Annotated in this window: 48 protein-coding genes, 1 tRNA gene, 1 pseudogene and 1 other annotated feature; of the genes and pseudogenes, 16 read left to right on the top strand and 34 right to left on the bottom strand. The window is 67.8% G+C overall.

Annotated elements, in window-relative coordinates; all coding sequences use genetic code 11:
• Positions 1-21 precede the first annotated feature (21 nt).
• The 3 genes from IQ292_RS16780 to IQ292_RS16770 form a co-directional block, all read right to left on the bottom strand.
• Positions 22-672, bottom strand: coding sequence for a glycerophosphodiester phosphodiesterase family protein (locus IQ292_RS16780; RefSeq protein ID WP_238941201.1), 651 nt, complete (start codon positions 670-672; stop codon positions 22-24).
• An 82-nt stretch (positions 673-754) separates the two neighbouring features.
• Positions 755-3,265: a TonB-dependent receptor gene (locus tag IQ292_RS16775; RefSeq protein ID WP_203311473.1), complete on the bottom strand. Its 2,511-nt coding sequence runs from the start codon at positions 3,263-3,265 to the stop codon at positions 755-757.
• 72 nt (positions 3,266-3,337) lie between these two features.
• On the bottom strand, positions 3,338-4,483 hold the full coding sequence (locus IQ292_RS16770; RefSeq protein ID WP_238941200.1) for an ROK family transcriptional regulator: 1,146 nt from the start codon (positions 4,481-4,483) through the stop codon (positions 3,338-3,340).
• A 66-nt stretch (positions 4,484-4,549) separates the two neighbouring features.
• Between IQ292_RS16770 and IQ292_RS16765 the strand changes: the two genes are divergently transcribed.
• On the top strand, positions 4,550-5,932 hold the full coding sequence (locus IQ292_RS16765; RefSeq protein WP_203311472.1) for an MFS transporter: 1,383 nt from the start codon (positions 4,550-4,552) through the stop codon (positions 5,930-5,932).
• A 67-nt stretch (positions 5,933-5,999) separates the two neighbouring features.
• Here IQ292_RS16765 and IQ292_RS16760 read toward each other — a convergent pair whose 3' ends face one another.
• The 5 genes from IQ292_RS16760 to IQ292_RS16740 all read right to left on the bottom strand — a co-directional run bounded on the left by IQ292_RS16760 (position 6,000) and on the right by IQ292_RS16740 (position 11,673).
• The gene (locus tag IQ292_RS16760) at positions 6,000-6,395 is read right to left on the bottom strand and encodes a DUF4174 domain-containing protein (protein ID WP_238941199.1); all 396 of its coding nucleotides are present in this window, start codon (positions 6,393-6,395) and stop codon (positions 6,000-6,002) included.
• Positions 6,396-6,436: 41 nt separating this feature from the next.
• Positions 6,437-9,088, bottom strand: a complete 2,652-nt coding sequence (locus IQ292_RS16755; protein WP_238941198.1) for a M1 family metallopeptidase — start codon at positions 9,086-9,088, stop codon at positions 6,437-6,439.
• A gap of 215 nt (positions 9,089-9,303) precedes the next feature.
• A tRNA-Glu gene (locus IQ292_RS16750) sits at positions 9,304-9,379 on the bottom strand.
• Between the two features lie 96 nt (positions 9,380-9,475).
• Positions 9,476-10,849 carry a class II 3-deoxy-7-phosphoheptulonate synthase gene (locus IQ292_RS16745; RefSeq protein ID WP_203311471.1) on the bottom strand — a complete coding sequence of 458 codons (1,374 nt, stop codon included), beginning with the start codon at positions 10,847-10,849 and terminating at the stop codon, positions 9,476-9,478.
• Positions 10,850-11,247: 398 nt separating this feature from the next.
• Positions 11,248-11,673, bottom strand: a complete 426-nt coding sequence (locus IQ292_RS16740; RefSeq protein ID WP_203311470.1) for a hypothetical protein — start codon at positions 11,671-11,673, stop codon at positions 11,248-11,250.
• Positions 11,674-11,893: 220 nt separating this feature from the next.
• Here IQ292_RS16740 and IQ292_RS16735 point away from each other — a divergent pair, with 220 nt between their 5' ends.
• Positions 11,894-12,376 carry a hypothetical protein gene (locus tag IQ292_RS16735; RefSeq protein ID WP_203311469.1) on the top strand — a complete coding sequence of 161 codons (483 nt, stop codon included), beginning with the start codon at positions 11,894-11,896 and terminating at the stop codon, positions 12,374-12,376.
• 43 nt (positions 12,377-12,419) lie between these two features.
• Here the strand turns inward: IQ292_RS16735 and IQ292_RS16730 are convergent, their stop codons facing one another.
• The 4 genes from IQ292_RS16730 to rplJ all read right to left on the bottom strand — a co-directional run bounded on the left by IQ292_RS16730 (position 12,420) and on the right by rplJ (position 14,410).
• On the bottom strand, positions 12,420-12,731 hold the full coding sequence (locus tag IQ292_RS16730) for an alpha/beta hydrolase family protein (protein WP_203311468.1): 312 nt from the start codon (positions 12,729-12,731) through the stop codon (positions 12,420-12,422).
• 116 nt (positions 12,732-12,847) lie between these two features.
• Positions 12,848-13,261, bottom strand: coding sequence for a hypothetical protein (locus tag IQ292_RS16725; protein WP_203311467.1), 414 nt, complete (start codon positions 13,259-13,261; stop codon positions 12,848-12,850).
• 173 nt (positions 13,262-13,434) lie between these two features.
• On the bottom strand, positions 13,435-13,812 hold the full coding sequence (rplL, locus tag IQ292_RS16720; RefSeq protein WP_115379637.1) for a 50S ribosomal protein L7/L12: 378 nt from the start codon (positions 13,810-13,812) through the stop codon (positions 13,435-13,437).
• 82 nt (positions 13,813-13,894) lie between these two features.
• Positions 13,895-14,410, bottom strand: coding sequence for a 50S ribosomal protein L10 (gene rplJ / locus IQ292_RS16715; protein ID WP_198353274.1), 516 nt, complete (start codon positions 14,408-14,410; stop codon positions 13,895-13,897).
• 500 nt (positions 14,411-14,910) lie between these two features.
• On the opposite strand from rplJ, the gene IQ292_RS16710 reads away from it, so the two are divergent.
• Positions 14,911-15,426 carry a PilZ domain-containing protein gene (locus IQ292_RS16710; RefSeq protein WP_203311466.1) on the top strand — a complete coding sequence of 172 codons (516 nt, stop codon included), beginning with the start codon at positions 14,911-14,913 and terminating at the stop codon, positions 15,424-15,426.
• A 58-nt stretch (positions 15,427-15,484) separates the two neighbouring features.
• Entirely contained in the window at positions 15,485-16,330 is an 846-nt protein-coding gene (locus tag IQ292_RS16705; protein ID WP_203311465.1) for an oxidoreductase, read from the top strand.
• A 198-nt stretch (positions 16,331-16,528) separates the two neighbouring features.
• Here IQ292_RS16705 and rplA read toward each other — a convergent pair whose 3' ends face one another.
• Both rplA and rplK read right to left on the bottom strand, forming a co-directional pair.
• Positions 16,529-17,221, bottom strand: a complete 693-nt coding sequence (rplA, locus tag IQ292_RS16700) for a 50S ribosomal protein L1 (protein ID WP_203311464.1) — start codon at positions 17,219-17,221, stop codon at positions 16,529-16,531.
• A 4-nt stretch (positions 17,222-17,225) separates the two neighbouring features.
• The gene (gene rplK / locus IQ292_RS16695) at positions 17,226-17,657 is read right to left on the bottom strand and encodes a 50S ribosomal protein L11 (protein WP_203311463.1); all 432 of its coding nucleotides are present in this window, start codon (positions 17,655-17,657) and stop codon (positions 17,226-17,228) included.
• A gap of 400 nt (positions 17,658-18,057) precedes the next feature.
• On the opposite strand from rplK, the gene IQ292_RS16690 reads away from it, so the two are divergent.
• The gene (locus IQ292_RS16690; RefSeq protein WP_338057650.1) at positions 18,058-19,911 is read left to right on the top strand and encodes an alpha/beta hydrolase family protein; all 1,854 of its coding nucleotides are present in this window, start codon (positions 18,058-18,060) and stop codon (positions 19,909-19,911) included.
• Between the two features lie 17 nt (positions 19,912-19,928).
• Here IQ292_RS16690 and IQ292_RS16685 read toward each other — a convergent pair whose 3' ends face one another.
• The 5 genes from IQ292_RS16685 to IQ292_RS16665 all read right to left on the bottom strand — a co-directional run bounded on the left by IQ292_RS16685 (position 19,929) and on the right by IQ292_RS16665 (position 25,949).
• Positions 19,929-20,633, bottom strand: coding sequence for a phosphocholine cytidylyltransferase family protein (locus IQ292_RS16685; protein ID WP_203311461.1), 705 nt, complete (start codon positions 20,631-20,633; stop codon positions 19,929-19,931).
• 5 nt (positions 20,634-20,638) lie between these two features.
• Positions 20,639-21,730 carry an inositol-3-phosphate synthase gene (locus tag IQ292_RS16680; RefSeq protein ID WP_203311460.1) on the bottom strand — a complete coding sequence of 364 codons (1,092 nt, stop codon included), beginning with the start codon at positions 21,728-21,730 and terminating at the stop codon, positions 20,639-20,641.
• A complete protein-coding gene (locus IQ292_RS16675) occupies positions 21,727-22,587 on the bottom strand; it encodes a CDP-alcohol phosphatidyltransferase family protein (RefSeq protein ID WP_203311459.1) in 861 nt (286 codons plus the stop codon). Before IQ292_RS16675 ends, IQ292_RS16680 begins: the two co-directional genes overlap by 4 nt.
• Before the next feature lie 169 nt (positions 22,588-22,756).
• The gene (locus IQ292_RS16670; RefSeq protein ID WP_203311458.1) at positions 22,757-24,814 is read right to left on the bottom strand and encodes an NAD(+) synthase; all 2,058 of its coding nucleotides are present in this window, start codon (positions 24,812-24,814) and stop codon (positions 22,757-22,759) included.
• Positions 24,815-24,956: 142 nt separating this feature from the next.
• Positions 24,957-25,949, bottom strand: a complete 993-nt coding sequence (locus tag IQ292_RS16665) for an alpha/beta hydrolase (RefSeq protein ID WP_203311457.1) — start codon at positions 25,947-25,949, stop codon at positions 24,957-24,959.
• Between the two features lie 248 nt (positions 25,950-26,197).
• On the opposite strand from IQ292_RS16665, the gene IQ292_RS16660 reads away from it, so the two are divergent.
• From IQ292_RS16660 to IQ292_RS16630, 7 genes are all read left to right on the top strand, one after another.
• Complete coding sequence (locus IQ292_RS16660) at positions 26,198-26,545, top strand: ArsC family reductase (protein WP_203311456.1); 348 nt, start codon at positions 26,198-26,200, stop codon at positions 26,543-26,545.
• Between the two features lie 137 nt (positions 26,546-26,682).
• The gene (locus tag IQ292_RS16655) at positions 26,683-27,117 is read left to right on the top strand and encodes a hypothetical protein (RefSeq protein WP_238941196.1); all 435 of its coding nucleotides are present in this window, start codon (positions 26,683-26,685) and stop codon (positions 27,115-27,117) included.
• A 25-nt stretch (positions 27,118-27,142) separates the two neighbouring features.
• Positions 27,143-28,003 (top strand): 3-methyl-2-oxobutanoate hydroxymethyltransferase, encoded by an 861-nt coding sequence (gene panB, locus IQ292_RS16650; protein WP_203311455.1) that lies wholly within the window; start codon positions 27,143-27,145, stop codon positions 28,001-28,003.
• A gap of 97 nt (positions 28,004-28,100) precedes the next feature.
• The gene (locus tag IQ292_RS16645) at positions 28,101-28,841 is read left to right on the top strand and encodes a tetratricopeptide repeat protein (RefSeq protein WP_203311454.1); all 741 of its coding nucleotides are present in this window, start codon (positions 28,101-28,103) and stop codon (positions 28,839-28,841) included.
• Positions 28,838-30,172 carry an outer membrane protein assembly factor BamB family protein gene (locus IQ292_RS16640; RefSeq protein ID WP_203311453.1) on the top strand — a complete coding sequence of 445 codons (1,335 nt, stop codon included), beginning with the start codon at positions 28,838-28,840 and terminating at the stop codon, positions 30,170-30,172. Before IQ292_RS16645 ends, IQ292_RS16640 begins: the two co-directional genes overlap by 4 nt.
• A 117-nt stretch (positions 30,173-30,289) precedes the next feature.
• Positions 30,290-31,663 carry a ribosome biogenesis GTPase Der gene (gene der / locus IQ292_RS16635; protein ID WP_203311452.1) on the top strand — a complete coding sequence of 458 codons (1,374 nt, stop codon included), beginning with the start codon at positions 30,290-30,292 and terminating at the stop codon, positions 31,661-31,663.
• Between the two features lie 110 nt (positions 31,664-31,773).
• Positions 31,774-32,175, top strand: coding sequence for an Hpt domain-containing protein (locus IQ292_RS16630; protein WP_238941195.1), 402 nt, complete (start codon positions 31,774-31,776; stop codon positions 32,173-32,175).
• Positions 32,176-32,313: 138 nt separating this feature from the next.
• On the opposite strand, the gene purL is transcribed toward IQ292_RS16630, so the two are convergent.
• Genes purL through map form a run of 3 tightly spaced genes read right to left on the bottom strand, consistent with a single transcriptional unit; the run spans position 32,314 to position 35,855 of the window.
• Positions 32,314-34,542 (bottom strand): phosphoribosylformylglycinamidine synthase subunit PurL, encoded by a 2,229-nt coding sequence (gene purL, locus IQ292_RS16625; RefSeq protein WP_203311450.1) that lies wholly within the window; start codon positions 34,540-34,542, stop codon positions 32,314-32,316.
• Positions 34,543-34,578: 36 nt separating this feature from the next.
• The gene (locus IQ292_RS16620; RefSeq protein ID WP_203311449.1) at positions 34,579-35,019 is read right to left on the bottom strand and encodes a DMT family transporter; all 441 of its coding nucleotides are present in this window, start codon (positions 35,017-35,019) and stop codon (positions 34,579-34,581) included.
• 8 nt (positions 35,020-35,027) lie between these two features.
• The gene (gene map / locus IQ292_RS16615) at positions 35,028-35,855 is read right to left on the bottom strand and encodes a type I methionyl aminopeptidase (protein ID WP_203311448.1); all 828 of its coding nucleotides are present in this window, start codon (positions 35,853-35,855) and stop codon (positions 35,028-35,030) included.
• A 50-nt stretch (positions 35,856-35,905) separates the two neighbouring features.
• Here map and IQ292_RS16610 point away from each other — a divergent pair, with 50 nt between their 5' ends.
• On the top strand, positions 35,906-36,664 hold the full coding sequence (locus tag IQ292_RS16610) for a competence/damage-inducible protein A (RefSeq protein ID WP_203311447.1): 759 nt from the start codon (positions 35,906-35,908) through the stop codon (positions 36,662-36,664).
• Between the two features lie 57 nt (positions 36,665-36,721).
• Here IQ292_RS16610 and IQ292_RS16605 read toward each other — a convergent pair whose 3' ends face one another.
• From IQ292_RS16605 to IQ292_RS16590, 4 genes are all read right to left on the bottom strand, one after another.
• Positions 36,722-37,450, bottom strand: a complete 729-nt coding sequence (locus IQ292_RS16605) for an SDR family oxidoreductase (protein WP_203311446.1) — start codon at positions 37,448-37,450, stop codon at positions 36,722-36,724.
• A gap of 166 nt (positions 37,451-37,616) precedes the next feature.
• The gene (locus IQ292_RS16600; RefSeq protein ID WP_203311445.1) at positions 37,617-37,913 is read right to left on the bottom strand and encodes a hypothetical protein; all 297 of its coding nucleotides are present in this window, start codon (positions 37,911-37,913) and stop codon (positions 37,617-37,619) included.
• Between the two features lie 334 nt (positions 37,914-38,247).
• Complete coding sequence (locus tag IQ292_RS16595) at positions 38,248-38,553, bottom strand: PilZ domain-containing protein (RefSeq protein ID WP_203311444.1); 306 nt, start codon at positions 38,551-38,553, stop codon at positions 38,248-38,250.
• Positions 38,554-38,560: 7 nt separating this feature from the next.
• Complete coding sequence (locus IQ292_RS16590; RefSeq protein WP_203311443.1) at positions 38,561-40,345, bottom strand: FecR domain-containing protein; 1,785 nt, start codon at positions 40,343-40,345, stop codon at positions 38,561-38,563.
• 164 nt (positions 40,346-40,509) lie between these two features.
• Here IQ292_RS16590 and IQ292_RS16585 point away from each other — a divergent pair, with 164 nt between their 5' ends.
• Entirely contained in the window at positions 40,510-42,162 is a 1,653-nt protein-coding gene (locus IQ292_RS16585) for a ShlB/FhaC/HecB family hemolysin secretion/activation protein (RefSeq protein WP_238941194.1), read from the top strand.
• A gap of 3 nt (positions 42,163-42,165) precedes the next feature.
• On the top strand, positions 42,166-44,460 hold the full coding sequence (locus tag IQ292_RS16580) for a putative bifunctional diguanylate cyclase/phosphodiesterase (protein WP_203311442.1): 2,295 nt from the start codon (positions 42,166-42,168) through the stop codon (positions 44,458-44,460).
• A 38-nt stretch (positions 44,461-44,498) separates the two neighbouring features.
• Here IQ292_RS16580 and IQ292_RS16575 read toward each other — a convergent pair.
• Positions 44,499-45,422 (bottom strand): annotated as a pseudogene (locus IQ292_RS16575) (SulP family inorganic anion transporter); the annotation flags it as partial.
• Between the two features lie 60 nt (positions 45,423-45,482).
• Positions 45,483-45,538, bottom strand: a sequence feature (sul1 is cis-regulatory element that is thought to sense ions involved in sulfur or methionine metabolism; They are found in Alphaproteobacteria).
• Positions 45,539-45,774: 236 nt separating this feature from the next.
• Between IQ292_RS16575 and IQ292_RS16570 the strand changes: the two are divergent.
• Positions 45,775-48,141 (top strand): membrane-bound PQQ-dependent dehydrogenase, glucose/quinate/shikimate family, encoded by a 2,367-nt coding sequence (locus IQ292_RS16570; protein WP_203311441.1) that lies wholly within the window; start codon positions 45,775-45,777, stop codon positions 48,139-48,141.
• Positions 48,142-48,156: 15 nt separating this feature from the next.
• On the opposite strand, the gene IQ292_RS16565 is transcribed toward IQ292_RS16570, so the two are convergent.
• The 7 genes from IQ292_RS16565 to IQ292_RS16535 form a co-directional block, all read right to left on the bottom strand.
• Positions 48,157-49,398 (bottom strand): DUF2254 domain-containing protein, encoded by a 1,242-nt coding sequence (locus tag IQ292_RS16565; RefSeq protein ID WP_238941193.1) that lies wholly within the window; start codon positions 49,396-49,398, stop codon positions 48,157-48,159.
• Between the two features lie 64 nt (positions 49,399-49,462).
• Positions 49,463-50,665 carry a cation:proton antiporter gene (locus IQ292_RS16560; RefSeq protein ID WP_203311440.1) on the bottom strand — a complete coding sequence of 401 codons (1,203 nt, stop codon included), beginning with the start codon at positions 50,663-50,665 and terminating at the stop codon, positions 49,463-49,465.
• Positions 50,662-52,227 (bottom strand): DUF389 domain-containing protein, encoded by a 1,566-nt coding sequence (locus IQ292_RS16555; protein WP_203311439.1) that lies wholly within the window; start codon positions 52,225-52,227, stop codon positions 50,662-50,664. The genes IQ292_RS16560 and IQ292_RS16555 overlap by 4 nt, the downstream gene beginning before the upstream one ends.
• A 37-nt stretch (positions 52,228-52,264) precedes the next feature.
• Complete coding sequence (locus IQ292_RS16550) at positions 52,265-53,473, bottom strand: hypothetical protein (protein WP_203311438.1); 1,209 nt, start codon at positions 53,471-53,473, stop codon at positions 52,265-52,267.
• Positions 53,474-53,635: 162 nt separating this feature from the next.
• The gene (locus IQ292_RS16545; protein ID WP_238941192.1) at positions 53,636-54,301 is read right to left on the bottom strand and encodes a DUF4396 domain-containing protein; all 666 of its coding nucleotides are present in this window, start codon (positions 54,299-54,301) and stop codon (positions 53,636-53,638) included.
• Between the two features lie 359 nt (positions 54,302-54,660).
• A complete protein-coding gene (locus tag IQ292_RS16540) occupies positions 54,661-55,662 on the bottom strand; it encodes a GGDEF domain-containing protein (RefSeq protein ID WP_203311437.1) in 1,002 nt (333 codons plus the stop codon).
• On the bottom strand, positions 55,659-55,898 hold the full coding sequence (locus tag IQ292_RS16535) for a hypothetical protein (RefSeq protein ID WP_203311436.1): 240 nt from the start codon (positions 55,896-55,898) through the stop codon (positions 55,659-55,661). The genes IQ292_RS16540 and IQ292_RS16535 overlap by 4 nt, the downstream gene beginning before the upstream one ends.
• Positions 55,899-56,091 lie beyond the last annotated feature (193 nt).

Here is a 56,091-nt window from a genome sequence, read left to right as displayed (position 1 = left end):
GATGCCTCCTGCAGTGGTGCTTCAACACCTCCACTCTGGCACATCGATGCCGTCAGGGGGCGTCCACCCCAACGCAAAGGGTACACGGTCATAGGGCGGGATCGATGCAAGCGGCACGGAGGCGATTCCGGCGGACGTCTTGACGATGACGCGATCGGTTGCGCCGGCGCGGTGGACGGCATCGACGACTTCCCCGTAGATTGCGTCCTTGACGTCGAGGTTGAGGACGATCCCATCCTTCGCGAGCGCCAATATCTCGTCGAGGGTAAGGACGCGCTGGTCCGACAGCGGCGCCCCCGCACCGCCCTCGTCCTGTCGGAGTCGGAGCGCCTTGAGCTGCGCGAGGGTAAGGTCGGCGACCCGTCCCGTGCCGTCGGTCGTGCGGTCGACACGCTCGTCGTGCATGATCACGAGCGCACCGTCCCGACTGCGCCGGACGTCGGTTTCCATCACGTCGGCACCCAATGCGACACATTGCGCGAGCGCGGCGGCGGAATTTTCGGGAGTCGGGCCCAACCCGTGCAGCGGCGCGGCTTCATGGCAGCCGCGATGCGCGATCACGATCAGGCCTCCGCGCGGATCGCGGATGCGACCAAGCGCATCCGGCGGCGCCGCCTGAACGGCGGAACAGGCGAGCAGACCGGTGACGGCCGCGAGGAGCAGGCGTTGCATGAACATTTCCATCGAAAAAGGCGGGCGGCCGCGACGGGCCGCCCGCGTCAGGCGCCACGGTGGGGGGACATCCTCCGTGGGGTTACCATTTGCGGCTGACGATCAGGCGCACGTTGCGGCCGAATAGCGGCCGCCCGAAGATGGCGGTGGGTACGCCCTGGCCGAACCGGTCCCCCGCCGTGTTGCCCTCGGTGAAGCCGTGCGCATTGGTGATGTTGTCGCCGGCGACCTGGAACTGCCAGTCACCCGACGTTAGCATGCCGCCGAGACCGAAGGAGCCATAGGCCGGCAAAGCGGTGGTGTTGCCGAAGTCGGTGAAGCGCCTGCCGACGTAATCGTACCGTCCGTACACGCTGATCTTCGCGTCGCCGGCGGTGAAGTCCAGCGTCGGGCGTACGTTCAGATACAGCTTGGGCTCGCGGATGATCTGCTTGCCGTTCGCGATGCGCGCGTCCGCGCCCGTGCTGCTGGTGAAATTGAGGTAGCGCGGGTTCTGGAACGTCACCGAACCGGCCAGGGAGAAGGGTCCGCGAACGCGCAACAGGCCGTCCGCCTCCAGGCCCTTGTTCTCCGCGATGCCGACGAAGTTGGTCGTGACATCGGCGCGGCCCGTCACGGGGTTGAACGCCGCGAAGCTGGCGTTGAGCGGGTCGAAGCGGGTGTAGAAGCCGGTGATGTACAGATAGGACCCGCCCGTGAGCAGCTTCACGCCGGCCTCGTACAACTTGGCCTTGGTCGAGATCACTGCCGGCAGCGGCACGTTGGTGACGATGTTCGATGTCGGCGGCACCTGAAGCTGCGAGGCGCGCAAATAGATGCCGATATGGCCGTTGGCGTCGTAATTGGCGCCGACCGTCCAGTTGGTCGCGTTCAGCTTGATGCGAGTGCTGTTGATCGCGCCGGTGAAGCCGCGAGTGCTGTTGTCCGCGAGGGTCGTCGCGTCACCCAGATTGTAGGCGCCGGTGACGCGGCCGAAGCCGCTGAAGGTATACCATTCCTGGCGCAGGCCCGCGTCGATGCGCAGCTTGTCGGTGATGTCCCAGGTGTCGGTGCCGTAGAGCGCGATCAACTGGCCGTCGGCATGGCCACCGCCGAGCGACGACGCATCGGTGAGCGCGCCATTGTCCGTGACGTAACCGAGCACGGCGTTGTTGGCGGAATAGGCGACGAGGTCGAGGACGGGCGGCTGCGATTTCACCTCGACCAGATAATTCTGGTAGACGTTGAAATTGGTCTGACCCCACAGCGAACCGTAGGTGCCGATGCGGATGTCGTGCGTGCCGAGCCCAGTCTCGAACTTGCGGGTGATCGACAGATCGCCCTGAGCGGAGGTGAAATCGCTCGCGATCGAGCGATATTGGGCCTGCATCACCAGCCCCGAATCGTTTGCCGGATTGTACGCGGTCTGACCGCCGGTGCCGGCGATCGCATAGCCCATCCGCGCCACCCCGGCACCGAACGCCGTGGTCGCCGCCGGGAGGAAGCCGTTGGCGAACGTGGTCGCGTCGACGGGGTTGGAGGTCGAGTAGAAGGCGTCGAAACGCACCTTGCCCTGGGTATAGCCGCCCTTGGCGGACACGTGCCAGTCGCCGAAGTCGCCCTCGTAATCCAGGCCGACGTTGCCGAAGATCATGTGCCGACCGTTGGCGAGGTCGCCGCGCTGGTTCTGGATCACACCCGCGCCGTCACGATATTTGATGTTCACCGACCGCAGCGCCGGCGTGTTGATAGTGCCGGAGAAATAATCGACGTACTTGTCGAGGCTGACGGCCGGATTGCGCGGGTCGTTGGTCGGGATCGAGAGATAGAAGAGGTTGTGATCGTCGGTGTACTGGCCGGTGATCTTGACGAAACCGTTGCCGAAATCGTGCTTGATGTTGGCGCGGATCTGACCGCCGCGATCGCTCGGGAAGCCGGAGTTGCGGTAGCCGTCATGGTAGCGCAGGAACCCGCCGATCGCGTAATAGGTGTCCTTCGACAGCGGGCCGGCCTGATAGGCGTCGAGCCGGTAATAGCCGGTGTCGCCCAGCGTCGCCTGCACCTTGCCGCGGGTCGTCGCGGTGCCGGTGACGGTAATGACGTTGGCGATGGCGGCGGCGGTGCTGGCGTAGATCGGTGCCGGACCGCCGCGCACGACCTCGACCCGGTCGGTCATCAGGTCGAGGCGGTTCATGCCGTCGCCCTGGTTGAAGAAGTAGCCGTCGAGTTCCTGATACAGCGGCAGACCGTCCTGCTGATAATAGAGGAAACCGCGATCGGTGGGAATGCCGCGGACGCGCGTGATGTTCTGGACCTCGCCGCCCGTCGCCTCGACATGGATGCCCGGCAGCGCGCCGATCAGGTCGGTCGTGCTCTTGGGTGCGAGCTTCTGGATGTCGCTTTGCGACAGCGAGTTCACCGCATAGGACACGTCGAAGCGACGCTGCTCGCGCGCCGAACCGGTGACGATGATGTCTGAGCGATCCTCGTCCTGCGCCGTGGTGCTCGCGTCCGACGTGGTGGACGCGCGATCCGCCGTGTCCTGCGCCGACGCCGATTGGGTCGCGGCCGCCATCGCGCACACCGCTGCCCCGACCAATAACATGTTCCTCATTCGAGCCCCCTCTGCCTTGCGATGGCGGCGCAGTGGGGACGGAATGTGACACTATTATTTTCTTACATGTAATTAAATCATCATCGTCTCCGCCGCAGTGATCGCGTGGACCGGGATCATCGCGGCGCCGATCACGACGGCCTTGCTGCCGATCGCCGAGGCATGGATCGACGGCAGCGACGAGCGATAGCCGTCGCCTCGCCCGTGCAGGCGTTCGCTGAGACCCCGGGCGATTCGCTGCAGCAGGACGATGGGAAGCGCGCCGGACAGGACGACCGCGCCGGGATCGAGCCATACGGTGCCGCTCATGATCGCCATGTCCAGCTGCCCGATCACGCGTTGCGTCCACTGGTCGATCGTTGGTGCGTAACGATGCAGCAGACCCTCGACCTGCGCGAGAGAATCGATCGCCGCGCCGGCGTCACGCAGGACGAGCAACAGGTCGATACCCGACGGCCGTTCGCGGTGGCCCGGAAACAGCCGACCGACCTCGCCCGCGTTGCCGTGCTCGCCCAAAAAAAGGTCGCGCTCCGCGATCAGCCCGCCGCCGATGCCATGCCCCAGGAACAGCGTCATGACCGAGCGGTAGCGATCGATGATGCCCGGCTGATAATATTCGCCGAGTGCCGCGGCGCTGGCGTCGTTCTCGATCCAGACCGGCATCCCGAGCGCATCGCCGATCACCTCGGTCAGGGGGACGTCGTTCCATCCGGCGACACGATCGACGACGATCCGCCGATCGCGACGCCCGGGCAGGGCGTAACCGGGCACCGCGACTCCCAAGCCCAGGAACTTCCCCCGCATGAACCCATGCGTCGCCGCGAGCGCGTGCAGGCGGGCTTCCACCGCGCGGGCGAAGACGCGGGGATCCGGATCGTCGAAGGGCGACGCGTCGTGAACCACCGGGTTGCCCCGGAAATCGACGATGACCAGCTCGAGCCAGCCCGGATAGGGCGCGGCGCCGATCGCCCAGCCGCCGCGGCCGGACACCGCGAGCGGAATGGTCGGCCGTCCGCGCCCCCGTTCCTCGGCGAGGTCGAGCTCCTCGATGAGATCGAGCGCCAGCAGCGATTGCGTCAGCCGCGTCATCGTCGCGCCGTTCGTCCCCAACGCCTGTGCCAGCCAGCCGCGCGACGCCGCTCCCTTGATCCGCAATTGCATCAACACGCGCTTCTGTGGTTCGCTCAGGGCGATCTGGGGGCGTGGGGGGCGGGTCATGGAGGGGCCTTTTATATTTCCGCAGTGTCAAATAAATGAAAATCCGGCTGGCTAGAGGGGCGGACGATGAACGCCGATGCCCCCGCCGAAGCGCCCGCCCGGTCGCATCCGCTCGCCACGCAGGTCGGCTACAGCGCGGCCAATCTGGGCAAGAGCGTGGTGTGGAACAGCTTCGAAAGCATCATGCTGTTCTACCTGGTTTCCGTCGGTGGCTTTCCGCCGCTGGTCGGCGGCGCCTTGCTGGCGGCAACATTGCTCTGGGATGCGGCGTTCGATCTTGTCGTCGCGCGCTGGACCGACCGCTCCGACGGGGGCGGCCGGCTGGGGCGACTGATCGTCGTCGGTGCGCCGCTGTGCGGGATCGGGTTCTGGCTTGCCTTCGCGCTGCATGCGCCGGGTCCGGTCGCCGCGGCGATCATCGCCTGCCGCCTGGGCTATTCGCTCTGTGACGTCGGGCACAATACCTTGCTCATCCGGGTGGCGTCGGCACCGGGTGATGCCGCGCGCGTCTCCGGCATGCGGCTGCTGTTCAGCGCGGGCGGTGTCGCGCTCGTCGCGCTGGCGTCGGGATCGAGCCTGGCGCACACATTGCCCGAGGCACAGCGGGCCTCCTTCGCCGTCGGTGCGCTTTGCGGCGGCATGCTCTATGTCGCGACCCTGTTCGGCGCGCTCTATGCGACGCGCGGGCTCGAGGCGCCGGGGGCATCTGCGAACGTGCGGCCCGACCGCCTGTTGCGCTATTATGCGCGGGACGCCGCGTTCCGCCGCCTGCTGGGCGTCATCGCGTTCCAGGCGGCGCTGGTGCCCCTGTTCCAGCGTGCGCTGCCCTTTTACGGCAAGGCGGTTCATGCCGATCCCAGCTGGGCGGGACCCGCGCTGTTGACGATCACGCTGTCGCAATCGCTGACGCTTCCCCTGTGGATGGCGGCATCGCGGCGGCTCCCGCCGCGGACGATCGCGATCGGCGCCCATGGCGCGGCGATCGCCGCGATGTTCGGGTTGATGATCGCACCCGCCTCGGTCGCCGAGCCGGTACTGCTGGTGGGGCTTGGCGCGTCGTTCGGCGGCATGAACCTCGCCATTTGGGCATTGCTGACCGATATCGTGCAGCGGACGCTTAGGGAGGGTGCGGGTGGCGAAGCCACGCCCGTCGGCCTCTTCCTTGCGACGCTGAAGGTGGCGGCGGCCTTGGGCAACTTTCTCTTCTCGGCGATCGTCGCCGCGGGGCCGGTCGCCCTGGCATGGCGGCTCGTGCCGGGCGGCTCGTTGCTGACGACGAGCGCGACCGCTCTCCCCGTCTGCGGAAGCCTGGCGGCATGCGTCCTGCTCTATTCGATGCGGGACTCGTTCGCCGCCTCCACGGCGACGAAACCGGGCCTAGCGGGACGCTGCAGATCGTGGCGGCGTCGCACCGCCGTCCGCAACGTCGATGCCGGCGCGGAAGCGTGAACGCCAAATATTGCGCGCCCCGGAAGCGGACTGGCTCCGCCCCGATCCAGCCTGGCTGGATCGCAGGCTAACGTCCCCCGGCGCGGCGCATCGGCATCGCGTCGATCGTCTCCGCCAGCATCGCCGCGTCGACCGGTCGAGACCGGCGCAGCTTGACGCCGCCGTCCTTGCCGACCAGCGCCACGCCAAATCCCGAAGCGGGCAATCGGTAGCGCCGTCGCAAGGCGCCCGCGCCGCCGCCCGCGCCGATCACTCTTTCGCCCAGGATCTCGATCACCACCAGATCGCGATCCTCCGCACCCGTGCGCCATGCCTGGAGCATGCCGCGTTGTTCGACCAGCCGGGGATCGTCCGCGTCGGACGCGCTGATCAACAGGACGCGCTTGTGCCATCGCATCGCCGGCACGCTGGCTGGAGCCGTCGCGGTGACAGGCGGGGCAGGGGGCATGCCGAGCAGGATCATGGTGCCACAACGCGCGCTCGATCGGGTGGTGCCGCCGGCGATTACGGCGTGCGCTGCGCCGATCCCGCGGCCCCCTGACGGATGCGGACGGTCAGCGCCAGTTCGTCGCGCGCGGTCAGCACCTTGCGGCGCACGTCCGGCGGCACTGCGGTGCGCGACGCAAGGAAGGCGTCGACCACCGCCAGCGCGGCGGCATCCCGCTGGCCGCCGATGAACGCGTCGATCCAGCCGGGCAGGAAGAAGATCCGCCGATTCTGGCGTATCCAGTCCAGCCGGTCGAGGGCGGGGCGGAGGAAGGACAGCGTCAGGGATGCCTGCTCGATCGTGTTGAACGGGCCCAGGCTTTCGCTCGCCCATGCCTCGTTGAGCGTCGGATCGTCGAAGTAGCGACCGAAATAGGCGGCTTTGACGGTCTTGTCGGGGCTCGCCGCGCGTGCAACGAACGCATCCTTGACCGCCTCGGTCGACTGGTCGCGGCGTCGCTCTGCTTCGTACAATTGCTGCGCATCGGGCGCTGCGATGGCGATAAGTCGCGTCACGATGGCCCAGCGGGTAGGCTGGCGGATCGCCGCATCCGCGAACGTCGCCCGCCCGGCAAGCAGATCACGCAGACGCGTCAGCGCGAGCGGCGTTCGCGCCGTAGCGACGAGCCGGTCGAGCGCGTCCTTGCGCAATCCGTAGCCGAGCCGCGTATCGTCCAGACGGGCGATCAGCGCGCGCTCCCACTGCGGGCGCAGGGCCGCCGCCGCTTCGTCGGCGAGATAGACGTTGAGGGCGGTCGCACCGCGCGACAGGATCGCGCGGGAGATCTGCTCGTCCCGCTCGTCGGGCAGGCGGTCGAGCACCACCTCGAGGTAGCGGTCGGGCCTCAGCCGGACGTCGCGGACCGTGTCCCACAGACCGCCCCACATCAACGCGCGCAGCAGCGTATCGCGCACCGTACCGACGTGCGTCATGATCCAGTCGACGGTGCGGTCGTCGGGAAGGAACAGGCCGTACCCCTGGTCGTCGTCGTTCGGCCACACGTAATCCGGAACGGGAAGATCCGATGCGCCGCGAACCATCGCCGTGTCACCGCTGAAGGCCGCGTCGAGCACGACGTCGGCACGGTCGCGATAGCCGAGCCGCACGCGCACCTTCATCGGCCACGCGCCGCCGGTGTCGCCCCGGAGCGTCTGCGCCGGCCGCTGCACGAGCGCGAGCGAGCCGATCCGGCCGCCGGATCGCGTCATTCGCGTCTCGACGCGTGGCAGGCCGGCGCGAAGCATATAATGGCGCCCGAACGCGCCCAGGTCGACGCCGGAGGCCGCGCTGATCGCGCCCAGCAATTCCTGCCACGTGGCATTGCCATAGGCGTGGCGGGTCAGAAACGTATGCAGCCCGCGTCGGAAACCGGCCTCGCCGACGAGGAACGCCAGCTGTTTGATGACCGCGGGCGCCTTGTTGTACACGATCGGCCCGTAGTTGCTCTTCGCCGCATCGAGATTGTCGAGCGGTTGCCACAGCGCCTGCGTGCCGCTGGTCGCATCGGCGCGATAGGCGGGCGTCTTGGTCGACAGCAGAAAGGTCGTCCAGGCGTTGCTGTCGGGTTGCAGCTCCGCCTGGATGCGTGCGGCCATGTAGGTGGCGAACCCTTCCTTGAGCCAGAGGTCGTCGAACCAGCGCATGGTGACGTCGTCGCCGAACCACTGGTGGCTGATCTCGTGGTAGATCGTCGCGTCGCGGCCGAGGCGCTGCGGCAGCGTCGGCGGCTCGCGGAAGACGAAACGGTCCTCGTTGTAGAAGATCGCGCCGACATGCTCCATGCCGCCGAACGGAAAGGCGGGGGCGAGCAAGAGGTCGAGCTTGGCGAAGGGGAAGGGGACGCCGAACCAGTCCGCGAGCCAGCGGACGGCGGAACGGTTGGTCTCGATCTGGACGTCTGCGTCCACCTCCGCCCGACGCGACGCGCGGGCGTAGAGTGTGATCGCCCCCTGACCCTCGAGCGCCGAGGTCCAACTCGCCCAGGGGCCGGCCGCGAAGGCGGCGAGATAGGTGGAGATCGGCTCGGTCTCCGCGAAACGCCAGCGGGTGCCGGCACCGACCGCGTCCTTCGCCAGGGAGCGACCGTTCGCGACCACGGTCCAGCCTGCGGGGGCGGTGAGCGTCCACGTGAAGCGCCCCTTCAAGTCCGGCTGGTCGAAACAAGGAAACAGCAGGTTGGCGTCCGAAGGGACGAGCAGCGTGTAGAGATAGTCCGCGCCGTCCTTGTCGTCATGATGGCGGATGATCGCCGCGCCGGCGGCGGCGATTGGCGTCGCGAAACGCGCGCGAACGACGTTGCTGTCGGCCTTCAGCATCGATCCCGGCAGCACGACATGGCCGTCGGCGATATCGGCGCGCGCGGGCCGTCCGTTGATCGTGAGGTCGCTGATCGAGAGCCCGCGGAAATCGAGGATCAAGTCGCCGCCGCCGCGCGTCTGGTCGAAACGGATCTCGACCGTCCCGACCGCGGCCTCGCGCGCAGTCAGTTCGAGCGCGATGGCATAGCGAAGGTTGCCGATCCGCGACGACCGCTCGCGGGCCAAGGCCAGCGCGATGCCCGGCCCCGCGCTCGTGCCAGAAGCCGCGAGGACGCGCGCGGCGGACGCCCCGACTGCCGGCACCAGCATGGCAGCCCCGAGAAAGTGTCGCCGATCGCCCGTAACGTTCATGATGATGGCATCCTGTCGCATTCGCGACGCGACCCTATCGCCAGCGCGGCAGCGGGCAAGCGCGCAAGCGTCGTCGTCGACACCTGCCTGACGATCCGACAAGGAAAGCGGGATGCCCCGCGGCGACAGCGTTGATGCCAGCCCGCAGCGAAAAGCGACGAATGTCTCACATCGGTCTGAGACCACCAGTATCGGAACCGCGAGCGACCGCTTTATGGTGACCCCTACGGGACTCGAACCCGTGTTTTCGCCGTGAGAGGGCGACGTCCTAGACCGCTAGACGAAGGGGCCGTCCGTGGTGGAGGGGCGCCTCTACGGGGTGGGCGCGTCGGCGTCAAGCGGGGGCGCGGAATTTCCCATTCGCGCCCCTGCTTGACGTCAGGCGCGTCAGGCCGCCGCCTTGCGGCGCTCGGCCATTTCGGCGTTGAGCATCTCTGCGAGCAGGAAGGCGAGCTCCAGGCTCTGCCCGGCGTTGAGCCGCGGGTCGCAGTGCGTGTGGTAGCGGTCCGCCAGCGTCTGTTCGGTCACGTCGATCGCACCGCCCGTACATTCGGTGACGTTCTGGCCCGTCATTTCCGCGTGAATGCCGCCCGCATGCGTGCCCTCTGCGCGATGCACCGCGAAAAAGCCGCGCACCTCTGCCAGGATGCGGTCGAAGGGACGCGTCTTGTAGCCCGTGACCGCCTTGACGGTGTTGCCGTGCATCGGATCGCAGCTCCACACTACCGGATGCCCCTCGCGCGTCACCGCGCGGACCAGGCGCGGCAGCGCGGCCTCGATCTTGTCGAAGCCGTAGCGCGTGATCAGCGTGACGCGCCCGGGCGCCCGCGCCGGATTGAGCGTATCGAGCAGCCGCAGCAACACGTCGGGCTCGAGGCTGGGGCCGCATTTGACGCCGATCGGATTGCCGATGCCGCGCAGGAACTCGACATGCGCCGATCCTTCGAAGCGCGTCCGGTCGCCGATCCACAGGAAGTGCGCGGACGTGTCGTACCAGTCGCCGGTAAGCGAATCCTGCCGGGTCAGAGCCTGCTCGTAGGGGAGATGCAGCGCCTCATGGCTGGTGTAGAAATGCGTCTGCGCCAGCTGCGGCACAGTCTCTGGATCGATGCCGCACGCCGCCATGAAATCCAGCGCCTCGCCGATGCGATCGGCGGTTTCGGCATATTTCTTCGCCCAGGGGCTGCGCCCCATGAAGTCGTGTGTCCAGCGATGGACCTGGTGCAGATTGGCATAGCCGCCCTGTGCGAAGGCGCGCAGCAGGTTGAGCGTCGCCGCCGACTGCGTGTAGCCGCGGATCAGCCGCTGCGGATCCGGGATGCGTGCCTCGGGCGTGAACGCGATGTCGTTGACATTGTCGCCGCGGTAGCTCGGCAGTTCGACGCCGTCGATCACCTCGGTGGGGGCCGAACGCGGCTTGGCGAACTGTCCTGCCATGCGGCCGAGCTTCACCACGGGCAGTTTCGAGGCGAAGGTGAGGACGACCGCCATCTGCAGGATGACGCGGAACGTGTCGCGTATGTTGTTCGGGTGGAATTCGGCGAAGGATTCGGCGCAATCACCGCCCTGCAACAGGAAGCCGTTGCCGGCCTGCACCTTGGCGAGCTCTGCCGTCAGATTGCGCGCTTCGCCCGCGAACACGAGCGGCGGAAAGCTCTTGATCTGATCGGTGGCGCGATCGAGCGCGTCGACGTCCGGATAGTCGGGCAGCTGGCGGGCCTCGGCCTTGGTCCAGCTGTCGGGGGCCCAATTCGCGGCCATGATACAAACGTCCTTCGGGAAAGTGTCTTCGCCAATCAAAAAGGCCATGCGCTCAAATCCGGGCGAGCGCAACGAAGGAACGCTTTCGGATGCTTTGACGCAAGCTACGGTCGCACATGACGACTGGTGCCGGTGAAGGCGCTCTACCCCTTCAACGCTTTGGGCGTTGCGCCGGGGCGTTTCGTCGCAGCACACGTGGCGGTCGTCCGGAGTTCATCCAGACGCCGCCACTACCCCATGGTGAGAACGACGTTCATGACAATTCCGCGGCGCGGTCGCGTCGGCGCGATCGCCTTCGCGCTGGCGGCGACGGCCATGCCAGCGCTGGCCCAGGACCAGACGCAGACGCCTGTCCCCGCAAGCACGGTACAGCCTCAGGCCATCCCGGGGCTCAACAACTACCGGTTCTCGTTGCCCGATCCGCAGGGATCGCCGACACCCGCGCCGACTGCGACTCCGAGCCCGGCCGCGACCCCGGCGCCCGCGCCGTCGCCTTCGGCGGTCCGGACCCAGCGACCCGCGCCGACCCCGCAACCGACCGCCACGCCGGAGGCGAGGGGCACGCCGGGTGGTTTGCCTTCGCCGTTGCCTACACCGACGGCGGCGGCAACGCTGTTGCCCGGGACGGGCGCCGCTTCCACCTCCGTAGCGCGCCAGCCGACGGCGCCGATCGACGAGCCGTCGCCCGTGCCGACCGGCGCGGCGACAACCGCGCCCGAAGCCGTGCCGCCCTCAGCATCCGAGCGATCCTCCTCCGGGGAGGTAGGGGGGCTGTCGCTTTGGCTTGCCGGCTTCGTCGCCATCGCCGCGGTTGGCGGCGGCATCTTCATAATGCGCCGCCGACGTGCGGACACGGCGTCGACCATCCCGTCAGCAGAGACCGGCGTCGAATCCAACGCGGGCACGGAGCCGACTCCGCCGCCGCCGCGACCGGCGGCCTCCCCGCGTCCTGCGTCCGTCTCGCCGGCCGTTCCGGCGCCGCCGCTGATGTTGGATCGGGGAGGAGATCCCACGACCGTAGCGACACCGCGCTCGCGCCTGGCGTTGCGCCTGGAACCCAAGCGCGCCGGTTTCAACCTGATCACAGCTACGGTCGAGGGCGAACTGATCGTGCGCAACGAAGGCGAGGTCGCGGCATCCGCCATCCGGATCGGGGCGGTGTTGCTGGAGGCCGGCTCTGGCCGCGAGAGCGAGGTCGCCGCCTTTTTCGCGCAATCCATCGTGCGGCCGGCGACCCCCCCGTTTGCCTTGGCGCCGGGTGAGGAGCGCCGCGTCCGTATCGTTGTCGCGCATGGACGCGAGGCGATTCGTGGCATCCCTGCGAACGGACGGGCCATGTTCGTGCCGGTAGTGGCGATCAACGCTCTTCATGGTGGCGGTGATGCGTCCGGGCAGACGGGGCGCGCCTTTGCCGTGGGCGTCGAGCGCGCCGATAGCGACAGATTGATGCCGTTTTGGCTCGACGTGCCGCCGCGCATGTACGACGGTCTGGCGGTTCGGTCCTATGGGCCCGTCGTCGAGCAATAGGCCGGGCTGCAATGCCCGTCAGGCTCGTTCACCGTGACGGGAACTAGCGCGGTGCCGCAAAGCGGCCGAAGGAAAGGGTGCGCACGTCCGGAAGCGATGCCGGACGCTGGCCATCGCAATAGGCCAGGATCGCCGGAATGAACGCCGCCATGCGGTCCGGCGTCGGCCTGTGCCCCGCGCCCGACACGGAGACGGCGACACCGGATGCGCCGGCGTCGATCGCCGCTTTTCCCAAGTCCCTGCCATGGAAGGCCGGTACGATGTCGTCGTCCAATCCGTGGATGAGGAAGATGGGTTCGTCGAGCGCTTTTACGGCTCCCAGGTTGTCGTAACGGTCTGCGATGAAGGCGCGCACGATACGGGGGGCGAGCCGCTGTATGTCCGTGAAGGCGCCGATGGTAATGACCGCGTCGAGGCTCTGCCGCCGTGCGAGACCGAGCGCGACCCCGCTGCCGAGGCTGTGCCCCAGCACTAGGAGGCGGCGATGCCCCGCATCGGTGCGTGCCGCAGCATAAATGGCGTCGCCGTCGCGGGCGAGGCCGGGTTCGTTCGGTTAGCCGGAATTGCCCGAATAGCCGCGATATTCGGCCGATAATACCTCGAAGCCCTGCCGCACGAGCGGTGCGAACCATGCGATGCTGGTGGCCGCGCTCGACGCAGCGCCGTGAAAGACGAGTATTGTCGGACGCCCAACTGCGCGGCATGGCGCAGGCCGGTGAGCATCAGGCCGTCGGATGTGGTGACCGTGAACCGCTCCGTTCCCGGCGGCAATCCGTCCGTGGTCAGCGGCGCCGTCGGTGACGGGTAAAGGTAGCGCTGTAACTGCGCCGCCGCTGGCAGGGCGGTGGCGACGAGCAAGAGCAGGGTGATCGGCAGCAAGCGCATGTGCGCAGATAGATCAGGCCCCCGCGGCCGTGTCTGCCGGGCTGTGCGCAAAGAAAAGGGCGGCAACCCCGTAGGGTGCCGCCCTTGTCCTTCGGCAGACGACGCGGGTGCATCGCCGGCCGGCTTCGGACGGCGCAAGGCTGGCGTGGCCAGCGCTTGCCCCGTCGCGCAGCTTACTTGAGCTCGACGGTCGCGCCGGCTTCCTCGAGCTGCTTCTTGATCTTCTCGGCCTCGTCCTTGTTGACGCCTTCCTTGACCGGCTTCGGCGCGCCCTCGACGAGCGACTTCGCTTCGGTCAGGCCCAGGCCGGTGATCGCGCGGACTTCCTTGATGACGTTGATCTTCTTGCCACCGTCGCCGGTGAGGATCACGTCGAACTCGGTCTTCTCTTCAGCGGCCGGGGCAGCAGCGCCGCCGCCAGCAGCCGGAGCCGCCGCAACCGCCGCAGCGGCCGAAACGCCCCACTTCTCTTCGAGCATCTTCGAGAGCTCGGCGGCCTCGAGGACGGTCAGCTCGCTCAGCTGGTCAACCAGCGCGTTCAGGTCTGCCATGTGTACTTCCTTTTGCGTGTCAGATCGGAGCCAGAAACTGCTCCGGTTAAGTCAAACAATCACGTTCCAAGCGCCTGAAGAATCAGGCGTTTTCCTTCTCGGCATAAGCCGACAGCACGCGCGCGATCTGCGCCGCGGGAGCCTGGGTGATCGTCGCGAGCTTCGTCGCCGGAGCGACGATGAGGCCCACGATCTTCGCCCGGAGTTCATCCAGCGAGGGCAGGGTGGCGAGCGCTTGCACGCCGGCGACGTCGAGAGGGGTCGCGCCCATCGCACCGCCCACGATTTCGAACTTGTCGTTCGTCTTCGCGAATTCCACCGCGATCTTCGCGGCGGCAACGGGGTCGACGGAAGTGGCGAGACCAACCGGGCCGGTCAGCATGTCGCCGATCGAGCCATAGTCGGTGCCGTCGAGCGCGATCTTGGCAAGCTTGTTCTTCGAGACCTTGTAGGTCGCGCCGGCGTCGCGCATCCGGTTCCGGAGGGTCGTCGACTGCGCGACGGTCATCCCGTTGTTACGGGTAACCACCACGACGCCGACCTCCGAAAAGGTGCGGTTCAGCTCGGCAACGGCCGCGGCCTTTTGAGCACGATCCATGCCATTCTCCACGTTCTGAACCTGCCGCGAACGGCAGGCCCGGTTACAGACCGACGCGACATGCGCCGCATCGGGTTTGTCCAGCGATGGGGAAGGCACCCGCAAAGGGGCGGCAGGCCGGACGCGCAGCGTGGTCGACGCTGGCCGTGCGGCTTGTGAAATTCCTGTCCCCGTCTCGGCAGGAGATTAAGCCGTGGCAATTCCAGGGCGCCTGCTGTCTCGGACGGCGGTTGTCGGGCAAGCCCGCCAACACGAGTGCGCCCATAGCGGAACGGCAGCCCAAGTCAACCACCGACGAGTGCGGTGCCTTCTGGCCCACCGCCGGGCAACGCTGGGGAACAACCGGACGGCCATTCCGGAAGTCGGCTTACGAGATCATATCACGCAATATCAGGTATTTCGACATGGCGGAGCGCGGACCAAAATGACTGCCGCTCTAAGTGATTGTTAAGGAGTGACCTTTATAGGTCCACCACTGACACACTGACGGGGCGGGCGACATGAGACAGCGAGAGCCGAGGCGAAAGGTCCTGGTTCGTGCGCGCATGCGCTCGGGCGTCGAATGGCACGACGTCTTGATCCACAACATGTCGTCGCGCGGTCTTCTCGCGACGTCGAAGGTCGAATGCCGGCCCGGCACCGTGATCGAATTGCGGCGCATCCATCACGTGATCGTCGGCCGCGTGGTGTGGGAAAAGGATCAGTATTTCGGGATTCGGACGCAGGACCGGATCGACATCGATGCGATCGTGGAGGCCAAGCCGCCGGCGTTCAAGCCCGGCACCGCCGTCGCGGATGGTGCGGAACGCCGTGCCGACAGCCGCAAGATCACCGCGGCGTCCATCGTCGATCGCGAGGCGCGCAGCCGTCGTTTCTCAGCGACCTTCCAGTTCGCGATCCTGCTCGGCGTGGTTGCGGTGGCGGGCCTTTGCATCGCGGAACGGGTCGGGCAGGTGCTGTCACGCCCCTTCGCGGCGGTCAGCGCGCAACTCGGCGGCGAGAACCCGTCCTCCTGACCGGAACCGCAGCCGTGGCCGGGGCATTGGCGGGCTTCCCTGCCAAGAAGGTTCCGTCATGACGCTTCCCGAAACTCCGACATGGTTCATCACCGGCTGTTCGACCGGCTTCGGTCGCGATCTCGCGCGACTGGTCCTGGATCGCGGCTGGCGCGCTGTGGTCACGGCGCGCGATGCCGACCGCGTTGCCGATCTGGCCGAAGGGGCGGCCGACCGCGCACTCGCCTTGGCGCTGGACGTCACGCGCGGAGACGAGATCGCGGCGGCCGTCGAGGCTGCGGAGGCACGGTTCGGCCGCATCGACGTCCTCGTCAACAATGCCGGCTATGGGTATCAGTCCAGCGTCGAGGAGGGCGAGGACCATGCGATCCGCGCGCAGTTCGACACCAACGTCTTCGGCCTGTTTGCGCTGACGCGTGCGGTGTTGCCCGGCATGCGCACTCGGCGCAGCGGCCATATCGTCAACTTCACCTCCGTCGCCGGTCTCGTCGGCTTCCCCGGGTCGGGCTATTATGCGGCGAGCAAGCACGCGGTCGAGGGCTGGTCCGACAGCCTTGCCGCGGAGGTCGGCCCGCTGGGCATCGCCGTCACCTGCGTCGAGCCGGGGCCCTTTCGTACCGATTGGGCGGGACGATCGCTGCAGCAGACGCCCAATCGTATCGTCGACTATGCCGAAACCGCCGGCAAGCGCATGGAGGCGACCAAGGGATATAGCGGTAGCCAGGCAGGCGACCCGGTCCGTGCGGGCGAGGCGATCATCGCCGCGACGATGGAGCCCAACCCGCCGCGACACCTCGTTCTGGGCAAATTCGGCATCGATGCGGTGACCGACAAGCTGCGCGAACGGCTGGCAGAGATGGAGGCGCGCCGCGACCAGGCGCTGGCGGCGGACTTTCCGGACTGAACCGACCAGGCCAGACCGACCGAGATGTGGGGCCCTGCGCGATGCGAGCGCCCGCCAGCTCGTGCCGCTCGTATGCGATCCGGCAAGGCTGGATCGCAGCACCACGTCCACGCAAGCGGATCGGGCTTCAGACGCAAAAAAGGGGGCCGGGATTTCTCCCGGCCCCCTTTAATGGTCGTCATCGCAGCTGCGACGGGCTCAGGCGCCCGCGACTTCCGCGGTGTCGACCTTGATGCCGGCGCCCATGGTCGAGCTGACGGCGACCTTGCGGACATACTTGCCCTTGGCGCCCGACGGCTTCGCCTTGACGACCGCGTCGACCAGCGCGTCGAAGTTGCGGCGCAGGTCTTCCTGGCTGAACGACGCCTTGCCGATGCCCGAGTGGATGATGCCGGCCTTCTCGACGCGATATTCGACCTGGCCGCCCTTGGCGGCCTTGACCGCCTCGGCGACGTTCATCGTCACGGTGCCGAGCTTCGGGTTCGGCATCAGGCCCTTGGGGCCCAACACCTTGCCGAGACGGCCGACGACGCCCATCATGTCCGGGGTCGCGATGCAGCGATCGAAATCGATCGTGCCGCCCTGGATGGTCTCCATCAGATCTTCCGCACCGACGACGTCGGCGCCGGCGGCGCGCGCTTCGTCAGCCTTGGGACCGCGGGCGAAGACGCCGACGCGGACGGTCTTGCCGGTGCCGGCGGGCAACGTGACGACGCCGCGGACCATCTGGTCGGCGTGGCGCGGATCGACACCGAGGTTCAGCGCAACCTCGATCGTCTCGTCGAACTTCGACGTCGCACCCGACTTCGCCAGCGCGATCGCCTCGTCGACGCCGTGCAGCTTCTCGCGGTCGATGGTGACGGCCTTCTGCTTCTTGGTCAGCTTTGCCATGATCTTAGCCCTCCACCACTTCGAGGCCCATTGCGCGGGCGGAGCCTTCGATGATCTTGGTCGCAGCCTCGATGTCGTTGGCGTTCAGGTCCTTCATCTTGACCTGCGCGATCTCGGAAAGCTTCGAGCGCGCGATCTTGCCCGCCGACACCTTGCCCGGCTCCTTCGAGCCCGACTTCAGGTTCGCGGCCTTCTTGATGAGATAGGTCGCCGGCGCGGTCTTGGTCTCGAACGAGAACGAGCGATCCGCATAGACGGTGATGACGGTGGGCAGCGGCGTGCCCTTTTCGACGTCGCCCGTCTGCGCGTTGAACGCCTTGCAGAATTCCATGATGTTCACGCCGCGCTGACCCAGCGCCGGGCCGATCGGCGGCGAGGGGTTGGCGGAGCCCGCAGGCACCTGCAGCTTGATGTAGCCGGTAATCTTCTTTGCCATGTCACTCTCTATTCCGGGCCGGCGAACCGGCCCATTTCAAGTCGAGCGGTCGTGACGGGCGATGGGTTGCCCCGGCGCCCTGCCGCTTGGTTTTTCCAGCCATTGGTTGGAAGCGCGGGCGCATAGCGGAAAGGGGGGTGGGAGGCAAGGGGCGCGGCGCGCGTGCGCGCATGGGCCGCTGCCACGCGGTCTTGCGAGGCCATCTTGCGAGCCGGCTGGCCCCGGGTATGATCCGGAAGGCGCGATTTACCGCGCCCCGGGGGGACAACAGATGAAATGGAAGGGGAGCGTCTGCGCGCTAGCGATCGCCGTGGCCGGAACGGGGCCTGCATCCGCGCAGACAGCGGCGTCAAAGGATGAGGGTGGATCGCTGGCAGAACGCTTCGGCGCGCGGGAATCGGTGCGTGACATCAGTCTTGCGCCCGATGGCGGCCACCTTGCGGTGGTCGGCGCCGGGGCCGGGCGCAATACGATCGTCATCACGGACACGGCGACCGGGCAGAGCCGCCAGATCGGCGGCGGATCCGGCGGTCCGCTACAGCTCACCAGCTGCGGCTGGTCGTCCGCCCAGCGGCTCGTCTGCCGCTATCGCGGGATCAGCGAGCTTAACGGTCTCAAGGTAGCGTACACGCGGACGATCGGTTTCGACATGGACGGCGGCAATGTCCGCTACCTCGGCCGGCGCGCAGGATCGGATGCGCTGCGCGCCAGCCAGTTCGACGGCGACGTCATCGACTGGCGCGGCGGCGACGGCTCGGTGCTGATGACGCACGACTTCGTTCCCGAGGGGAGCACCGGCACCATCATCGCCAGCAAGGGTGATGGCCTGGGTGTCGAGATGGTCGATACCCGCACCGGCCGCGCGTCCACCATCGAGACGCCGTCGTCGAACGCGACCGACTATATCGCGGACGGTCTGGGCAATGTCCGCATCCGCGTCAGCGCGACGCGCGGCAGCGATGGCGTGATGACGGGGCAGACCATCTACCAATATCGCCTCGCCGGCAGCCGGTCATGGCGTACGTTCAGTCAGTCCACGCCGGACAACAATGTCCTCGAACCCGTCGCTGTCGACGGCACCAGTAACGTCGCTTATGCGGTGCGCTCGCTGAACGGCCGCAAGGCGCTGTATCGCGTCGCGCTCGACGGCACGATGAAGGAGGAGCTGGTATCCAGTAATCCGGAGGTCGATGTCGCCGCGGTGGTGCCGATCGGCCGCCGCGGGCGCATCATTGGCGCGACCTACGTCACCGATCGTCGTCAGGTCGACTATTTCGATCCTGACTACCGCAAGCTGGCCGCTTCGCTGGCCAAGGCTTTGCCGAAGACGCCGTTGATCCGTTTCATGTCCGCCAACGCCGACGAAAGCCAGCTGCTCGTCTTCGCCGGCAGCGACGTCGATCCGGGCGTCTATTATCTGTACACCAAGGCGAACAAGCATCTCGACACGCTGGCGCTGGCGCGACCCGAGCTGGAGGGGCTGCCACTGACCGAGATGAAGCCGGTTTCCTATACCGCCGCCGACGGCACGAAGATCCCCGCCTATCTGACGCTGCCGCCTGGCGGCAAGAACAAGGGCCTTCCGACGATCGTCATGCCGCACGGCGGACCGAGCTATCGCGACGAATGGGGTTTCGACTGGCTCGTCCAGTATTTCGCGCAAGCCGGCTATGCGGTGCTGCAGCCCAACTTCCGCGGATCGAGCGGCTATGGCGACGCCTTTTTCGCCAACAATGGCTTCCGGTGGTGGAAGACCGCGATCGGCGACGTCACCGATGCCGGTCGTTGGCTGGTCAAGGAAGGAATCGCCGATCCGGCAAAGCTCGCGATCGTCGGCTGGTCGTATGGCGGCTATGCGGCATTGCAGGCGAACGTCGTGGATCCCGATCTGTTCAAGGCTGCGATCGCGATCGCGCCCGTCACCGACCTTGCCATGACCAAGCGCGAGGCCATCGGCTTCGACAACGAGAAGCTCGTGGCGATGCAGGTCGGCTCCGGTCCCGCGATCGCAGAGGGATCGCCGGCGCGTCACGCCGACCGGTTCAAGGTGCCGGTCTTGTTGTTCCACGGCGACCAGGACATCAATGTCGGCGTCGACCAGTCCAAGGCGATGAACGCGGCGCTGCGCAAGTCGGGCAAGGACAGCACCTTGGTCGTCTTCCCGAAGCTCGACCACCAGCTCGACGATGCCGCCGTTCGCGCGAAGATGCTGGCGGACAGCGACGCCTTCCTGCGCAAGGCGATGAAGATGTGAAGGGGGGAGCTGGCGGTTCAGGCCGCCAGCTTGCCCTGCCAATCCTCGGCATGGGCGAAGGCGGGGGCGTCGTCGACGTCGATCCATGCAAGGTCGCTGCAATCGACGACGCGCGCGCGCCCTTTCCCGGCAAGGGCGCGAACCCCATCGGTCAGCGACGGGCTATCGAGGCCAGCCAGCACATCGAGGAATCGCGGTCCGATCGCGAAGACGCCGGTATCGTAGCAATCGTGCGGGGCCAGCCCCTTGCCGATGGCGACGATACGGTCGTCCTTGGTCGCGACGCAGGTTACGTCGAGCGGGTCGACCCAGGGATGGCCCAGGCGCCGGTCGATACCCAAGGTAAGGCCCTTGCCCGGACCGGCCTTAGCCAGACGACGGTAGTGGCGCGGCTGGACGAGGTGATCGCACATCGCCATCACCGCGCCGTCCGGGCCGATCCAGTCGCGCGCGGCGAGCGCGGAAACGCCGTTGGGCTGGTGCCAGTCGGTCATCACCACCGCGACCGCCAGCGGCCAGCTGCGCGCGACCAGATGCGCGGCGATCGCGTCCGCTCCGTAACCGAGCGAAACGATCGCGCGGGTCAGTCCGGCTGCCGCCATGCCTTCGAGCGCATGGTCGATCAGCGGCCGACCCGCGACGGGACACAGCGGCTTGTACGGCGCGACACCGCGCAGCCGGCTGCCGGCACCGGCGGCGAGCAGCAGGCCCGTGGTCAGCATGCGACTCAGGCGGCCTTGATGAACGCCTCGACCTCGGCGTGCGCGATGTCGTCGGTCATCTGCGTGCGGGGGTGCTTGCAGAAATAGGCGCTGGCCGGATCGATCACGCCCTTCAGACCACGGTCACGCGCGATCTTGGCGCAGCGGATCATGTCGATGGCGACGCCCGCACTGTTCGGCGAATCCTCGACCGACAGCCGCAGCTCGAGGTTCATCGGCACGCCGCCGAACAGCTGCCCCTCCATACGCAGGAAGCAGACCTTGTTGTCGTTCTGCCACGGCACATAGTCCGACGGGCCGATGTGGACGTTATCGTCCTCCAGCCGCTCCGCGGCAACGGACTGCACGGCCTCGGTCTTCGACACCTTCTTGGATGCAAGGCGGCGATGGTTGGCCATGTTGAGGAAGTCGGTGTTGCCGCCGGTGTTGAGCTGGTAGGTCCGGTCCAGCTTCACGCCGCGCTTCGCGAACAGATCGGTCAGTACGCGATGGACGATCGTCGCGCCGAGCTGCGCCTTGATGTCGTCGCCGATGATCGGCACGCCCGCCGCCTCGAACTTCGCCGCCCATTCGGGGTTCGATGCGATGAAGACGGGGATGTTGTTGACGAAGGCGACGCCCGCCTCGAGCGCGCATTCGGCGTAGAATTCGGTCGCTTCCTGGCTGCCGACGGGCAGGTAGTTCATCAGCACCTCGGCGCCGGAGCGCTTGAGCTCGGCGACGACATCCGCCTTCGAGGGCTGGGTGTCGTTGGCGACGACGAAGGTCCGCTCGTCCTTGTAATCACCCATATGGTCCGCGACGCCGTCCAGCACCGCGCCCATCCGCACGATCGTGCCCGTCGCGGATACGTTCGGCGCAAAGACGGCGGTGCAGTTCGGCTTGGCGAAGATCGCCTCCGCCACGTCCTTGCCGACCTTGCGTGCGTCGACGTCCCAGGCCGCGACGACCTTGATGTCGCTCGGCTTGTAGCCGGCGACCTCCCAATGCATCAGGCCGATCGTGTCGTTGGTGCCCTCGCGATAATATTCGAGGCCCTGGACCAGCGAGCTGGCGCAATTGCCGATTCCGATGATCGCGATGTTGATGGACGTCATGATTGGCCCTGTTCACTGGAAAGGAAGGTTGGAACGGGCGCGTTGGCGTGGACGAAGCCACGCTCGACGCGCCGGTGTCGGTAGAGGCCGATCGCGCAGATCGCGCTGAGCGGCAGGATTTCGAACCACCAGAACAATGACGGCCGCGCGGCGAGGCAGGCGAGCACGATCGCGAGCACGCGGACGTTGGCGGTAAGCAGCGCCTCAAGCCGCATCACCGGCACCGCACGCGCCGCATAAGCTGCGGCGAAAGCCTCGCGGTCGGATGCAGCGGCGTAGCGGCGCTCGAACGGCATCGCCGCGCGATCAACCGCCAGCGCGACGGAATCATAAAGCCGCACGAACCAAGGGCCCGTCGGCGTCGGTGCGGAGGCCAGCGGCTGGCCGCGGACACGCCGGTGGAAACGCGCGCGTTCGCCCTCGTACAGGCTGGACTGCACCGCATGCGCGGCGCCGGCAAGAACGGCGAGCACCCAGGCCTCGACGGTCCCGATCGAGAAGGCGAGCGAGAGATAGATGAGCGTGAAGACGCCATGATCGCACAACCCGTCGAGGATGCGCCCGATCGCGCTGGCGGTGCTGGTGGCGCGCGCGATCATGCCGTCCAGCCCATCGGCGACCAACCAGACGACCGCGAAGACGAGCCCGACGATGGCCGCGGCCGGATGGTGCCATTGCGAAAAGGCCGCCGCCGCCATGCCGCCGCTGAGTAGTCCGACGATCGACACGCTGTTGGCCGACACCCGCCAGGCCAGCGCGCGCCCCAGCAAAGCGTGGGCCGCCGGGTGGATCAGGTAGAGGTTGGATGGGTCCTCGATCCGTCGATCGCGCGAGCCATCCCGCGGCGGGGTTGTCATCGGACTGTCACCTTGCGCTCATAGCTTCATCAGCGCAAGCACCTAGGGCAAGGGTGTTGCCCATCCCGTCGCATCGCACGTCCGCCCCCGTTGCATGGAGCCACCTGGCATAACCGTACCGCCGGCATCGTTCCGAACGGCGCGGTGGCTCTGTGCTATTGCGCGCCGGTCAGGGGACGTTGGCGCACAGTTCCGCCAGCCACACCGCTGCCGTGCCGTCCGATGGGGCGCGCCAGTCGCCGCGCGGACTGAGGGCGCCGCCCGCCGATACCTTGGGCCCGTTGGGAAGCGCAGACCGCTTGAATTGGCTGGTCTGGAAGAAACGGACGATGAAGCGCTCCAGCCAGTGCCTGATCGTCGGCAGATCATAGGCCGTCCGCGCGTCGGCCGGGTAATCGGCCGGCCAAGCACCCGCCGAGGCGTCGCGCCAGGCGTGCCAGGCGAGGAACGCGATCTTCGACGGGGCGAGACCGTGGCGGATCACATAATGCGCGAAGAAGTCGTTGAGGGCGTAGGGACCGATCAGCTGTTCGGTCGACTGCATCGCGCCCGTGTCGGCGTCGGCGGGAATCAGTTCCGGCGAAATCTCCTGCGCCAGGATGTCGTCGAGGATACGATTGGTGGCGTCGTCATACTGGTCGGTGCGGATGCACCAGCGGATCAGGAACTGGATCAGCGTCTTGGGCACGCCGGCATTGACGGCATAATGGCTCATCTGGTCGCCGACGCCATAGGTGCACCAGCCGAGCGCGAGCTCGCTCAGGTCGCCCGTACCGAGCACCAGCCCGCCGCGCTGATTGGCGAGGCGGAAGAGATAGTCTGTGCGCAGGCCTGCCTGCACGTTCTCGAACGTCACGTCATAGACCGGCTCGCCGCGACCGAAGGGATGACCCATGTCCTCCAGCATCCGCTGCGCGGCGGGACGGATGTCGATCTCCTCCGCGCCCGTGCCGAGCGCGCGCATCAGCGCCCAGGCATTGCCTTTCGTCGTGTCGCCGGTCGCGAAGCCGGGCAGGGTGAAGCCGAGGATGTCGGTTCGCGGCCGTCCCAGCCGGTCCATCGCCTTGGCCGCGACGATCAGCGCATGCGTCGAATCGAGCCCGCCGGAAACCCCGATCACCAGCGTCTTCGCGCGTGCCGCATCGAGCCGCTTGGCGAGCGCCTCCACCTGGATGTTGAACGCCTCGTAGCAATCCTCGTCGCGGCGGGCGGGGTCGTTGGGGACGAAGGGGAAGCGGCGGATGCGCCGCTCGAGCCCGATGTCGCCGGGCACGGGACGAAGGGCGAAGACGATGCGGCGGAACCGCGTCTCCGGATGCCCCGCGAGGATCGCCGCATCGTTGAACGTGCCGTTGCGAAGCCGCTCCTGCGCGAGCCGTTCCAGGTCGACGTCCGCGACCGTGATGCCGCCGTCCCGCGCAAAGCGGTCGGATTGCGCGATGCGCTCGCCGAGTTCGTGGATCAGGCCCTGACCGTCCCAGGCGACATCGGTGGTGCTCTCCCCTGGCCCGGCGGCGCTGTAGACATAAGCGCACGACAGGCGCGCGGATTGTGCCGCCGCCAGAAGGTCGCGCTCGCGCGCCTTTCCGATGACGATATTGGAGGCCGAGAGGTTGCAGCAGACCAGGGCACCGGCGAGCGCGCCGACCGTGGAGGGCGGCGTCGGCGCCCAATAGTCCTCGCAGATCTCCGCATGGACGACGAAGCCGGGCAGGTCGTCGGCGGCGAAGAGCAGATCGGTGCCGAAGGGCACGTCGGCGCCGCCGAGCCGGATCGAAAGGCCCGCCAGGCCCATGCCGCTCGCGAACCAGCGCTTTTCGTAATATTCCCGGTAGTTCGGCAAAAACGTCTTCGGCACCACGCCCAGGATTGCGCCGCGCGCGACGGCGACGGCGCAATTGTAGAGCCGTCCCTCGCGCACCAGCGCGGCGCCGACGAGCATCAGCGGCGCGAGATCGCGTGTGGCCTCGGCGAAGGCGACGACCGCGGCGGCGCTGGCCCGCTGCTGCGCGGTCTGGAGATGCAGATCGTCCAGGGCGTAGGACGTGAGATTGAGCTCGGGAAAGACGACGAGATCGACGCCGCGCGCGTCCGCATCCTTCGCCAAAGCGACCGCCGCCGCCAGATTGGCCTCCACGTCGCCGACGCTGGCGCGCGGCGTGGCGGCGGCGACCCGCGCGATGCCGTGGCGGTGAATCGAGGCGAAGGCGGCAGGGTCGGCGGTCATGGCGTTCCGATGCTAGGGGCGGGGGAAGCGTAGGGGCAGGGGGCGGGGGGATCAACTCGCGCCATGGGCGCCGGGTTCTCGGCGATCAATCGCCCAACGGCCACTCTGCCGCCGCATGCCCCCAGCCGCACGTACCTGATGGTCAGCCCCAACACCTTGCAAGGAACCGGGATATCTCCCGGTCGAGGTCCTTGTCCTCCGGCGTGCTTCCCGTGAAACCGCCGTGCGGCATCGCCTCGAAAACGTGCAGATCGGCCGCCACGCCCGCATCGCGCAGGCGGCGATGCAGGCGCACCGTATTGGACAGGAACAGGTCGCGGGTGCCGGTCTGGAGCAGCGTCGGCGGAAACCCCATAAGATCGCCGAACAACGGCGACAATAAGTGATCTGAGAGGTCGGCGGCGCCGGCATACAGCCGGTTGCTGGCCATCAGAGATCCCGGCAACACGACATCGATCAGGCGGTTGGTCTGAAAGCTGTCGCCCGATTCGGTGAGGTCGACCTCCGGCGAAAGCAGGATCAACCCAGCCGGCATCGCAAGCCTCTCAACCTTGGCGCGCAGCATGAGGGCTGCGGCGAGGTTGCCGCCCGCGGATCGTCCGGAAACGACGATGTGCGCCGGATCGTAGCGGGCGAGCAGATCGCGATAGGCGGAAACGGCATCGTCCAGCGCGGCGGGGAAGGGGTATTCGGGCGGCATCCGGTAATCGACGCCATGGCAGACCACGCCATGGCGATGCGCCATGCCGCGCGTCTGGATACGGCAGGCTTCACCGCCACCGAACACAAAGGCGCCGCCGTGGAAATCCAGCAATACCCGCTCGGCGTAGAGGGCCTCGTCGGGGGTGGCGACATGGATCGTTGCGCCTTCCGTCCGGATCGTCTCGACGCGGTCGCGCAGCGTAGCCGCCAGCGCATCGGTCGCGGCGGCATAATGCTGTTCCGCGATCGTCTTGAGCGCCATCCATCCGTCGTGATCGCTTGGGAGCGGCATCATATGGCGGGCGTTATGAGGCACACCATCCTCGCCGATCTGGCGCGCCAATGCGGCACGCGCCTGGTGACTGATCGACGCGGGAATGGGGATCCGTCGCGCGGGGACGGCGACGCCGCCCCTCTTGTCATGTTCATCCATAACGACCTCACCAATTACCGGTCGGCCACGGACTGTCGTTCAGGACAATCGATCGAACCGCCTGCGACGCCTAAAGCAGAGATGCTCCGCTACACTCCTGCCTTGCCCCGGCGGCGCGGGCGTGCGGCAAGAGGCCGCCCGTGCAGCGCCTGCGACCTGCCGCGTTCCGCTTTATCGGGGAGACGATCGGCTGACGCGCCGCTTACGCTGCGATAGGGGCGGCGCCAACACGACCTTGGGGAAGCACGATGACGGTCACGCTCTATGGCATCAAGAACTGCGATACGATGAAGAAGGCGCGCGCCTGGCTCGACGCGCATGGGGTAGCCTATACTTTCCACGATTATAAGGCGAAGGGCGTTGCTGAGGCGCGCGTTCGCGGCTGGGTCGATCGGCTCGGCTGGGAGACGGTGCTGAACCGCGCGGGCACGACCTTCCGCAAGCTGCCGGATGCGGAAAAGACCGCGATCGATGCGGACAAGGCGGTCGCGTTGATGGTCGCCCAGCCCTCGATGATCAAGCGCCCCATCCTCGAGCATGGCGATGCGCTCGCCGCCGGGTTCACGCCGGAGCGATACGCCGCGCTCTTCGGATAAACCCCACGCCGGGCCCAGGATCAGAGCGCCTTCCGTCGACGCGGGGAGCTTGGGGGCTGGCGGCGAGGGCTTATCGCCTCCACTTGCGTCGAGGTCGCCGATTGCGCACGTTCGACGGCAAAGGGGAGGGGGAAATGATGACAAACACGCCGCGAGTGACGTTGTGGTTTCGGATCGTCACGCTGCTGCTCATCGCCTGGGGGCTCGTCGGCTGCTTTGCCTGCATCCAGCAATTCCGGCTGGGCGCCGAGGCGATGGGGCCGGCGACGGAGTATCAGCGCGCGCTCAATGCGTCGCTGCCCGTATGGTACAATGCGGTCTACGCCGTCGCCACCGGGACCGCCCTGCTGGGGGCGTTCGCACTGCTGCTGCGATCGGTTCTCTCGATCCCGCTTTTCGCGATTTCGCTGGTCGCGGTGCTGATCCAGTTCGGATGGCTGTTCCTCGCCACCGACATCGTCGCCGTCCGCGGGGCGGGGCAGGTGATGCCATTCCCGGCATTCATCGCCGGGGTCGCCGCTGCGAGTCTCTGGCTGGCGCGCCATGCCCGCGCCCGGGGCTGGATCGCGTGAGCGGGCGCGCCTAGAAGCCTCGCTCATGTCCACGACCTACACGCTCGACACCGCCACCAGCCGCGCCACGCCGACGCCCGTGCCGCTGAAGCGGCTGACCGTGCCAGCCATTCTCCGGCGCAAGGGTGGCGAGCCGCTGGTCATGCTGACCGCCTATACGGCGCGCACCGCGCAGCTGCTCGATCCCCATTGCGACATGCTGCTCGTCGGCGACAGCCTGGGTCAGGTTATCTATGGCCTGCCCTCGACGGTGCCGGTGACGCTCGAGATGATGGCGGCGCACGGCGCGGCGGTGGTGCGCGGCAGCTACCATGCGCTCGTCGTCATCGACATGCCGTTCGGCAGCTACGAGGCTTCGCCGGCGCATGCCTTCGACAGCGCGGCGCGGCTGATGAAGGAGACGGGCGCGGCCGCGGTCAAGCTGGAGGGCGGCGAGGCGATGGCCCCGACCGTCCGCTTCCTCACCGAACGAGGCATCCCCGTATGCGGGCATGTCGGGCTGACACCGCAGGCGGTCAACGCGCTGGGCGGCTATGGCGCGCGCGGGCGCAGCGCGGCGGAGGCGGCGAAGATCGTCGCCGATGGCAAGTCCATCGCCGACGCTGGCGCCTTCGCGCTGGTGATCGAGGGTGTGATGGAGCCGATCGCGATCGCCCTGACGCAGGCCGTCGCCTGCCCGACGATCGGCATCGGTGCGTCGGCGCACTGCGACGGACAGGTGCTGGTCGCCGAGGACATGCTCGGCATGTTCGAGCGCACGGCGAAATTCGTGAAGCGCTACGACGATATCGCCGGCCGCATTTCCGCCGCAGCCGAAGCCTATGCCGGCGAGGTGCGTGCACGGACCTTCCCGGGCGCGGAACAGGTCTACGTGCCAAAGGAGTAAGCGTCGCGCAGCGATGCCGACCACTAGTCTTTCGTTTCGTTGCCGGCGCGGCTACAAGTCGGCGCTCTCCCCATTCCCCGCCTGACCGGAGCCCGTCTTGGCCCTGACCCCGAATACCAACGAAGCGTTCCTGCGTGAGGTCGACGACGAACTGCGTCGCGACCAGCTGCTCACCTTCTGGGAACGCTACGGTCGCGCGCTCATCGGCGCGATCGTCGTCGGCCTCGCGCTGTTCGCGGGCTTTCTGTATTGGCAGCATCGCAAGACCGTGGCGGCGGGCGTCGCCGGCGAGCAGTTGCAGATCGCCTACGATTCGCTTGCCGCGCAGCAGCCCGCGAAGGCAGCGCCCGTGCTGGCGGACCTCGCCAAGTCGGACCGCCCCGGTTACAGTGCGCTGGCCCGTTTCACCGAGGCGGATATCCTGCTTCAGAAGAACGACCTGAAGGGCGCCGCCGCCAAGTTCGCCGCGATCGCGGCGGACACGCGCGTCGCGCAGCCGTTTCGCGACCTCGCGCTGGTCCGCCAGACCAGCGCGGAGTTCGACACGCTCAAGCCGCAGGTCGTGATCGAGCGGCTGCGTCCGCTCGCCGTCGCCGGCAACCCCTGGTTCGGCAGTGCGGGCGAAATGGTCGCGATGGCTTATCTCTCGAGCGGCCGGCGCGACCTCGCCGCGTCGCTGTTCAGCCAGATCGGGAAGGAAGACACCGTTCCCGAAACGCTCCGTCAACGCGCGGTTCAGATGGCCAGCGTATTGGGATCGGATGCATCCGCCGTTCCCGCCGCGGCGAACGTCCGCATCGTCAAGCCCGCGACCAGCAAGGAAGCCCAAGCGAAATGACACCTAAGTATCGGGCGTCCGTCGCGCTCGCCGCGCTGATGGCGCTGTCCGCCTGCGGCGTCTTCAAGGGCGGCGGGCCGAAGCGCACGCCGACGGTCGGCGAACGCGTGCCGATCCTCTCGTCGGAAAATGCGATCGAGCCCGACCGGTCGATCGCCGACATCCAGGTGCTGCTACCGGCGCCGGCCGCTAATGCGGATTGGCCGCAACCGGGCGGCAATCCCGCCCACTCGCTGGGCCAGCTGGTGCTCGCCGACAGCCCGACGCGCCAGTGGCAGGCGTCGATCAACGGCGGATCCAATCGCGAGCGGCTCGCCGCGGCGCCCGTGGTCGCGGACGGCAAGCTGTTCGTCGACGACGTCACCGCGACGGTCCACGCCCTGGCCGCCGACACGGGCAAGACGCTTTGGTCGACCAGCCTGACCGAGGGCAAGGTCAACCGCGCCGCGCGGTTCGGTGGCGGCGTCAGCTACGATTCGGGCAAGGTCTATGCCACCGACGGCCTGGGCGACGTCGTCGCGCTCAACGCCGCGGACGGCAAGGAAGTCTGGCGGAGCAAGCCGGGCGGCCCGCTGCGCGGCGCGCCCACCGTCGCCAACGGGTCCGTCTACGTGCTCAGCCAGGACAACCAGATCTTCGCGCTCAGCGACGCCGACGGCAAGGTGCAATGGGTCCAGTCCGGCACGCTGGAGAGCCAGGGCGTCTTTGGCGTCGCGGCGCCCGCGTCGAGCCAGGGTACCGTCGTCGCCGGCTTCTCGAGCGGCGAGCTCAACGCCTATCGCTACGAGAACGGTCGCGTGCTCTGGGGCGATGCCCTGTCGCGCACGTCGATCACCACCTCTGTCTCCAGCCTGTCCGACGTCGACGCCAGCCCGGTCATCGACAACGGTCGCGTCTATGCCGTGGGCCAGGGGGGCCGCATGGTCGCGCTCGACCTGGCGACCGGCCAGCGGCTCTGGGAGCAGAATTTCGCCGGCATCTCCACGCCATGGATCGCGGGCGAGTGGCTGTTCGTCGTCACCGACGATGCGCGCCTGATCTGCCTCGCGCGGTCGAACGGCAAGGCGCGCTGGATCGCGCAGCTGCAGCGTTTCGCCAACGCCAAAAAGAACAAGGGCGCGCAGGTCACCTGGTTCGGCCCGGTGCTCGCAGGCAATAAGCTGGTGCTGACCAACTCGCTCGGCGATGTCGTCTTCGCCAATCCGAGCGACGGCAGCGTCACCGGGCAGATCGACGGCAAGAAAAAGGAGGGCTACGCCCTGCCGCCGATCGTCGTCAACGGCACGCTGTACACGCTCAACCAGCGGGGCCGGATCACCGCCTACAAGTGATCGCTGCCCGTCAGGGGTGACGACGGGACGTCGCTCGGCTAGGGGCGTGGTTTGAATGCCGCCCCCGACGCCTTGCGGGCCCGTTTCGGGTGGCGGCGGCTGCCCTAGGACTCTGTCATGTCTCGTCTTCCCAACGTCGCGATCGTCGGCCGACCCAATGTCGGCAAGTCGACGCTGTTCAACCGCCTCGTCGGCAAGAAGCTGGCGCTGGTCGACGATCGGCCCGGCGTGACGCGCGACCGGCGCGAGGGTGATGCGCATCTGCTCGGCCTCGACTTCCGGGTCATCGATACAGCCGGTTACGAGGACGAGGATCCGCAGACCCTTCCCGGCCGCATGCGGCGGCAGACCGAGGCGGCGGTCGCCGAAGCGGATGTCGCGCTGTTCCTCGTCGATGCGCGCGCGGGAATCGTGCCGCTCGACGAGGAGATCGCACGGTGGCTGCGCGGATCGACGACGCCGATCGTCCTTGTCGCCAACAAGGCGGAAGGCCGGGCGGGCGAGGCCGGTATCATCGAGGCGCTGAGCCTCGGCTTCGGCGATCCGGTGCAGATGTCCGCCGAGCATGGCGAGGGCATCGCCGACCTGTTCGAGGCGATCCTGCCGCATGTCGAGCGCGAGGACGACGAGGCGTTCGAGGATGAGGAGGACGAATCACCCTCCGCGCCGCTCAAGCTCGCGATTGTCGGCCGGCCGAACGCCGGCAAGTCGACGTTGGTCAACCGCATTCTCGGCGAGGAGCGGCTGATCACGGGGCCGGAGGCCGGCATCACGCGGGATTCGATCGCGATCGACTGGATCTGGCACGACCGCGACGGCAATCCCCGTCAGGTGCGGCTGATCGACACGGCGGGCATGCGCAAGCGAGCCAAGGTGCAGGACAAGCTCGAGAAGCTTTCGGTGGCGGACGCGCTGCGCGCGGTCGATTTCGCCGAGGTCGTGGTGCTGTTGCTCGACGCCACGCTCGGGCTGGAGGCGCAGGACCTGCGCATCGCGGACAAGGTGCTTGAGGAAGGGCGGGCGCTCATCATCGCGCTCAACAAGTGGGACGTTGCCGAAAACGCCTCGTCTCTGTTCAACGGCGTCAAGAAGGCGCTGGAGGACGGCCTCAGCCAGGTGAAGGGCGTCACGCTGCTCACGGTGTCCGCCGCGACCGGCAAGGGGCTGGACGTACTGATCCAGGCCGCGTTCGAGACCCGCGAGGCATGGTCCAAGCGCGTGCCCACCGGCGAGCTGAACCGCTGGTTCGAGCGCGCGATCGAGGCAAATCCGCCGCCCGCGCCCGGCGGCAAGCGGATCAAGATGCGCTACGTGACGCAGGTGAAGACGCGGCCGCCGAGCTTCGTGATCTTCGGCACCCGCGTCGACCAGCTCCCCGCCAGTTACGAGCGCTATCTGGTCAATTCGATGCGCAAGGAGCTCAATTTCGGCGCTGTGCCCGTCCGGCTGACGCTGCGCGCGCCGAAGAACCCGTTCGACCGCAAAGATTGAGCGACGACGGAAACGTCATGTTTACTACCGCTACGCTACATCCGCCGAAATGAGGGTGGGCCATCGCGGCCGCCCATGGGAGGTTCGCGGTGTCGTTTGAAGGCAGCACGTTGGTGGATTGGACCGTATTCGCGCGCGCGCGCAGCGAACTCGGTGCCGGTTTCGTGCGCATTCTCGGCTATTTTCGCGAGGATGGCGTCAAATCCGTGTCGGCGATCGAGCAGGCGATGCGCGCCAAGTCGGCCGCCGCCATGGTCATTCCCGCCCATACGCTGAAAGGCGAATCACGCCAATTCGGGGCTGAGCCGCTCGCGGTGCTGGCAGAGACGATCGAAGAGATCGCGCGCGATTGCGTCGAGAAACACGACACGTGCGACGAGGCGCTGGAGCATGTCGTGCGGTTGCGTCCACTGTTCGTCGAGACGCTGGCGCTTCTGGAGCGCGAGGCGAACCCGATCGTCCAGCGCCGTCCGCTCGCGGGCGCGGGCGGATTCGGCCGCAAGCTATCCTGACGTCTGCCGCGGGGGAACGCGCCCGCCGCGCGAACAGGGCCCGCCGGCCGCAAACGATCGGCCCCGCACAGCAAGGCCTGATCGAGCGGCCGCGTCGCCGACAATGCAACGCGCCAATCCGCGGCCGCGTTATTCCGCTCAGGCCAGCGTCGCGTCGGTGCCCATCAGCGCCGGGAAGAAGGCCTCGTGCGTGCTGCGCAGGTCGGCGAGGCTGACCACGTCGTCGCGATCGGGCCGTTCGAAGATAAGCCGCTTGCCACCGGTCCGACCGAGCGGCTCCGCGTCGACACCGGCGGCATGCGCCTCGCTGAGGAAGTCGACGAGCGCGTGGTCGTGCACGGTGACGACGTAGACTCCCTGGTCTTCCGCAAAGAAGGAACGGGCGCAGCCGAACGGCTGCTTGCGATCGATCATCGCGCCGACGTCGCCGGCCAGCGCCATCTCCGCGATCGTCACCGCGATGCCGCCGTCGGATACGTCATGGACGGCCGACAGATGCCCCTGCTCGATGCCGTGACGGATCAGGTCGCCGGTGCGGCGCTCCGCGTCGAGATTGACCGGCGGGGGCGGGCCGGCATCCTTCCCCTCGATGCCGTGGCATTCGCGCAGGTACAGCGACTGGCCGAGATGGCCGCCGCGCGTACCCACCGCGAGGATGACGTCGCCCGTCCCCTTGAACGCGATCGTCATGTTGCGCTGCCAGTCCGCCAACAGGCCGACGCCGCCAATCGCGGGGGTCGGCAGGATCGCCGAACCGCCGCCGGTCGCCTTCGATTCGTTGTAGAGGCTGACGTTGCCCGACACGATCGGGAAATCGAGCGCGCGGCACGCGTCGCTCATCCCCTCGAGACAGCCGACGATCTGGCCCATGATCTCGGGCCGCTGGGGATTGGCGAAGTTCAGGCAGTTGGTAACCGCGAGCGGCTTGGCGCCGACGCTCGTCAGGTTACGCCACGCTTCCGCAACCGCCTGGCGGCCGCCCTGCACCGGGTCGGCGAAGCAATAGCGCGGCGTGCAATCGGTGGTGATCGCCAGCGCCTTCTGCGTGTCGTGGACGCGTACGACCGCCGCATCGCCGCCGGGCCGCTGGACGGTGTCGGCGCCCACCATGTGGTCATATTGTTCCCAGATCCAGCGCCGGCTGGCGACATCGGGCGAGCCGATCAGCGTCAGCAGGTCCTTGGCGATGTCACGGCTCTCGGGCAGCTCCGCGGGCATTGCCGGCGGCACGGTCGGCACGTGCGGGCGATCGTAGAGCGGTGCGTCGTCGGCGAGCGGTGCGAGCGGGATGTCGCATACGACTTCGCCATGATGCTTCAGCACCATGCGGCCCGTGTCCGTGACATGGCCGATCACCGCGAAGTCGAGTTCCCACTTGCGGAAGATCGCCTCCGCCTCCGCCTCGCGGCCGGGCTTCAGCACCATGAGCATTCGCTCCTGGCTTTCCGACAGCATCATCTCGTACGCCGTCATGCCAGTCTCGCGCTGCGGCACGTCGTCCATGACCAATTCGATGCCGACTCCGCCCTTCGACGCCATCTCTACGCTCGACGAGGTGAGGCCGGCCGCGCCCATGTCCTGGATCGCGACGATCACGTCCGTCGCCATCAGCTCAAGGCACGCCTCGATCAGCAGCTTCTCGGTGAAGGGGTCGCCGACCTGGACGGTGGGACGCTTCTCCTCCGCGTCCTCGCCGAAGTCGGCGGAGGCCATGGTGGCGCCATGGATGCCGTCGCGGCCGGTCTTCGATCCGACATAGACGATCGGATTGCCGATGCCACTGGCGGCGGAATAGAAGATCTTGTCGGTGTCGGCGACGCCGACCGTCATCGCATTGACCAGGATGTTGCCGTCATAGGCCGGGTGGAAATTCACCTCGCCGCCGACGGTCGGAACGCCGACGCAATTGCCGTAGCCGCCGATGCCATGGACGACGCCCGCGATCAGGTGGCGCATCCGGGGATGGTCCGGCCGGCCGAAGCGCAGCGCATTCATGTTCGCGACCGGCCGCGCACCCATGGTGAACACGTCTCGCAGGATGCCGCCGACGCCGGTCGCCGCTCCTTGATAGGGTTCGATATATGACGGATGGTTGTGGCTCTCCATCTTGAAGATCGCGGCCTGGCCGTCGCCGATGTCGATGACGCCCGCATTCTCGCCGGGGCCGCAGATAACCTGCGGGCCCGTTGTCGGCAGCTTCTTCAGATGGATACGCGACGACTTGTAGGAACAATGCTCGGACCACATCACCGAGAAGATGCCCAGTTCGACCAGATTGGGCTCACGGCCGAGCGCGTTCAGGACGCGCTGATATTCCTCGGGGGACAGGCCGTGTTCGGCGACGATCTCGGGCGTGATGGCGGTCATGGCCGCGCCCTTTAGGCGAGCGCGGCGGTTTCGTCACTAGCCGCGGCGCATCAGCACGACACCGCCGATGACGAGCGCGGCACCGGCGAGGCGGGGCAGGGTGACGGGGTCGGTCTTCAGACCCAGCAAGCCGAAATGATCGAGGAGCAGCGCGGTCGCCAGCTGGCTGGCGATCGCGATCGTCAGCGCCGTGGCGAGGCCGAGCCGTGGCGCCGCGAACGCCATGGCGGCGACGAAGCCGGCCCCATAGAATCCGCCGAGCCACGCCCAGCCCGGCGCGCCCTTCAGCATCGTCGGCGCGGTGCGGTCGAACGCGGCCCATGCCACAGCGAGCGCGGCCGACCCGATGACGAAGGAGACGAGCGCGGCGAGGACGACCGACCCCGATGTCCTGGCCAGCGCGGCATTGGTCGGTGCCTGCGCAGCGATGCCGATACCGGCGAACAATACGGCGATCAGCGGAAGCAGGGCGGCCATGCCGCCTGTTACGCGTAAGGCGGCTGGGTGTATCCCTTCGGACTCAGCGTGAAGATCTCGCAGCCGGTTTCCGTGATGCCGATCGAGTGCTCGAATTGCGCCGAGAGCGAACGGTCGCGCGTCACGGCGGTCCAGCCGTCGTCGAGCAGCTTCACGTCGGGCCGGCCGATGTTGATCATCGGCTCGATCGTGAAGATCATGCCGGGTCTTAGCTCCGGACCCGTGCCCGGCTTGCCGACATGCACCACTTCCGGCGCGTCGTGAAACAGGCGGCCGAGACCATGCCCGCAGAAGTCGCGCACGACGCCATAGCGATGCTTTTCGGCGTGGCGCTGGATCGCGTTGGCGACGTCGCCCATGTGGTTGCCGGGCCGGGCCTGTTCGATGCCGAGCATCAGGCATTCGTAGGTCACCTCGACCAGTCGCTTGGCCTTCAGCGGCACGTCGCCGATCAGGAACATGCGGCTGGTGTCGCCGTGCCAGCCGTCGACGATCGGCGTGACGTCGACGTTGACGATGTCGCCCGCCTTCAGCGTCTTTTCGGAAGGAATGCCATGGCAGACGACATGGTTGATCGAGATGCACGTCGAATGGGTATAGCCGCGATAGCCGAGCGTCGCGGGCACGCCGCCGTTCGCCGTGATGAAGTCGTAGATCAGCCGATCGAGCTCCGCGGTCGACACGCCGGGCACCATGTGCGGCACGAGCATGTCGAGCGTCTCTGCGGCGAGGCGTCCCGCCTTGTGCATGCCGGCGAAGGCGGCGGGGCCATGCAGCTTGATGGCGCCGGTGCGCCCCTCCGGCGCGTCGGAGGTCACGGTCACATATTCGGTCATCAAGCCCATATAGCGTAGCGGGCGCGGCATTACGAGGCTAAGGCAAGCGCATGGCAGACGAGCGCATCTGGACCGCCGCGCTGGTGGTGATCGGCGACGAAATCCTCTCCGGCCGGACGCAGGACAAGAATATCGCGCAACTCGCCGCCTGGCTCAACGTACAGGGCATCAGGCTGGCGGAGGTGCGCGTCGTCCCGGATCGCCAGGACGCGATCGTCGAGGCGGTGAACGTCCTGCGCGCCCGCAACGATTACCTGTTCACCACCGGCGGCATCGGGCCGACGCACGACGATATCACCGTCGATGCGATCGCCGCAGCGCTTGGCCTCCCGGTGGTTCACCATCCGGACGCGATGGCGACGCTGGAAGCCTATTACGCCAGCCGTGGTGGCCTGACCGAGGCGAGGGCGCGGATGGCGCGGGTGCCGGACGGCGCGAGCCTGATCCCCAATCGCGTGTCCGGCGCGCCGGGTATCCGCATCGGCAATATCTTCGTCATGGCGGGCGTGCCGCACATCACCGCGGGCATGCTCGATGCGCTGACCGGCACGCTGGAGGGCGGGCGCCCTGTCGTGTCGGGCACGATCGGGTGCTGGGTCGCCGAAAGCGAAGTCGCCGACCTTCTGCGTGACGCCGAGAGAACGCATGCGGGCGTCGCGATCGGCAGCTATCCCTTCTTCCGCGACGGCCGCACCGGCGCCAATTTCGTCGTGCGCAGCCCCGATCAGGCGCTGGTCGACCGCTGCCTCGCCGACCTTACGCGGGATCTGGAGGCGGACGGACGCGTCGTCGTCGCGGGCGGCATCTGACGCGAAAGGCCGTGGGCGACGGTCGCCGCGGTCCCGGCGCAGCCGTCTGTCGGCGGGTCAGAAATGCGCCAGATAACCGCCATCGACGGCCAGGACCTGGCCGGTGACATAGGATGACGCGGGCGAGGCGAAGAAGAGCGCGGCACCGACGATCTCTTCCGGCCGGCCCCAGCGACCAAGCGACGTGCGACGCGCAAGATGCTCCGCGACGGCCGGATCCCCGACCATCGCCGCATTGGCCTCGGTCGCGAAGAAGCCGGGCGCGATCGCATTGACGGTGATCCCGCGCGGGCCGAGTTCGGCGGCGAGCGCGCGGGTCAGCGCGTCGAGGCCACCCTTGCTCATCGTATAGCCGGCGTCGCCCGATCGGGCGATCTGGCCCGCTATCGACGTGACGTTGATGATGCGCCCGCCCGCCGGCATGCGGGTGGCAAGCAGGCGGGCGAGCTCGAACGGCGCCATCAGGTTCACCTCGAGCAGTCGCAGGACGGCTTCGCGATCCAGCTCGATCAAGGGACGCCGATCCCTGTCGCCGGCGGCGTTGACGATGATGTCGGGGACGCGGCCGGCCAAGGCCTCTGCGACCGCCTGGGAATCACGCAGGTCGGCGATCATGGTCTGGGACGCGCCGCCGGCCCCGTCGATCTCGGCCCTGGTCGCGGCGATCCGGCCGGCGCCCCGGCCGAGCAAGAGCACGGTGGCGCCGGCCGCCGCGAGTCCCTTCGCGATTTCACGTCCCAGCCCGCCGCCGGCTCCCGTGACGAGCGCTGTCTTTCCGTTGAGCATGGCCTAGGCCAATAGCCGCTTCCGGCACGAATTGCAGGGGCGGTTCAGGCCGAAATCGCCCGCGGGCAGGGCGGGATCAGGGGCGGTTCGTCTCCCTGGCGATGGTCAATCACGCGCCTCGCCCATCTGCCACTCGCACCCCCAGTTCGCCGCGCATGGTAGACGGCTATTGCTCGGGTCGGGCGAGCCAACGCTTCACGGCGATCGGCACAATTGCGGCCATGGTTCCGATGAGGCATCCGACCGCGATCGGGATGGGTAGCATCGCCGCCATGACGGCGAACATGCCCGCTTGCCGCCACGAAGCGATGAGCCAAGGCTGCATGGACAGGACGCCCAGGCCGTACGATAGCAGGAACGGAAGGCGCAGAGTCGGCGCCTTTGACGACAAGCCTGCAACGCCGATCCACAGCGCAGTGATCAGCGCCGTCATTGGTATCAGCAACAGGCCCGAAACATCCATGCGCCATGCTAGTCGCAACTTCGCCGCATTCCAGCACCGATTGGCGAGCGCCCGGTCTCCACCATTCTGGACGGCTGGTTAGTGTCCAGCGATTGCAGCAGCAAAATCAGTCTTCCGGTGTACCGGAGCGGACTGCGGGCGGGGGGAACCGCTTCCACGGCCTGTGCCTGGGTGCCGGATGCCGATCTCTTCCAGCGGTCCGAAGCGTCCAGCCAGGCGATCGATCATGCCGTCCTTGGTGGGCGCGGCTCCTGACGACCCGGCAGGATCACCGAAACGCCACCGTCATGGCCGGCGCCCGCGCGCACGGCGTCGAGCCGCGCGCGGGCGAGGTTCAGGACTTGATAGCCGCCGCGACCTGTTCGGGCGACAGCGCCGCCTTGAACTCCAGGCCCGAGCAGCCAGCGTCCGTCCATCTGACCGTTGCTTCATGCGCCTCGCCGTTCAGGTTAAGATAGGCATCGGTGCCGAGCGGCTGGGCGGCGCCGGTGTGGACCCGCGAACCCGCCGCCGAAAGGTCGAGCAGATGCGCCCGCACCGGTACATCGGCGACGACCAGTTCGGTCGGGATGAAGACCTTGGCGCGGCGGGTCCTGCGCTTGTCGCCCGCGGTGCCGACGGTGGTCGCACGATCGTCCATCTTCGCTTCACCCCTTTCCCTTCGTGAGGGCATCCAGAGCGGCCTTCGCAGCGTCGTCCGCTTTCTTGGCGGCATCCTGCACGGCCTTGGCAGCGGCCTTGGCCGCATCGTCGGCCTGCTTCGCCGCATCCTTCGCCGCCTTGGCGGCCGCCTTGGCCGCGTCGTCGGCGGCTTTCTGGGCGGCCTGGGCGGCATCCGCCTGCTGCTTGGCGAGCTTGTCCGCGGCCTCCGCCGCCTGCTTGGCGGCATCCTTGGCGGCCTTTTCCGCCTCCTTCGATGCCTTGTCCTGCGCTGCCTTGTCGGCAGCAGCGGCGGCCTGCGCGGCATCCTGCGCCGCCTTTGCCGCCGCCTGATCCGACGCGGCCTTGGCCGCGTCCTTCGCCTGCTTGTCGGCCGCTGCCTGCGCGGCGTCGGCGGCCTTGCGATTGGCGGCAGCCGCCGCATCCGCCGCCGCCTGTGCGGCCGCAGCGGCGGCCACGCGCGCGGCGTCGTCCGCGTTCGACTGTGCCGCCGCAGCGGCTGCGTCCTGCGCCGCCTTGGCCGCGCGCGCCGCATCGGCGTCGGCCTGTGCCTGAGCGGCCGCCTTGGCGGCGGCGTCGGCCTGCGCACTGGCGGCGGCTGCCGCGTCGGCGGCCGCTTTCCTGGCGGCAGCGTCGGCCTGCGCCGCGGCGGCGGCCTTGGCCGCGTCGCTCTTCGCCTGATCGGCCGCGGCCTGGGCAGCGGCGTCGTTCGCCCGCTGCGCGGCGTCGGCGGCATCCTGGCGTGCCCGCTCCGCCGCGGCTTGCGCGTCGTCGGCGGCGGCGGCGGTCTCGGCCTGCTTGGCGGCGGCGGCGCTCGCCTTCTGCTCTTCGGCCGCGGCGACCGCCGTCGTCTGCAGCACATGGACGGCCTTCGCGGCGCTGATCGTGCCTTCCGAGGCGATCTTCGTTGCGGAGGCGACCGCCGCTATCTCCGCTCCACCACCGATACTGCCCGAAACCAGCCCGCCGGTCGTCGACGCGAGCGATACCGGCGCTTCGTAGATGGCGGCCGTGATCACCCCCGCCGATACCGGGGACGTCGGCGGCAGCACCGCCGGCGTCGTGGCGATAGCGGGGGTAGCGGTGGCAGCGGGAGCGGAGCCGGCAGGCTGGGCGCCGCCGGCCTCGGGGGCGGCGGCATTCGTCGCGGCCGGCGCGACGAGCGTTGGCCCCGCGGTGCTGCCCGTTGCCGGACGCGACGGCGATTCGATCGTGCGGCGCACGCCCCCGGCCTCGATCTGCAGCCGATAGATGTTGCTCGCGCCGACGACGGCCACGGCGCCTGGCCGCAGCATGTCATGGGCGCCTCCGTCTCCGGTGGCGACGTCCACCGCGCCTTCGAGCACCTGGACCGAGGAGCCCTGCGGGGTGACCCCGATGCTGAACGTCGTGCCCTTCACCACGGCGGCGAGATAGGGGGTCTTCACCTCGAAATGCGGCGTCAGCTTCTTCTTGATCATGAAGACGACGTTGCCGAAATCCTGCACGACCCGGGTGAAGCCGGTCGGCTGCGCCTCGGCCGGCAGCCGCAGCTGCGAGGCGGGCGCGACCATCATGAACTCGCTGCCCCGGACGAGCACGGCCCGCGCGCCCGATCCGGTGGTGACCGTGTCGCCGGCGACGACGGCATTGCCGCGGGTAGCGACCTTGGTAAGCCCGGCATGGGCGATCTGGACCGGGCCGCTCGCCTCGCTGATCGTCCAGCCGCGCTCTTGCGCCATGGCCATGGTCGAACAGCCGGTGGCCAGTATCGCCAGCGCGCGCTTCACCATCAAAAACCCCTTTCGCCGCGGAAAACGACCGCAATTCGAACCGATTTGAGGCCGATGGCTTATTTTCGGGTTCAGCAATCGGGTTAATGCCGTCTCAAGCCTGGCATAACCTTTTGCAAACGCTTGGCCTTTAGGCGCTCCTTCGTTCACCAAAGAGGAAGTCGATGCGCCGAAACCATGTCCTGGCGATAATTGCCGCCGGCGCCTTGCCCCTAGCAACCCCCGCCATCGCGCAGGTACGGCTCGACCGGGCCGACCCGACGATCGCCGAACAGACGCTGCCCAGGCCGACGGTCGCCGCCGACGGGCAGCCGGCGACCGTCGTCGCCGCGCCGGCGACTCTCGCGCGCGAGACGAAGGTGGTCCTGCCGACCCCGCGCGCGATCATCGTCGTCGGCAACGCGAAGGTGCCGACCGAAGCCTTCGCCCCGGCGCTGGCACCCTTCCTCGGCCGGACATTGGACGGCGCAGACCTGTCGCGGCTCGCCGGCGCCATTGCCGCAATCGCCCGACAGCGCGGCTATCCCTTCGCCAGCGCCACGGTCGAGCCCCAGTCGACCGCGGACGGCGTGCTGCGCGTGACGCTGGACGAGGGACGGATTTCCGCGGTCCGCGTCATCGGCGCGAGCAACCCGCTTGCCGACCGGCTGTTGAGCCGTGCGCTGGTGACCGACGGGCCTGTCCGCCAGGCCACACTCGAGCGGGCGATCCTGGAGGTTGGCGACATCGCCGGGGTCACCGTCACCGACAGCCGCTACGTGCGCGAGAACGGTTTCGGCATCCTGCTCGTCACGATCGCGCAGGATCGGGCAACCGCCTATGCACAGATCGACAATCGCGGCTCGCGAGAGATCGGCCCGCTGCGGGCGACGATGCTGGCGAGCCTGCGCGGGGTCGCGCAATCGGGCGACGACCTGCGCCTGGTGGCCGCCACCACGCCGCTCGCGCCCCATGAATTCGCTTTTCTCCGCGCCGCTTATGCTGCGCCCGTCGACCTCGACGGCGGCCTGGTCACGGTGTCCGCGTCGGTCGGGCGCGCCAATCCCGGCGGCTGGTTGAAGCCACTCGACATTGTCGGCAACAGCGTCGACGCCGCCGTCGCCTATGCGACGCCGCTGGTCCGCAGCCGGGTGCGCAGCATATGGGCCAGCGTCGAGTTGCGCGCGTTGCGCACCGACCAGACGCTGCTCGGTGGCCGCCTTCGCGATGACCGCATCGCCACCGCGACAGCGTCGCTGAACGGCACGTCGCGGCTCGGGCCGGGGACGTTGAGCGGCGAGGCGGCGATGGTGGTCGGCCTGCCGCTGGCCGGGGTTACGCATCAGGGCGATCCCTATGCATCGCGGCCAGACGGGGACGCTCGCTTCGTCAGCTGGGGCTATACGGTGGGATGGACCGCGCCGCTCGCCGGCCCGCTCTCGGTCGCGCTGGCCTCCGCCGGACAGCTGGCGTCGCGGCCGCTGCTGGCCACGGCACAGCTGGGGATCGGCGGCCCGGCCTTCGGACGCGCCTATGATTATGCTGAACGGACCGGGGACCGCGGTGTCCTGGGCTCGGCGGAGCTGCGCGCCAGCCTCGGCCGGATCGCCAGCCTTGTCGACCGCACGTCGCTCTACGGGTTCGTCGATGGCGGCTATGTCGACATGCTGCATGGCGGTGGGGGCGGCGGCGCGCTGGCGTCGAGCGGTGCGGGCGCGCGGCTCGGCCGCGGTGCGCTGGACGGCATGGTCGAGATCGCCTTTCCGCTGAACGCCGATCGCTATGACACGGGATCGCGTGCCCCGCGACTGTCGTTCCGGCTGGCGCGGAGCTTCTGAACCATGCAGCGCGCCGTCCGCGGCTCGACCTGGATCATCGCGGCGCTGGTCCTCGCACTCGGCGTGGTGATGATGGCCAGCGCCACTGGCGACGCGCTCGACCGGGCGCTGATGCCATGGCGCTTCGCCGTCATCGACCGGGTGGCGAGCGGGCGCATCGTGGTGGTCGAGATGGACGCGGAAAGCGCCGCGGCGATCCAGCGCTGGCCCTGGTCGCGAACCCATTATGCCGCCGTCGTCGACCGGTTGCGGCGGGCGGGCGCGGCGTCCATCGTGTTCGACGTCGACGTATCCTCTCCCTCGGACGCAGAGGGCGACCAGGCGTTCGCCGCCGCGATCGCGCGTGCGCCGGGACTGGTCGTACTGCCGACCTTCGCCCAGGCCGCGGCGAGCGATGACCGGCGGACGATCGATGCCCTGCCGATCCCGATCCTGCGCGGCCATGCCGCGCTCGCCTCCGTCAGCATCCGTCCCAGCCGTGACGGACAGGTCCGCGAGATGCCGCTGGCGACGGTGACGGCGGGGCAGCCGCGACCGTCGCTGTCGGCGTTCATCGCCGCGCGCTCCGGCATGGTCGACCAGCAGTTCCCGATCGACATGTCGATCGATCCGGCGACGATCCCGCGGCTGAGCTTCGTCGCCGTGCGCGACGGCCGGTTCGACCCTGCCGCCGTGCGCGGACGCAACGTGCTGATCGGCGCGACCGCGATCGAGATGGGCGATCGCTACGGTACCGCGCGCTGGGGCGTCATTCCCGGTGTCGTCGTGCAGGCGCTCGCCGCGGAGACGCTGTTGCGCGGCGTTCCGGTCTATGGATCGCATGCGGCGATGCTGCTGCTGGCGGTGCTGGTCGCGGCCGTGATGCTGCGCATCCGCAGCTACGCCGCCAGCGTGGCGTTCGGCTTGGCGGCGGCGGCGGCGATCGTCGCGGCTGTGCTCCTTGCGCAATATCAGGCGCTCCTCGTGCTGCCGCTGGCGACGGCGCTCGCGATGATCATGGCGACCGGTACCAGTGCCGGCGTGCGCGAAGTGGTGCGGCGTTTCCGGACGCAGCGTTTGGTCGACGAGGTGACCGGGCTGCCCAATGCGCGCGCGCTGCTGCGCCAGGACGCGCGCGACGGCACCGTCACGCTCGCGGTCGCGCAGATCGGCAATTTCGACACGCTGCGCGCCGTGCTTGGCGTACAAGGCAGCGCCGACGCGATCGTCCGGCTCGGTGAGCGCATCGCGCTGACGGCGGCGGGGCAGGCGGTCTTTCGCACCGCCGAGCACCAGCTCGCCTTCGTGCCGGGCGATGGCCAGGCGATCGACGATGCGATGTACGCGCTGCGCGCGCTGCTGTTGCAGCCCGTCGAAGTCGGCGGCCGGCGGATCGACGTGGCATTGACCATCGGGCTCGCGACCGGGCCCTGGCGGGGCGTGGAGCGGCTGGTCGCAGAAGCGACGCTCGCGGCGGAGGAGGCACGTACCGGCGACGGTTTCTGGCGCGTCGCGGCGGCCGATCTTGCCGACCTCGACCGATCGATCTCGCTGATGGGCGAACTCGACGAGGCGATCGCCAGCGGCCAGATCCAGGTCTTCTACCAGCCGAAATTCGATTGCCGCACGCAGCGGATCGGCAGCGTCGAGGCGCTGGTGCGCTGGCGTCATCCGGTCCGCGGCTTCATCGGGCCCGACCTGTTCATCCCGATTGCGGAGAAAGCCAACCGCATCGCGCCGCTCACGCTGCACGTGCTCGCGCAGGTCCTCAGCGACCTTGGGAGCTGGCAGGCGGCGCATCCCGGCCTCACCGCGGCGGTCAACATATCGGCCAAACTGCTCGCCGACGGGCCCTTCAACGCGATGGCGGAGCGGCTCGTGACGGAGGCGCAAATTCCGCCCGGCTCGATCATGTTCGAGGTGACCGAATCGGCCGCCATGTCGGATGCGGACACGTCAATTGCGGCGCTGCACCGCTATCGGGCGCTCGGGATCGGCATCTCGATGGACGATTACGGCACCGGCCAGTCGACCCTGACCTATCTGCGGCAGCTGCCGCTGAGCGAACTCAAGATCGACCGCAGCTTCGTCCAGCACGCACATCGCGACCATGACGACGCCGTTCTCGTGCGCTCGACGATCGAGCTTGGCCACCAGCTCGGCCTCAAGGTCGTTGCCGAGGGGGTCGAGGATGAGGCTTGTCTCGCCTTCTTGCGCGAGGCGGGCTGCGACCTGGTCCAGGGTTATCTGATCAGCCGGCCGGTGCCGCTGACGGACCTGCTGGCGCTTCTCGCCGGGGAGGATCGGCGCGCCGCTTGAACGTGGCCGCCACGCTTCTGCGCGGCACCTTCGCGAGCCAACTGGAAGCCGCCCGCGACGAAGGTCGACAGGCGGCCACGGCCGCCAGAAGTGACGTTGATGGCCGACTGGCCGATCATCGCGCAGCCGCCCATGCCGCCGAAGAGGGCGGCGACCATGTTCGCCGCGCCCTGGCCGGCGCACTCGACCCGCTTGTTGCTATCGGTATCCGTCATGTCGCCGACGATCTGCGCGGTGGGCAGCGATTCGAGCAGGCCGACCGCCGCCATCGTCAGGGAGTAGGGCAGGATGATCCGCAGCGTGTCGAGCGTCAGCGGCACGTTCGGGAGGGCGATGCTGGGCAGCCCTTTGGGCAGCTTGCCCATGTCGCCGACCGTATGGACGCTCAGGCCCATGCCGATGCTGATTGCGCTCAGGACGAGGATGGCCACCAGCGGCGACGGCAAAGCCGTGGTGACGCGCGGCAGACCATAGATGATGACGAGGCCGGCAGCCACCATCGCATAGGTATGCCATCCCACGTTCGTCAGCTGCGGCAGCTGCGTCATGAAGATCAGGATGGCGCGCGCGTTGACGAAGCCGGTGATGACCGAGCGAGACACGAACTGCATGACGAAATCGAGCCTCAGCACGCCGGCCACGATCTGAATGAGCCCCATCAGGATGGTAGCCACGAAGAGGTATTCGACGCCATGCTCGCGGGAGAGCGGGATCACCACGACGGCGACCGCCGCAGTCGCCGCGGAAATCATGCCGGGCCGGCCGCCGACCAGCGAGATCGTCAGCGCGATGGCCACCGACGCGTAGAGGCCTAAGCGCGGGTCAACGCCGGCAATGATCGAGAAGCCGATCGCCTCGGGGATGAGGGCGAGCGCGACAACGATGCCGGCGAGCACGTCGCGGCGGGCGGCGGTGCCGTCAGTGAACCACTGGCGGCGGTAGGCAGCGAGATCGAATGCCATCAGGAATCCACATCAGTGCACATGGCGCGGCGGGGCAGCGCGGTCGGGTTGCATGTGTGATTTTGCCCGGCGGATCGGCGGCCGGAGTAGCCACCCGGGATTTCACCGGGTCCTTGCGTTTAGTCGAGCCGACCAAAGAAGTTCCCGAATCAGGTGCGCCCGCCTATTCTCGGCTTCGAAGCGGCGGCCGTTTGCCGACGCTGCTGGCTTGGGGAATGCAAGCCCGGCGTCCCAACGCCGGCATTCGCGTTCGAGTAACGCCGATTCCGTGTTGCCAGCCGGGGAAGCGACATCCTTCTGAGACTTCTGCCGGTTCCAGACGTTGGTGGCGAAACAGGCAAAAGGAACGGCGATGGCGCGGCTCTACAGGCTGGTGCTCGCATGGTGCGTGGCCATTCTCGGTGGCTTTTTCGCTATTGCCGGCGGCGTTCTCGCCTCGCTTGGCGGATCCCCTTATTATCTGATCGCAGGCATCGCGCTGATCGTCTGCGGCGCGTTGCTTGGCCGTGTGCCCCGGCTGGGGCGGTGGTTGTTTGTCGCGATCTGGTTCGGCACGCTGGTTTGGGCTGTGTGGGAAGTTGGGCTGGACGGACTGCAACTCGTCCCGCGTCTGCTCGCGCCGACGGTGCTGCTGGCCCTTGTGCTGCTGACCGGATGGCGGTCCCGGTCGTGGCGGTCGCATGCCCGGGCTATACCCGTCGCGGCGGCGGTGCTGCTGGCGCTCGGGACCGGCGGCGTGCTGCTCCATGGCGAGGGGGTGGAGGCGCAGGGTGCAGCCGGCGCCGCGCCATTGCCCGCCGCTCCGACCGGGGAAGCGGACGGCGACTGGCGCGATTATGGCGGCACGTTGTCGGGCCGGCGCTATTCGGCGCTGGCCGATATCACCCCGCAGAATGTCGGACGGCTGCAACTCGCCTGGACCCAGCGCACGGGCGATCTGCCGATGGCGGCCGAGACGCAGGAGCACAAACGGGAATATCATTCCGAGGCGACGCCGATCCATATCGGCGACACGCTCTTCACCTGTACGCCGCACTCCTTCGTCCAGGCGATCGACGCGACCACCGGCAGGACCAAGTGGAGCTGGCACGAGGATGCGCCGATCGCCGGCAACAATTATCTGGTATGCCGCGGCGTCACCTATTTCGAGGCGCCGGCGGGGACGCCGTGCCCGCACCGCATCTTCGCGCCGACGTTCAACGCGCGGCTGGTGGCGCTCGACGCCGAGACGGGCCGGCCATGCCCGAGCTTCGCAAACGGCGGGGCGATCGATCTGCGCACCAACATGGGGACGTCGAAGCCGTCGGATCAGATCGGCACCACGCCGCCCGTCGTCGTCAACAACCGGCTGATCATCGGCGAACGGATCATCGACAACGTCAATCGCGATATCCCCTCCGGCGTCGTGCGCGCTTACGATCCGGTTTCGGGGGCACCGGTCTGGGCCTGGGACGTCGGCCGCGCGCAGGACGCGATCGCGCCGTTGCCGGAGGGACAGACCTATACGCGCGGCACGCCCAATGTTTGGGGCGCGATCACCGCCGACGCCGCCAACGGCCTCGTCTATCTCGGCACGGGCAACGCCTCGCCCGATTATTGGATCGGGTATCGCCGGCCGTTCGACGACCGCTTCGGCTCGTCGATCGTCGCGCTCGACAGCGCGACCGGCAAGCTGCGCTGGACGCGGCAGTTGGTCCACCGCGACATGTGGGACATGGACCTGCCGATCGGTCCGTCGCTGTTCGACTATCGCGCACCCAATGGCCAGGTGATCCCGGCGCTGATCCAGACCACGAAGATGGGGCAGGTCTACTTCCTGAACCGCCTGACTGGAGCGCCGCTCGCAGCGATCACCGAACGGCCTGTGCGCACCGACGGTGCCACCCCCGGCGTCCGGGTCTCACCGACCCAGCCTTTCTCGACCGGCATGCCCAGCTTCACCCCCGCGGCACCGACCGAGGTCGCCACATGGGGCGCGACGCCAATCGACCAGCTGTTCTGCCGTATCGACATCCGCCGCGCGCAGGGTGCCGGCATCTACCAGCCGATGGGGCTGAAGCCGATCATCGGCCATCCGGCCTTCGACGGCGTCACCGACTGGGGTGGCGCGGCGGTCGACCCGGTTCGCGGCGTGATGACCGTCAACACGATGGAGATGCCGTTCAAGCTGTGGCTGATGCGCCGCGACGACCCTCGCGTGGCGCCGATGATGAAGCAGAAGCAGGGAGGCGAGAACGCCATGCAGGCGCAGCTTCAGACCCAGTACAACACGCCCTATGTCGCGGTGGTGAAGGCCTGGGTCGGCATCTTCGGTGCGCCCTGCGTCGCGCCGCCCTGGGGTCATCTGACCGCCGTCGACCTCGGCACGCGCAAGGTGCTGTGGCGCAAGGTGCTGGGGACGGCGCGTGACACCGGCCTGTTCGGGTCGCATCTCGGCGTGCCGGTGAAGACGGGCGTGCCCAATCTCGGCGGCTCGATCATCACCGCGGGCGGCCTCGCCTTCATCGGCGCAACCACCGACCAATATCTGCGCGCCTTTGATCTCAGTAGCGGCAAGGTGGTGTGGAGGGCGCGCTTGCCGGCGGGCGCACAGGCGACGCCGATGACCTATCGCGGGCGCGACGGACGGCAATATGTCGTCATCACCGCAGGCGGACATGGCGCGCTGGGGACGCGCTACGGCGACTATACGCTGGCGTACGCTTTGCCGAAGAGCTGACGGCGCCCCTGCACGTCAGCCGGCGAAGGCCTCGCAATGCGCCCGATCGACCAGCGCGCAATCACCGTCATGCACCAGTGCGGCGCGCGCGCGAACCAAGGCATCCTCCGCCTCGCGTGCGATGACCCGCCGTGCCGCGGGAGCGTGCCGCGCCAGCGCTCCAAGCGCCTTCTGCAGGCGGATGTCGACCTCGACGAGCGTGGCGCCGTCGCGCGCGATCGGGCGGCTCCAGTCTTCGAGCAGATCGGCGAGCAGCACCGGCGGCACGTGGACGCGAGCGGGAAGCGGATCGGCCTCCGCGGCGCAATGATCGAGCAGGCGCAGCAGCACCCGGCTACCCGTCTCGATCACCGCGATCGCCGTGCCGGGATCGTTGACCGCTGGCGACAGCGCGCGCGACGCGATCTCCGACAGCACCACCAGCCCGAAGCGGGGATCGTGATCGAAGGCGCGATGATGGGCGAGGGTGAAGGCCTGGCGCACCTGGTTGATCGCGGCGTCGTCGACGGTGCCTGCAACCAGCGCCATCGCGCGCCCGGGCTCGACCAAGGTGCCGGGCAGCGCGACCACGTGGATGTCCGCCGCCAGCGCCGCGGCGATCTCGCCGAGCCGCGCGACGTCGACATGCGTGACCCGCGCCATCGTCGTCGCCGCCACGCCGGTCCTGCCGTCCCCGCCGACCGCGGGCGCCGCACCGTCGAGCAAGATCGGCACGGCCATCGTGTCCACCGCCGCCATCGCCGCGCGTTCGACCCGGTCGATCGTGTCGGACATGCGCCCGAACCGGGCGATATGCTCGATCCAGCGCAGCAGCGTCACGACGATGAACAGGATGACGAGGATCGTGCCGAAGAACAGGATGACGCGGCCGGTCTCGCCATAGAGGCCGGTCGACAGCGCGACGATGCCGACGATCGCGAACAGGAAGCTGCCGAGGAAGGTGGCGAGCGCATTCTGCGCGGTGCTGTCGTCGATCAGCAGCTGGACCGCGCGCGGCGTGATCGTGCTGGTCGCCCCCGAATAGGCCGACACCATCGCGGTCAGCGAGAAGGTCGTCACCGCCAGCATGCTCGAGGCGAGCATGGTCAGGATGCTGTCGACCGACTTGGATCCGACCGTCGCGGCAAAGTGATAGGAGATGGTGTGCCCCACCAGCGCGCCGGCAAGCGCCAACGCCCCGCCGAACCCGCACATCAACGCGGCCCTGAACCACATCCTGCGCGTGATGAGGCGGATCAGCCACTGCCATTGGGTCATCGCCGCTCCCCTTTCGGCCTGTCCAAGCCTCGGAGAAGGCGGGGAGTTCCGCAGCCGCGGCGCGTCAGTGTTCCGCCTCGTCCGATCCGGTCAATTGCCAGCGGCGGAGCAGACGGGGGATCGTCAGCCCCTGCGCGAAAATCGAGAAGGCAACCACGCCGAAGGTGATGACGACGATCTGGCCGCGCTCGGCGACGCTCGCCGGCACCGCCAGCGCCAGCGCGAGGCCGACCGCGCCGCGCAATCCCCCCCAGACCAGCACATGCTGATAGGTCGTGGGCAGCCGCAGCCCCGATCGCGCAAACGACAGCGCCAGCGGATAGACCGCCGCGGCGCGGCCGATCAGCGTCAGCACGATCGCAACGACCAGCGGCAGCGAGACCAGCGCGATCGGTTGATGCGCCTCGTGGCTGCCGATCAGCAGGAACAGGCAGGAATTGGCGAGAAAGGCGGCATAGGTCCAGAAATCCTGCACATGCTGGCGCCCCGCGACTGAGATCGAGCCGCGTGGCCCGACGTTGCCGACGATGAGGCCCGCCGCGACCGCCGCGAACACGCCCGAGGCATGGACATGTTCGGCGAGCAGGAACGATCCCCAGGCGACCACGGTCGTCAGCGTCACCTCCACCAGATGATCCGTCGTCCGGCCGGCGATGGTCAATACGACAAGGCCGATCGCGGCCCCGATCACGAGCCCGCCGGCGACCGTCCACAGCAGCGCGAGCGACGCGCCCGATGCGGTCAGCGCCTCGCCGTTGGCGATGCCGACGAGGATCGCGAAGCCGACCGCCGCGACACCATCGTTGAGCAGGCTTTCGGATTCGACCACCATGCTGAGGCGCGGCTCGGCCTTCATCTCCTTAAAGGCGGCGATCACCGAGACCGGATCGGTCGCCGCGATCAGCACCCCGAAGAAGGCGGCGCCGAGCAGGCTCCAGCCGAGCAGCAGGTGCATGCCGCCCGCGACCACGACAGCGCTGATCGCGACGCCGAGGAAGGCGAGCACCAAGGTCAGCGGCAACTCGCTTCGGAAGCGCGACCAGCGGAGCTGCATCGCCGCCTCGAAGATCAGCGGCGGCAGGAAGATGTTGAAGATCAGCTCGCGCGACAGCGGCAGCTCGGCACCGACCGGCAGATAGGCGAGGCCGATCCCGGCAAGCACCAGCCCGGCCGTATAAGGCAGCCCGATCCGCCGCGACACCATCGCCACCAGCGAGGCGACGATCAGCAGCGTGCCGAGTTCGGTCAGGCCGATGTCGCCGCTCATTGTCCGCCCCGCGTCACTGGCGTCAGCGCGAATTGGCGGCCCGCGCCGGGGGCGGACTGCGGCGCGATGCCCTGCTGTCGCAACTGCGCGGCAATGGCCAGGGCGCGCCGCTGGCCGAGATCGGGCGCGGCCGGCGGCGCGCCGGCGGGCAGGCCCGGCACGGCGAGCGCCGACACGTTCCAGCGGTGCGCCGCCCAGGCCGAGGTGGCGACGGCATCGCTCGCCGCCGCGTCGAGCGTGTCGGCGCCGTCGGCGAAGGCGATCGAGGGCAAGGGGCCCTGCGGCGGGATGATCGCGACGTCCCAGTCGTCGCTCTGCTCGGCTGCGCGCCGTTCGAGCGCGCGATAGGTCGCGACGCCCGCGCCGGGCAGCGGGGCGGCGGCCGCCACCGCACGATGATGATCGCGGTCGATCGTCACCGCATCGGGCGTGATGCCGGTGATCAGCGCGATGCCGTTCGCAAGATCGGTCACCCGCTGCGCGGCGCTGTTGGTCGCCTCGCCCGCCTGGCGCAGTTCCTCGCGCTGCGCGGCGAGCGAGTCGGCGCCGGCGCCGAGCAGGATCTGGTCGAGATTGAGCCGCACCGGCCGATCGAGCGCCTTTGCCAGCGCCGCCTGGATCGCGCTGGTCTTCTGCATCGAGCGGCGCGGGGTGATGACGACCGCGCGCACGACGATCGGCTGGGCGGTGAAGTCGATGTCGAGCTGGGTCACGCGCGCGTCGGTGCCGAACCGCTCCGACAGTAGAGAGCGGGTCTGCGACGTCGCCAGCGCCTCCCGGCCGATGCGGTTGAGGGAGATGCCGAGCGGGATCGCCATGGCGACGAAGACCAGCACCAGCACCACGGTCTGCATCCAGCCCTGGCGACGGGACAGGTGATGGCCGAAGCCGTAGAAGCGCGCCATGACCGTCGCCGATAGCGCGATGGTGATGAAGTTGGTCACGAACAACGCGAAGGCGCCCATGCCGACCGGCGCGTTGCGCGTGGCGATGCCGTATCCGACCACCGCGAGCGGCGGCATCAGCGCGGTCGCGATCGCGACGCCGACGATCGTGTCACCGCGCCCGCGGATGATCGCGAACGTGCCGGCCAGCGCGGCGAACAGCGCGACGGCCAGGTCGAACAGATTGGGACGCGTGCGCGCGACGATCTCGGCGGTCGGCGCCTGCAGCGGCGAGGCGAGGACGAGCAGCGCGGTAAAGGCGATCGCGAGGGCAGAGCCCAGTGCCAGCGCCTTGAGCGACCGCCGGAGTTCGCGGAAATCGAACAGCGCGAGGCTGAAGCCGAAGCCGAGGATGGGGTTCATCAGCGGCGAGATCAGCATCGCGCCGATGACGACCGCCGGCGACGACAGCAGAAGCCCGAGTTCGGCAATGCCGGCCGACATCATCGTCATGAAGGCGAAGCGCGGGCTCCAGCCGCTTTCCTCGACGACGCGTGCCAGCACCGCTTCGTGATCGACGCGGCCCACCACCGACCTGCGCCACCAGCGATAGAGCGCGAGGCGGCCGATCTGCTCGGAGGCCGCGTGCTGGTCGATGGGGAGGGTGGGAGAGGTCATCGGCGACTGTGATTCCTGCATACGCGTCGAGAGGAGGTCAGCTTTCGGCCGGCGCGCCCACCACGACGGCGGTGAGGCAGATCAGGCCGATCGCGAGGAAACCGCAGCGGTGGCGCCAGTCGCCGACGCCGTTGCGCCGCGCCACCGCGAACGCCAGCGCGCATTGCAGCGCGTAGAACAGGGCGAAGGCGCGCGACGACAGCGCCACCACCTGAAACGGGTCGGTCAGCCAGACGACGGCGATCGCCAGCATGCCGGCGAGCGCGAACGCCAGCGGCACGGGCATCCGGCGTCGCGACACCTCGTTGATCAGCCCGCCCGCGCCGATGGAATCGGCGACGGCTGCGCTGAGCTGGCTCGAAACCGCGCCGGCGAGAACGAAGGCGCCCAGCGCCGGGGCGATCAATTCCATGATGTCGAGAATGCCGGCCACTCCTTCCGTCCGAGCCGCGCGCGACAGGAAGGGCGTAAGCAGCGCAATAAAGGCCAGATAGATGGCGGAGGCGATCCATTGCGCATGGCGCATCGTGCGGATCCGCAGCTCGGCGGCATAGTCGTGGCCGAGGTAGCGCGACGTCTCAAACCCCTGCACCGTGATGATCAGGCCGAGCAGCATCGGCAGGCTGGCCCAGCTTACCCGCGCTGGCGGCAGCGGCTGGACCGCGCCGCTCGTCGCCCAGGCGATGCCGAGCGCTACCAGCAGGCCGGCGATGATGCCTATCTTGATCGAGACCGTGCCGTGCGCGACATGCTCGACCTTGCGCAGATCGCCGCCGAGCGCGAGCAGGGTCATCGCCGCGATCAGCACGGTAACGACGATATTGGCGATAACCGGTTGCCAGACCGGATCGACCGCGATCGGCTTCAGCGAAAACTCTGCCAGCAGCTTCAGATAATAAGCGACCGACACTGCATAGGCGAGGGCGAGCACGCCCTGGGTAAGGCGCGCCGTCCAGGCGATCGGATCGGCGAACGGAGCGGTCGCCAGATGATCCTCGACATGGCGGATGTTGAAGCGGATCACCCATCCGGCGGCATAGGCAATCGCGAGCAGCGCCGCCATGGCAAGCAGCGCCGCGCCGCCAAATTCGCGTGCTAGCAACGGCCCGCAGATCAGAAAGCCCGAGCCGATGATCGACGCCAGAGGGGTTACCGTTGCGCGCCAGCCGTCTGATCGCGCGAACGGGCTTAAGGTCAGCAATGCCGCCACGATGATCGAGACGCCAAGCGCGATGATGACGATCATGGGGAACTCCGGCGACTGGATCAAAGCGGCAGCTCTGAAGCCACGGCAGGCGGGCGCGCTATCCTCGGGATCACGCCAGTGCCTGTCAACCGCTGCGCCATATCTCAGCTGTCAGCGGCCTTTCGATCTCTGTCAGGCACGACGCATAACGCGCAGTTGCCGCTACATCGCCTCCTTGACGCCTGTCCGCACGAGCAGCCAGTTCATCGGGTAGCTTGTACAGAAGCCGGCCAGCATTGCGATCTGCATGGCGAACCAGAATTCTGGCTGGTCGGCAGTGGCCAGGCCGCCGAGCTGCCGCTGGAACCACAGGAACTGGATCAGCGCCATTCCGCCGTACATGCCCACTTGCCAGGCACTGATCGACAATATGTCAGCTTTGATGGCCGTCTTCAGGCCGTCGCCCGGCGAGAGATGCCGCATTGGCACGATGCTCCAATGCTGGAAACCGATACCGAACAGGAAGGCCAGCAGGAAGTCGGGTATCCACAGAGCGAACATGCGCGTGCTGAGTAGAGTGCCGTAGCCGAACCATAACCCTTTCGAAGGCAGGGCGAGGGCGATCCCCTCCGCCACGATGTCGCCGAGCGTGCAGCCAGCGCCGCCGTGGCTGGCCCCTTTCAAGATGGAAACGGCAAACGGATCGTCATCGTCCTGCCGGGTAGAGCGCCCCCAGCGGTAGTAGATGGCGAGCCACAACACGCTTTCGAAGAGCGCAGTCAGTGGCCAAATTACCGCCATCACGGCCATCTTCGGCGGATGGCGCAATACATCCAGCGCGATGGTGACGACGCAGATTGCCGCCAGCGCTAGCGACCGGATCGCCAAGAAGTGGATGATGGCGGAAAACGCGGCATCGCACTATAGCGCTCCGTCAACCTTCTAGATGCGTCGCGTGGCGCTTGCGGATACAGATCGAGCATCCATACGGAGGTTCATCTTGTCGTCTTACTCTGCTCGACCTCCGCCTTCATATAACTAAAACCATGATCTGTATTTGGATGAAGTCGATGTCTATTTAAGTGCGCTCGATAGCAATCTCTTTGACTGTCATCCCGCGACAAATCCAGGCGCCTCTGAACTTGAAGACGCTAGATGAACGAATGGCCATAGTCGAAAGGTGGGAGGATGGTTGCGAATGGCAGCTCCTGGGTCTGAAGCGCTATTCCAGGCCAAACGAAAAGCAATCAGGCGGCTGCAGGGGTGGAGGCATAATTCGCGATGTTCACACGGTTTCTTCCTCCCCGCTTAGCTGCATAGAGGGCGCCATCGGCACGTTCTAACCATCCATCGGGTCGATCACCGGACACGAACCTCGCCAGTCCGAAGCTAGCTGTTACCGACAGAGCGGCAGCAGTACCAATCTCGAACGACACACCCGCAATGCAGGCGCGCAAGCGCTCGATGGTGAGGGTCGCAGCGTCCTGGCCCGTTTCGGGCAGCAGTATGGCGAACTCCTCGCCGCCTAACCGGCCTACGAGATCGACCGGACGAAGGGTGGTCGTGCAGCGCAGGACGAGCTGGCGAAGCACGGCATCACCAGCAGCGTGGCCAAATGTATCATTCACTCGTTTGAAATGGTCGACGTCGAGAATGGCGAGCGAGGCTGAACGGTCATAACGGCGACACCGTTCGATCTCGCTGTCTACCGCTGCCAGAAAGCCGCGACGGGACAGGCAGCCGGTCAGCTGGTCGGTGACGGCGACTTGGCGCAATTCAAGCTCATCGACGACCAGACGGGCAAAACCGGCTAGCACCTCGATCTGCGCAGAACTGAACGTTCGCGGCGTGGTGTCGATCGCGCACAGGGCGCCGACGGCATGACCGTCTGGGGTCATGAGCGGCACGCCAAGATACGCGCGGATGAACGGTTTGCCGACGACCAGCGGACTGTCCGAAACGCGACTATCGAGCGTGGCGTCCGCGATCATTAACGGGGCACGTGCCGCCACGGTATGCGTGCAAAAGGAAGTCGAGCGTGGCGTTTCTGATACCGGCATGCCGTGCCGCGCCTTGAACCATTGTCGGTGCGCATCGACCAAGGTAACCGTCGCAATCGGAACCCCCAAAACCGCACGAACGAGGCCAACGATCTTCTCGAACTGCTCTTCCGGTGCGGTGTCGAGGACGTCCAAGCGGCGCAAGGCTGCGAGGCGGCCTGCCTCGTCGTGTGAGGACGCTTTGGTCATGCTTCGCCAGCCATGTGATGGAGTGCCACCGCTAGCTCGGCGCGATAGCTGTCGATCAACACGCTCAGATTGCTCTCGATGCTCGCCTCATCCAAACCCGCCGCTTGCAGAGCGGACACCATCGACGCGAGGTTTTCGCGGTGGCGCGCCAGGCTAGATTGGAGGGCAGGCGGCAGGGCGTCTGCGCTCTCGTTCCCTAGGGACGCCAAAAGGGCCGTAGGCTGCAGTGTTGACATGGACCAGTCCATCGCAGGCCACCGCCAATAATTGGTTAAGGTCGCATCAGAATGAAATCACTCCTTCGAAGGTTGGTGAACTAATGGCGGAAAAGAGTAGGCGCAGAAACTCCCGCGAATGACCGTGTGTGGACGCCCCGTCGGATACAAGGGGGTGTTCGGAAGATTTGATCGCGCGGGTTCAGGTGCTTCC

It is taken from the genome of Sphingomonas beigongshangi (genome assembly GCF_016820445.1).
GTDB classification, from domain to species: Bacteria; Pseudomonadota; Alphaproteobacteria; order Sphingomonadales; family Sphingomonadaceae; genus Sphingomonas; species Sphingomonas beigongshangi.
The sequence above is the reverse complement of the archived record's forward strand: the minus strand, read 5'-3'. Positions and strand labels throughout refer to the sequence as shown.

Coding starts and splice junctions, on each gene's coding strand:
- IQ292_RS16780 (WP_238941201.1), bottom strand. CDS start 672: ATGCAACGCCTGCTCCTCGCGGCCGTCACCGGTCTGCTCGCCTGTTCC.
- IQ292_RS16775 (WP_203311473.1), bottom strand. CDS start 3,265: ATGAGGAACATGTTATTGGTCGGGGCAGCGGTGTGCGCGATGGCGGCC.
- IQ292_RS16770 (WP_238941200.1), bottom strand. CDS start 4,483: ATGACCCGCCCCCCACGCCCCCAGATCGCCCTGAGCGAACCACAGAAG.
- IQ292_RS16765 (WP_203311472.1), top strand. CDS start 4,550: ATGAACGCCGATGCCCCCGCCGAAGCGCCCGCCCGGTCGCATCCGCTC.
- IQ292_RS16760 (WP_238941199.1), bottom strand. CDS start 6,395: ATGATCCTGCTCGGCATGCCCCCTGCCCCGCCTGTCACCGCGACGGCT.
- IQ292_RS16755 (WP_238941198.1), bottom strand. CDS start 9,088: ATGAACGTTACGGGCGATCGGCGACACTTTCTCGGGGCTGCCATGCTG.
- IQ292_RS16745 (WP_203311471.1), bottom strand. CDS start 10,849: ATGGCCGCGAATTGGGCCCCCGACAGCTGGACCAAGGCCGAGGCCCGC.
- IQ292_RS16740 (WP_203311470.1), bottom strand. CDS start 11,673: ATGCCGCCGCCAACCGCGGCGATGGCGACGAAGCCGGCAAGCCAAAGC.
- IQ292_RS16725 (WP_203311467.1), bottom strand. CDS start 13,261: ATGCGCTTGCTGCCGATCACCCTGCTCTTGCTCGTCGCCACCGCCCTG.
- rplL (WP_115379637.1), bottom strand. CDS start 13,812: ATGGCAGACCTGAACGCGCTGGTTGACCAGCTGAGCGAGCTGACCGTC.
- rplJ (WP_198353274.1), bottom strand. CDS start 14,410: ATGGATCGTGCTCAAAAGGCCGCGGCCGTTGCCGAGCTGAACCGCACC.
- IQ292_RS16710 (WP_203311466.1), top strand. CDS start 14,911: ATGAGACAGCGAGAGCCGAGGCGAAAGGTCCTGGTTCGTGCGCGCATG.
- IQ292_RS16705 (WP_203311465.1), top strand. CDS start 15,485: ATGACGCTTCCCGAAACTCCGACATGGTTCATCACCGGCTGTTCGACC.
- rplA (WP_203311464.1), bottom strand. CDS start 17,221: ATGGCAAAGCTGACCAAGAAGCAGAAGGCCGTCACCATCGACCGCGAG.
- rplK (WP_203311463.1), bottom strand. CDS start 17,657: ATGGCAAAGAAGATTACCGGCTACATCAAGCTGCAGGTGCCTGCGGGC.
- IQ292_RS16685 (WP_203311461.1), bottom strand. CDS start 20,633: ATGCTGACCACGGGCCTGCTGCTCGCCGCCGGTGCCGGCAGCCGGCTG.
- IQ292_RS16680 (WP_203311460.1), bottom strand. CDS start 21,730: ATGACGTCCATCAACATCGCGATCATCGGAATCGGCAATTGCGCCAGC.
- IQ292_RS16675 (WP_203311459.1), bottom strand. CDS start 22,587: ATGACAACCCCGCCGCGGGATGGCTCGCGCGATCGACGGATCGAGGAC.
- IQ292_RS16670 (WP_203311458.1), bottom strand. CDS start 24,814: ATGACCGCCGACCCTGCCGCCTTCGCCTCGATTCACCGCCACGGCATC.
- IQ292_RS16665 (WP_203311457.1), bottom strand. CDS start 25,949: ATGGATGAACATGACAAGAGGGGCGGCGTCGCCGTCCCCGCGCGACGG.
- IQ292_RS16660 (WP_203311456.1), top strand. CDS start 26,198: ATGACGGTCACGCTCTATGGCATCAAGAACTGCGATACGATGAAGAAG.
- IQ292_RS16655 (WP_238941196.1), top strand. CDS start 26,683: ATGACAAACACGCCGCGAGTGACGTTGTGGTTTCGGATCGTCACGCTG.
- panB (WP_203311455.1), top strand. CDS start 27,143: ATGTCCACGACCTACACGCTCGACACCGCCACCAGCCGCGCCACGCCG.
- IQ292_RS16640 (WP_203311453.1), top strand. CDS start 28,838: ATGACACCTAAGTATCGGGCGTCCGTCGCGCTCGCCGCGCTGATGGCG.
- der (WP_203311452.1), top strand. CDS start 30,290: ATGTCTCGTCTTCCCAACGTCGCGATCGTCGGCCGACCCAATGTCGGC.
- purL (WP_203311450.1), bottom strand. CDS start 34,542: ATGACCGCCATCACGCCCGAGATCGTCGCCGAACACGGCCTGTCCCCC.
- IQ292_RS16620 (WP_203311449.1), bottom strand. CDS start 35,019: ATGGCCGCCCTGCTTCCGCTGATCGCCGTATTGTTCGCCGGTATCGGC.
- map (WP_203311448.1), bottom strand. CDS start 35,855: ATGACCGAATATGTGACCGTGACCTCCGACGCGCCGGAGGGGCGCACC.
- IQ292_RS16610 (WP_203311447.1), top strand. CDS start 35,906: ATGGCAGACGAGCGCATCTGGACCGCCGCGCTGGTGGTGATCGGCGAC.
- IQ292_RS16605 (WP_203311446.1), bottom strand. CDS start 37,450: ATGCTCAACGGAAAGACAGCGCTCGTCACGGGAGCCGGCGGCGGGCTG.
- IQ292_RS16600 (WP_203311445.1), bottom strand. CDS start 37,913: ATGGATGTTTCGGGCCTGTTGCTGATACCAATGACGGCGCTGATCACT.
- IQ292_RS16595 (WP_203311444.1), bottom strand. CDS start 38,553: ATGGACGATCGTGCGACCACCGTCGGCACCGCGGGCGACAAGCGCAGG.
- IQ292_RS16590 (WP_203311443.1), bottom strand. CDS start 40,345: ATGGTGAAGCGCGCGCTGGCGATACTGGCCACCGGCTGTTCGACCATG.
- IQ292_RS16585 (WP_238941194.1), top strand. CDS start 40,510: ATGCGCCGAAACCATGTCCTGGCGATAATTGCCGCCGGCGCCTTGCCC.
- IQ292_RS16580 (WP_203311442.1), top strand. CDS start 42,166: ATGCAGCGCGCCGTCCGCGGCTCGACCTGGATCATCGCGGCGCTGGTC.
- IQ292_RS16570 (WP_203311441.1), top strand. CDS start 45,775: ATGGCGCGGCTCTACAGGCTGGTGCTCGCATGGTGCGTGGCCATTCTC.
- IQ292_RS16565 (WP_238941193.1), bottom strand. CDS start 49,398: ATGACCCAATGGCAGTGGCTGATCCGCCTCATCACGCGCAGGATGTGG.
- IQ292_RS16560 (WP_203311440.1), bottom strand. CDS start 50,665: ATGAGCGGCGACATCGGCCTGACCGAACTCGGCACGCTGCTGATCGTC.
- IQ292_RS16555 (WP_203311439.1), bottom strand. CDS start 52,227: ATGACCTCTCCCACCCTCCCCATCGACCAGCACGCGGCCTCCGAGCAG.
- IQ292_RS16550 (WP_203311438.1), bottom strand. CDS start 53,473: ATGATCGTCATCATCGCGCTTGGCGTCTCGATCATCGTGGCGGCATTG.
- IQ292_RS16540 (WP_203311437.1), bottom strand. CDS start 55,662: ATGACCAAAGCGTCCTCACACGACGAGGCAGGCCGCCTCGCAGCCTTG.
- IQ292_RS16535 (WP_203311436.1), bottom strand. CDS start 55,898: ATGTCAACACTGCAGCCTACGGCCCTTTTGGCGTCCCTAGGGAACGAG.